Source organism: Azoarcus sp. TTM-91 (genome assembly GCF_012911025.1).
Lineage (GTDB): Bacteria > Pseudomonadota > Gammaproteobacteria > Burkholderiales > Rhodocyclaceae > Azoarcus.
The window spans coordinates 1-57671 of sequence record NZ_WUEI01000014.1; the positions used below are offsets into that span (position 1 = coordinate 1).

Annotated in this window: 49 protein-coding genes, 5 tRNA genes and 1 pseudogene (1 of these 55 running past the window's edge); 13 read left to right on the forward strand and 42 right to left on the reverse strand. The window is 65.0% G+C overall.

Going from position 1 to position 57671, the window contains the following annotated elements; all coding sequences use genetic code 11:
* From dsrO to GRF61_RS06255, 3 genes are all read left to right on the forward strand, one after another.
* A partial coding sequence (gene dsrO / locus GRF61_RS06245; RefSeq protein ID WP_169149827.1) for a sulfate reduction electron transfer complex DsrMKJOP subunit DsrO occupies positions 1-624 on the forward strand: 624 nt, incomplete at its 5' end.
* An 18-nt stretch (positions 625-642) separates the two neighbouring features.
* Positions 643-1746 (forward strand): NrfD/PsrC family molybdoenzyme membrane anchor subunit, encoded by a 1104-nt coding sequence (nrfD, locus tag GRF61_RS06250; RefSeq protein WP_248281138.1) that lies wholly within the window; start codon positions 643-645, stop codon positions 1744-1746.
* 24 nt (positions 1747-1770) lie between these two features.
* Positions 1771-4857 (forward strand): molybdopterin dinucleotide binding domain-containing protein, encoded by a 3087-nt coding sequence (locus GRF61_RS06255; RefSeq protein ID WP_169149828.1) that lies wholly within the window; start codon positions 1771-1773, stop codon positions 4855-4857.
* A 21-nt stretch (positions 4858-4878) separates the two neighbouring features.
* Here GRF61_RS06255 and GRF61_RS06260 read toward each other — a convergent pair whose 3' ends face one another.
* Complete coding sequence (locus GRF61_RS06260) at positions 4879-5535, reverse strand: response regulator (RefSeq protein ID WP_169149829.1); 657 nt, start codon at positions 5533-5535, stop codon at positions 4879-4881.
* Positions 5528-7330 carry a PhnD/SsuA/transferrin family substrate-binding protein gene (locus tag GRF61_RS06265; protein ID WP_169149830.1) on the reverse strand — a complete coding sequence of 601 codons (1803 nt, stop codon included), beginning with the start codon at positions 7328-7330 and terminating at the stop codon, positions 5528-5530. The genes GRF61_RS06260 and GRF61_RS06265 overlap by 8 nt, the downstream gene beginning before the upstream one ends.
* 96 nt (positions 7331-7426) lie before the next feature.
* Between GRF61_RS06265 and GRF61_RS06270 the strand changes: the two genes are divergently transcribed.
* The gene (locus GRF61_RS06270) at positions 7427-7696 is read left to right on the forward strand and encodes a hypothetical protein (RefSeq protein WP_169149831.1); all 270 of its coding nucleotides are present in this window, start codon (positions 7427-7429) and stop codon (positions 7694-7696) included.
* Positions 7697-8003: 307 nt separating this feature from the next.
* Here the strand turns inward: GRF61_RS06270 and GRF61_RS06275 are convergent.
* From GRF61_RS06275 to rpoE, 19 genes are all read right to left on the reverse strand, one after another.
* Positions 8004-8079: transfer RNA gene (locus GRF61_RS06275), tRNA-Gly, on the reverse strand.
* Positions 8080-8089: 10 nt separating this feature from the next.
* Positions 8090-8163, reverse strand: a tRNA-Cys gene (locus tag GRF61_RS06280).
* Positions 8164-8235: 72 nt separating this feature from the next.
* Positions 8236-8311 (reverse strand) — tRNA-Gly (locus GRF61_RS06285).
* A gap of 47 nt (positions 8312-8358) precedes the next feature.
* Entirely contained in the window at positions 8359-8934 is a 576-nt protein-coding gene (gene pgsA, locus GRF61_RS06290) for a CDP-diacylglycerol--glycerol-3-phosphate 3-phosphatidyltransferase (RefSeq protein ID WP_169149832.1), read from the reverse strand.
* Between the two features lie 26 nt (positions 8935-8960).
* The gene (gene uvrC / locus GRF61_RS06295) at positions 8961-10778 is read right to left on the reverse strand and encodes an excinuclease ABC subunit UvrC (RefSeq protein ID WP_169149833.1); all 1818 of its coding nucleotides are present in this window, start codon (positions 10776-10778) and stop codon (positions 8961-8963) included.
* 24 nt (positions 10779-10802) lie between these two features.
* Positions 10803-11915: a beta-N-acetylhexosaminidase gene (gene nagZ / locus GRF61_RS06300; RefSeq protein ID WP_169149834.1), complete on the reverse strand. Its 1113-nt coding sequence runs from the start codon at positions 11913-11915 to the stop codon at positions 10803-10805.
* Complete coding sequence (gene acpS / locus GRF61_RS06305) at positions 11912-12289, reverse strand: holo-ACP synthase (protein ID WP_169149835.1); 378 nt, start codon at positions 12287-12289, stop codon at positions 11912-11914. Before acpS ends, nagZ begins: the two co-directional genes overlap by 4 nt.
* A 3-nt stretch (positions 12290-12292) precedes the next feature.
* Positions 12293-13042, reverse strand: coding sequence for a pyridoxine 5'-phosphate synthase (locus GRF61_RS06310; RefSeq protein WP_169149836.1), 750 nt, complete (start codon positions 13040-13042; stop codon positions 12293-12295).
* Positions 13039-13773, reverse strand: a complete 735-nt coding sequence (recO, locus tag GRF61_RS06315; RefSeq protein ID WP_169149837.1) for a DNA repair protein RecO — start codon at positions 13771-13773, stop codon at positions 13039-13041. The genes GRF61_RS06310 and recO overlap by 4 nt, the downstream gene beginning before the upstream one ends.
* 12 nt (positions 13774-13785) lie before the next feature.
* Positions 13786-14694 (reverse strand): GTPase Era, encoded by a 909-nt coding sequence (era, locus tag GRF61_RS06320; protein WP_169149838.1) that lies wholly within the window; start codon positions 14692-14694, stop codon positions 13786-13788.
* On the reverse strand, positions 14691-15362 hold the full coding sequence (rnc, locus tag GRF61_RS06325) for a ribonuclease III (protein ID WP_169149881.1): 672 nt from the start codon (positions 15360-15362) through the stop codon (positions 14691-14693). The genes era and rnc overlap by 4 nt, the downstream gene beginning before the upstream one ends.
* Positions 15363-15366: 4 nt before the next feature.
* Positions 15367-15729, reverse strand: a complete 363-nt coding sequence (locus tag GRF61_RS06330) for a DUF4845 domain-containing protein (RefSeq protein WP_169149839.1) — start codon at positions 15727-15729, stop codon at positions 15367-15369.
* An 11-nt stretch (positions 15730-15740) separates the two neighbouring features.
* Positions 15741-16529, reverse strand: a complete 789-nt coding sequence (lepB, locus tag GRF61_RS06335) for a signal peptidase I (RefSeq protein WP_169149840.1) — start codon at positions 16527-16529, stop codon at positions 15741-15743.
* 58 nt (positions 16530-16587) lie between these two features.
* Positions 16588-18384 (reverse strand): translation elongation factor 4, encoded by a 1797-nt coding sequence (gene lepA, locus GRF61_RS06340; protein WP_169149841.1) that lies wholly within the window; start codon positions 18382-18384, stop codon positions 16588-16590.
* 52 nt (positions 18385-18436) lie between these two features.
* Entirely contained in the window at positions 18437-18703 is a 267-nt protein-coding gene (locus tag GRF61_RS06345; RefSeq protein ID WP_169149842.1) for a glutaredoxin family protein, read from the reverse strand.
* The gene (locus tag GRF61_RS06350; protein WP_169149882.1) at positions 18700-20106 is read right to left on the reverse strand and encodes a DegQ family serine endoprotease; all 1407 of its coding nucleotides are present in this window, start codon (positions 20104-20106) and stop codon (positions 18700-18702) included. Before GRF61_RS06350 ends, GRF61_RS06345 begins: the two co-directional genes overlap by 4 nt.
* A gap of 459 nt (positions 20107-20565) precedes the next feature.
* A complete protein-coding gene (locus tag GRF61_RS06360) occupies positions 20566-21546 on the reverse strand; it encodes a MucB/RseB C-terminal domain-containing protein (RefSeq protein WP_169149844.1) in 981 nt (326 codons plus the stop codon).
* Positions 21543-22103 carry a sigma-E factor negative regulatory protein gene (locus tag GRF61_RS06365; RefSeq protein WP_169149845.1) on the reverse strand — a complete coding sequence of 187 codons (561 nt, stop codon included), beginning with the start codon at positions 22101-22103 and terminating at the stop codon, positions 21543-21545. The genes GRF61_RS06360 and GRF61_RS06365 overlap by 4 nt, the downstream gene beginning before the upstream one ends.
* A gap of 8 nt (positions 22104-22111) precedes the next feature.
* On the reverse strand, positions 22112-22711 hold the full coding sequence (gene rpoE / locus GRF61_RS06370; RefSeq protein ID WP_169149846.1) for an RNA polymerase sigma factor RpoE: 600 nt from the start codon (positions 22709-22711) through the stop codon (positions 22112-22114).
* Between the two features lie 227 nt (positions 22712-22938).
* Here rpoE and nadB point away from each other — a divergent pair, with 227 nt between their 5' ends.
* Positions 22939-24540, forward strand: a complete 1602-nt coding sequence (gene nadB / locus GRF61_RS06375) for an L-aspartate oxidase (RefSeq protein ID WP_169149847.1) — start codon at positions 22939-22941, stop codon at positions 24538-24540.
* Here the strand turns inward: nadB and GRF61_RS06380 are convergent.
* From GRF61_RS06380 to GRF61_RS06420, 9 genes are all read right to left on the reverse strand, one after another.
* Positions 24515-24916, reverse strand: a complete 402-nt coding sequence (locus tag GRF61_RS06380; protein ID WP_169149848.1) for a hypothetical protein — start codon at positions 24914-24916, stop codon at positions 24515-24517. The genes nadB and GRF61_RS06380 overlap by 26 nt on opposite strands.
* A 66-nt stretch (positions 24917-24982) precedes the next feature.
* On the reverse strand, positions 24983-26218 hold the full coding sequence (gene fabF, locus GRF61_RS06385) for a beta-ketoacyl-ACP synthase II (RefSeq protein ID WP_169149849.1): 1236 nt from the start codon (positions 26216-26218) through the stop codon (positions 24983-24985).
* An 84-nt stretch (positions 26219-26302) separates the two neighbouring features.
* Positions 26303-26542 carry an acyl carrier protein gene (acpP, locus tag GRF61_RS06390; protein ID WP_011765359.1) on the reverse strand — a complete coding sequence of 80 codons (240 nt, stop codon included), beginning with the start codon at positions 26540-26542 and terminating at the stop codon, positions 26303-26305.
* Positions 26543-26635: 93 nt separating this feature from the next.
* Positions 26636-27385: a 3-oxoacyl-ACP reductase FabG gene (gene fabG / locus GRF61_RS06395; protein ID WP_169149850.1), complete on the reverse strand. Its 750-nt coding sequence runs from the start codon at positions 27383-27385 to the stop codon at positions 26636-26638.
* Positions 27386-27387: 2 nt separating this feature from the next.
* Complete coding sequence (fabD, locus tag GRF61_RS06400; RefSeq protein ID WP_169149851.1) at positions 27388-28317, reverse strand: ACP S-malonyltransferase; 930 nt, start codon at positions 28315-28317, stop codon at positions 27388-27390.
* A 29-nt stretch (positions 28318-28346) separates the two neighbouring features.
* Entirely contained in the window at positions 28347-29312 is a 966-nt protein-coding gene (locus GRF61_RS06405) for a beta-ketoacyl-ACP synthase III (protein ID WP_169149852.1), read from the reverse strand.
* Positions 29309-30325, reverse strand: coding sequence for a phosphate acyltransferase PlsX (gene plsX, locus GRF61_RS06410; protein WP_169149853.1), 1017 nt, complete (start codon positions 30323-30325; stop codon positions 29309-29311). Before plsX ends, GRF61_RS06405 begins: the two co-directional genes overlap by 4 nt.
* A 91-nt stretch (positions 30326-30416) precedes the next feature.
* On the reverse strand, positions 30417-30596 hold the full coding sequence (rpmF, locus tag GRF61_RS06415; protein WP_133589008.1) for a 50S ribosomal protein L32: 180 nt from the start codon (positions 30594-30596) through the stop codon (positions 30417-30419).
* Between the two features lie 27 nt (positions 30597-30623).
* On the reverse strand, positions 30624-31139 hold the full coding sequence (locus tag GRF61_RS06420) for a YceD family protein (RefSeq protein ID WP_169149854.1): 516 nt from the start codon (positions 31137-31139) through the stop codon (positions 30624-30626).
* A 76-nt stretch (positions 31140-31215) separates the two neighbouring features.
* Here GRF61_RS06420 and GRF61_RS06425 point away from each other — a divergent pair, with 76 nt between their 5' ends.
* On the forward strand, positions 31216-31791 hold the full coding sequence (locus GRF61_RS06425) for a Maf family nucleotide pyrophosphatase (RefSeq protein ID WP_169149855.1): 576 nt from the start codon (positions 31216-31218) through the stop codon (positions 31789-31791).
* Positions 31792-31810: 19 nt separating this feature from the next.
* Here the strand turns inward: GRF61_RS06425 and GRF61_RS06430 are convergent, their stop codons facing one another.
* Genes GRF61_RS06430 through GRF61_RS06440 form a run of 3 tightly spaced genes read right to left on the reverse strand, consistent with a single transcriptional unit; the run spans position 31811 to position 33739 of the window.
* Positions 31811-32152, reverse strand: a complete 342-nt coding sequence (locus GRF61_RS06430) for a Rieske 2Fe-2S domain-containing protein (RefSeq protein ID WP_169149856.1) — start codon at positions 32150-32152, stop codon at positions 31811-31813.
* Positions 32131-32787 (reverse strand): HAD-IA family hydrolase, encoded by a 657-nt coding sequence (locus GRF61_RS06435; protein ID WP_169149857.1) that lies wholly within the window; start codon positions 32785-32787, stop codon positions 32131-32133. The genes GRF61_RS06430 and GRF61_RS06435 overlap by 22 nt, the downstream gene beginning before the upstream one ends.
* On the reverse strand, positions 32780-33739 hold the full coding sequence (locus GRF61_RS06440) for an RluA family pseudouridine synthase (protein WP_169149858.1): 960 nt from the start codon (positions 33737-33739) through the stop codon (positions 32780-32782). The genes GRF61_RS06435 and GRF61_RS06440 overlap by 8 nt, the downstream gene beginning before the upstream one ends.
* A gap of 414 nt (positions 33740-34153) precedes the next feature.
* Between GRF61_RS06440 and GRF61_RS06445 the strand changes: the two genes are divergently transcribed.
* Together GRF61_RS06445 and GRF61_RS06450 are read left to right on the forward strand one after the other, a co-directional pair.
* Positions 34154-37135: an Rne/Rng family ribonuclease gene (locus tag GRF61_RS06445; protein WP_169149859.1), complete on the forward strand. Its 2982-nt coding sequence runs from the start codon at positions 34154-34156 to the stop codon at positions 37133-37135.
* 100 nt (positions 37136-37235) lie between these two features.
* Positions 37236-37343, forward strand: a pseudogene (locus GRF61_RS06450) (transposase); the annotation flags it as partial.
* Between the two features lie 47 nt (positions 37344-37390).
* Here the strand turns inward: GRF61_RS06450 and GRF61_RS06455 are convergent.
* On the reverse strand, positions 37391-37861 hold the full coding sequence (locus GRF61_RS06455) for a low molecular weight protein-tyrosine-phosphatase (protein ID WP_169149860.1): 471 nt from the start codon (positions 37859-37861) through the stop codon (positions 37391-37393).
* An 11-nt stretch (positions 37862-37872) separates the two neighbouring features.
* Positions 37873-39930, reverse strand: coding sequence for an excinuclease ABC subunit UvrB (gene uvrB / locus GRF61_RS06460; RefSeq protein WP_169149861.1), 2058 nt, complete (start codon positions 39928-39930; stop codon positions 37873-37875).
* Between the two features lie 141 nt (positions 39931-40071).
* Here uvrB and GRF61_RS06465 point away from each other — a divergent pair, with 141 nt between their 5' ends.
* The 3 genes from GRF61_RS06465 (at position 40072) to GRF61_RS06475 (ending at position 41592) form a co-directional block, all read left to right on the forward strand.
* Positions 40072-41280, forward strand: a complete 1209-nt coding sequence (locus GRF61_RS06465) for an amino acid aminotransferase (protein WP_169149862.1) — start codon at positions 40072-40074, stop codon at positions 41278-41280.
* Positions 41281-41358: 78 nt separating this feature from the next.
* Positions 41359-41434 (forward strand) — tRNA-Asn (locus GRF61_RS06470).
* A gap of 82 nt (positions 41435-41516) precedes the next feature.
* Positions 41517-41592 (forward strand) — tRNA-Asn (locus tag GRF61_RS06475).
* Between the two features lie 152 nt (positions 41593-41744).
* Here GRF61_RS06475 and GRF61_RS06480 read toward each other — a convergent pair.
* From GRF61_RS06480 to GRF61_RS06490, 3 genes are all read right to left on the reverse strand, one after another.
* Positions 41745-46352: a PAS domain S-box protein gene (locus GRF61_RS06480; protein ID WP_169149863.1), complete on the reverse strand. Its 4608-nt coding sequence runs from the start codon at positions 46350-46352 to the stop codon at positions 41745-41747.
* 138 nt (positions 46353-46490) lie between these two features.
* Complete coding sequence (locus tag GRF61_RS06485) at positions 46491-48914, reverse strand: AAA family ATPase (RefSeq protein ID WP_169149864.1); 2424 nt, start codon at positions 48912-48914, stop codon at positions 46491-46493.
* Positions 48915-49028: 114 nt separating this feature from the next.
* On the reverse strand, positions 49029-49292 hold the full coding sequence (locus tag GRF61_RS06490; RefSeq protein ID WP_348982355.1) for a hypothetical protein: 264 nt from the start codon (positions 49290-49292) through the stop codon (positions 49029-49031).
* Positions 49293-49528: 236 nt separating this feature from the next.
* Here GRF61_RS06490 and moaA point away from each other — a divergent pair, with 236 nt between their 5' ends.
* Complete coding sequence (gene moaA, locus GRF61_RS06495; RefSeq protein WP_169149866.1) at positions 49529-50602, forward strand: GTP 3',8-cyclase MoaA; 1074 nt, start codon at positions 49529-49531, stop codon at positions 50600-50602.
* Here moaA and GRF61_RS06500 read toward each other — a convergent pair.
* The 4 genes from GRF61_RS06500 to GRF61_RS06515 all read right to left on the reverse strand — a co-directional run bounded on the left by GRF61_RS06500 (position 50587) and on the right by GRF61_RS06515 (position 56786).
* The gene (locus tag GRF61_RS06500) at positions 50587-51975 is read right to left on the reverse strand and encodes a DNA recombination protein RmuC (RefSeq protein ID WP_169149867.1); all 1389 of its coding nucleotides are present in this window, start codon (positions 51973-51975) and stop codon (positions 50587-50589) included. The genes moaA and GRF61_RS06500 overlap by 16 nt on opposite strands.
* A gap of 98 nt (positions 51976-52073) precedes the next feature.
* Entirely contained in the window at positions 52074-54569 is a 2496-nt protein-coding gene (locus GRF61_RS06505; RefSeq protein WP_169149868.1) for an FtsX-like permease family protein, read from the reverse strand.
* Positions 54570-54624: 55 nt separating this feature from the next.
* Positions 54625-55623 (reverse strand): sensor domain-containing diguanylate cyclase, encoded by a 999-nt coding sequence (locus GRF61_RS06510; protein WP_169149869.1) that lies wholly within the window; start codon positions 55621-55623, stop codon positions 54625-54627.
* On the reverse strand, positions 55620-56786 hold the full coding sequence (locus tag GRF61_RS06515) for a M20 aminoacylase family protein (protein WP_169149870.1): 1167 nt from the start codon (positions 56784-56786) through the stop codon (positions 55620-55622). Before GRF61_RS06515 ends, GRF61_RS06510 begins: the two co-directional genes overlap by 4 nt.
* 270 nt (positions 56787-57056) lie before the next feature.
* On the opposite strand from GRF61_RS06515, the gene GRF61_RS06520 reads away from it, so the two are divergent.
* On the forward strand, positions 57057-57671 hold the start of the coding sequence (locus GRF61_RS06520) for a transglutaminase family protein (RefSeq protein WP_169149871.1). The gene runs 2748 nt beyond the window's last position; the window shows 615 of its 3363 coding nt (coding positions 1-615); its start codon is at positions 57057-57059; its stop codon lies off the right edge, out of view.

Sequence of the window (57671 nt, forward strand, 5' to 3'; positions counted from 1 at the left end):
GACCACCAGTGGGCAATGCTGGTGGACGTGCGCAAGTGCATCGGCTGCCAGGCCTGCACCATGTCCTGCATCCAGGAGAACGCGGTACCGGAAGGCAGCTTCCGCACCGTGGTCTCCACCTACAGCGTGCGCCTGAGCGATGGCACCCAGCCGGCCGGCACCTATGTGCTGCCGCGGCTGTGCAACCACTGTGACGAGCCACCCTGCATCCCGGTGTGCCCGGTGGGCGCCACCTTCAAGCGCGCCGACGGGGTGGTACAGGTGGATGGCGAGCGCTGCGTCGGCTGTGCCTACTGCGTGCAGGCTTGCCCGTACGACGCCCGCTTCATCAACCATCACACCAACAAGGCCGACAAGTGCACCTTCTGCGCCCACCGGCTGGATGCCGGCCTGCTGCCGGCCTGCGTGGAAACCTGCGTCGGCGGGGCGCGCATCTTCGGTGACATCAACGACGCCGGCGGCGAACTGAGGCGCCGGCTGGACGCAGCGCAGGCCGAGCTCAAGGTGCTGAAGCCGGAGAACGGCACCCGGCCGCGGGTCTTCTACATCGGCCTGGACGAGCGCTTCCAGGGCAAGGTCAGCGGCGAAGGCACGCTGTGGAAGCCGCGTGCGGCGCACGGCTGAGGCGGCTCAAGGAGAACCATGATGAACGCGGATATCGTCGAGATCGTCAATGTCGCCCGCGAAGTCGCGTGGCTGCCGTGGGCGGTGCAGTACTTCTTCCTCATCGGGCTGTCCTACGGCGCCTTCCTGGTGTCGCTGCCCGGGCTGGTGTGGCGCAGGCCGGGCTGGGAAGCGGCCGGCCGCATGGCCTTGCTGGCGGCCCTGGTGTGCGGACTGTGCGCACCGGTGGCGCTGCTGGCCGACCTGCACCAGCCGGGCCGTTTCTGGCATTTCTACGCCTGGTTCACCCCCAGCTCCTGGATGTCCTGGGGCGCCTTCTTCATCCCGGTGTACCTCGGCGGCCTGCTGCTTTACGCCTGGCTGGCCTTCCGCCCGCTGCTCGCGCGCCATGCCGCTGAAGGCGGGCGGTTCGCGCCCCTGGCCCGCTGGCTGGCCTATGGCGGGCTGGAGTGCCCGCGCGGCTTGGTGGCGGCAGCGTTGCTGGCCTTCACCGGTGCGCTGCTGGTGGCGCTCTACACCGGGGTGGAGGTGATGGTCGTGCGTTCGCGGCCGCTGTGGCATACGCCGCTGCTGCCGCTGCAGTTCTTCATCACCGCGCTGGCCGGCGGGCTCGGCCTCACGCTGCTGTTCAATCGCGCGGCCGGCTCGCGCACGCCGGGCACCACCCTGCGACTGGCCCGCGCGCTGGCCTGGGCCCAGGCGGCGGTGCTGCTGACCGGCCTGCTGTGGCTGCTGCTGGGGTTGAGCGGGATATCGCCCATCCACGCCCAGGCGCTGGCCGAAGTCGCCCCCTCCGCCAACTGGCAGTTCACCGCGCTGTGGGCAATCGCCGCCACGGTGGCCACCGGCGTGCTGGCCTGGAAGCGGCCGGGGAGCGGCGTGCTGACCGGCCTGCTCGCGCTGCATTCTGCCTGGATGATGCGCTGGACCATCTTCATCGGCGGCCAGGAGCTGCCCAAGACCGGCGCCGGTTACTACAGCTACCAGCTGCCCCTGGGCCCCGAAGGCTGGCTGGGCATTCTCGGCACCGCCGGGCTGTGGCTCTTCCTCTACATCGCGCTCACCACCCTGCTCCCGCTGCACCGGCTGGGCGAGCAGGGGCCGCGCCGCGCTGGCGCCTGAACCCGGACGAACAGGAGATACATCATGACCATCAATCGACGCGACATCCTGGCCGCCGGCGGCCTGGCCGCCTTCGCCGCCGGTTTCTCCCAGACGCTGGGCCGCATGGCGGACGGCGTGCTTGGAGAGCCGGACGGCGGCGACCGGCTGCATGGCCACTCGGCCGCTCCCGAATACACGGTCGATCCGGCCAGCGGCGAGCTGCGGCCGAATCCCGACCAGCAGGTGAGCTACACCGCCTGCCTGGGCTGCACCACGCTGTGCGGCGTGCGGGTGCGGGTGGACAAGCGCAGCGGGCGCATCCTGCGCGTCAGCGGCAATCCCTATAGCCCGCTCTCCACCGATCCCCACCTGCCGATGAAGGCGACGGTGAAGGAGAGCTTCGTCGCCCTTTCCCGCTTCCGCGACCAGGGCCTGGCCGGCCGCTCCACCGCCTGCGGCCGTGGCAACGCGGCGATGGATCAGATGGCCTCGCCCTTTCGCGTGTTGACACCGCTGAAGCGGGTCGGGCCGCGCAACGGGGGCCAATGGCAGCCGATCTCCTTCGAGCAGCTGGTGAAGGAAGTGGTGGAGGGCGGCGATCTGTTCGGCGAAGGCCATGTCGAAGGCCTCGCCGCGCTGCGCGACCTGCAGACGCCCATAGACCCGGCCGCGCCCGAGCTGGGGCCGCGGGTCAACCAGGTCGCCCTGCTCTCCAGCGTGAACGACGGCCGCGAGGCCCTCGGCCGGCGCTTCTGGAACCAGGCCTATGGCACCCTCAATTACGTCGGCCACGGTTCCTATTGCGGCGGTGCCTACCGCTCCGGCTCCGGCGCCCTGTTCGGCAACATGAAGCAGATGCCGCATGCCAAGCCGGATCTCGCCAATGCCGAGTTCGTGATCTTCGTCGGCACCGCACCCGGCAATGCCGGCAATCCGTTCAAGATCACCGGCACCAAGCTGGCCAAGGGCCGCAGCGATGGCCGGCTGGAATACGTGGTCGTCGATCCGGTGCTGACCAATGCCGACAACCGCGCGGCGGCGGAGCGCGGCCGCTGGGTGCCGATCCGACCCAGCACCGACGGCGCGCTGGCAATGGGCATGATGCGCTGGATGTTCGACCACGGCCGGGTCAACGAAGCCTGTCTGACCTATCCCAACCTGGCCGCGGCGGAGGCTGCCGGCGAGCCGGCCTTCACCAACGCCACCTGGCTGGTGATCGCCGAACCCGGCCATCCGCGCGAAGGCCTCTTCCTGCGCGGCTCGGATGTCGGCCTGCCGGTGGCGGAGGAGGAACGCCACAAGGACGCCGATCCCTACCTGGTGCTGGACGCCGAGGGCCGCGCCGTGCCGGCGGAAACCTTCGCCGGCGCGGCGCCGCTGCAGGCCGCCGGCATGCGGGTCGAACTGGCCGGCAAGGCGGTGATGCTGAAGACCGCCTTCGAGCTGCTGCGCGAATCGGCGCAGCGCCTGACGGTGGCCGAATGCGCCGCCATCTGCGGTATCCCGGAAGAGACCATCGCCGGTCTCGCCGACGAATTCACCCGTCACGGCCGCAAGGCCAGCGTGGTCGCGCACGGCGGCATGATGGGCGGCAACGGCTTCTACAACTCCTACTCGCTGCTGACCCTCAACGCGCTGATCGGCAACCTCAACTGGAAAGGCGGCTTCGTCGCCAACGGCGGCGGCTTCAAGGATGCCGCCGATGGCCCGCGCTACCGGCTGGCCAGCTTTCCCGGCCAGCTCAAGCCCACCGGCACACCGCTGGGGCGCAACGTGCCCTACGAGAAATCCGCCGAGTTCGCCCGCCGCAAGGCGGAAGGCCAGCCCTATCCCGCACGCGACGCCTGGTTCCCCAACGCGCCGGGCCTGGGTACCGAGTGGTTCCCGGCGATGCTGCGCGGCTATCCCTACGGCCTGAAGGCACTGGTGCTGTGGAGCGCCAACCCGATTTACGGCATCCCCGGCCTGCGCGCGCTGGTGGAGCAGGAACTGGCGGACCCGAAGAAGCTGCCGCTGCTCATCTCGGTCGATCCGCTGATCAACGAGAGCAACGCCTTTGCCGACTACATCGTGCCGGACGCGCTGATGTACGAGAGTTGGGGCTGGGCGGCCCCCTGGAACGGCATTCCGACCAAGGCCACCACCGCGCGCTGGCCGGTGGTCGAACCCCGCGTGGCGAAGACGGCCGATGGCCAGCCTGTGAGCATGGAGAGCTTCTTCATCGCGCTGGCGAAGGCGATGGCGCTGCCCGGCTGCGGCCGGGAGGGCCTGGCCGACATGGCCGGCAATCCCCTGCCGCTGGAGCGGGCCGAGGACTGGTATCTGCGCGGCGGCGCCAACATCGCCTTCGCCGGCAAGGCGCCAGTGGGCGACGCCAGCGACGAAGACCTCGCCCTCTCCGGCGTAGACCGCCTGCGCCCGGTGTTGGAGCAGACTCTGCCGCCGGAGGAATGGCGCAAGGTGGCGCTGCTCTACACCCGCGGCGGCCGCTACCAGGCCGCCGGCGAGGCACAGGATGAAGCCCGGCCGGAGTGGCAGGCCAACCGCTTCAAGACGCCGCTGTGGATCTGGAACGACAAGCTCGCCGGCGCCCGCAACAGCCTGACGGGGCAGCGCTTCGCCGGCTGCGCCCAGTGGCAGGCGCCGGCCTTCCTCGATGGCACGCCGATGCGCCAGCACCACCCCGAAGCGGAGTGGCCGCTGCAGCTCATCAGCTTCAAATCCGCGCTGCAGAACTCCTACAGCATCGCCACCCGCGTCACCGGCCTGCACCCGGACAATCCGGTGATCGTCCATCCCGAGGATGCGGCCGCCGCCGGCCTGGCCAACGGCGATCGCGCCCGCATCCTCACGCCCGGCGGCAGTGCGGCCTGCACCGTCATCGTCCACCACGGCGTGATGCGCGGCGTGCTGGCGGTGGAGCACGGCTACGGCCACCGCGAACTGGGCGCCCGCGCCCATCGCATCGGCGATCGGCAGCAGCCGCAGCGGGCGGACCTGGCCGCCGGCATCAACCTCAATGATCTCGGCCTGCGCGATCCCAGCCGGGGCAACGAGGCGCTGTGGGTGGACACGGTGTCCGGCACCGCGGTGCGGCAGGGCTTGCCGGCGCGGCTGATGCGCGCCTGAGGCTCAGCGGCCCGCCGGCTCTCAGTCCAGCGCCGACGGATCGGCCAGCAGCGTGAGGCGGGCCAGCTCCGCCGCGCTGCTGGTGCCAGTCTTCTCCATCACATGCTGGCGGTGCACATGCACCGTCTTCTCGCTGATCTCCAGCGCCCGCGCGACCAGCTTGTTCGGCAGGCCGCGGGCGACGAGCTGGGCCACCTCCCGCTCGCGCGGCGACAGCCGGGCCAACACCTCGCAGGCGCTGCTGCGCCGGGAAGATTCGGCCCGCTCGGCGGCGCCGCGCCGGATCGCGGCGGTCACCGCGTCGAGCAGGGCCTGGTCCTTGAACGGCTTCTCCATGAAGTCGCAGGCGCCCAGCTTCATCGCCTGCACCGCCAGCTCCACGTCGCCGTGGCCGGTGAGGAAGACGATGGGCAGCCTGCAGCCCCGCGCCCGCAGTGTCCGCTGCAGTTCCAGGCCGCTCATCATCGGCATGCGGATGTCCAGCACCAAGCAGGCGGCCTCCTGCTGCAGCGGATTGCGCACTCCCGGCCCGGCGGCCTCCAGCGCGGCGAGAAAAGCCTCGGCGGAGGCATGCGGGCAGACCGTCCAGCCCACCGATTCGAACAGGAAGACGAGGGAGCGCCGGAACGCGGCGTCATCGTCCACGACGTGGATCAGACAGGATTCGATGTCAGGCATGGGCATCACGGCCGCTGGCGTTCAGCGGCAGGCTGAGGGTGAATTCGGAACCGAAGCCGTCCGCGGCGGGAGCGGCGGTCAGGTGGCCGCCATGGGCTTCGGCGATGGAGCGGCAAATGGCCAGGCCAAGGCCGAGGCCCTCCGGCTTGGTGGTGAAGAAGGGCTCGAAGAGCTGGCGGCGGGTTTCGTCGTCCATGCCGCTGCCGTGGTCGCGCACCGTGATCAGCAAGAGATCGTCCGCCTGCTCCAGGCGTAGTGCCAGCGCCTGCCGTTCCGCCGGCAGACTCCGGCTGGCGTCGTAGCCGTTCTTCAGTAGGTTGAGCAGCACCTGCTGGATCTGCAGCGCATCCATCTCCACCGCCAGCCCCGGCGGCAGCGCGCTCGCGATGTCGATGCGGGGAGCCCCGCCCAGCATGCCGCGGAATAGCGCAACCGCCTCGTCCACCATCTCCCGCGGCGAAACCGCCGCCCGCGGCATGCGGCGCTTGCGGCTGAAGCCGCGGATGCGGGCGAGGATGTCGGCGGCCCGCTCGGCCTGGGTGGCCATTTCGCCTGCAGCCTCACGCACCGCATCGTCGGTCAGGCGGTGACCATCCAGGCGGCGGATGAGGCTGCCCGCGTAGTTGGCGATGGTCGCCAGCGGCTGGTTCAACTCGTGCGCCAGGGTGCCGGAGAGTTCGCCGAGCACCGACAGGCGGGCGAGGTGGTCGGCCCGCTCCTGGCTGGCCCGCATGTCGGCCGCCAGTTGCTGGCGTTCCTCGATGACGGCACGCAGCGCCGCCGTGCGGGTGTCCACCAGGCGTTCCACGTGCACGGTGTACAGCACCCAGGCCACGACCAGCAGGGCGAAACCGGCCACCCAGGGCCAGTAGCGCTCGGCCAGCATCATCACGGTCGGCGGTTGCAGATCCTTGTAGGGCCCGATCTGCAGCTCCCGGAACAAGGCATGCACCGACTGGTAATCCGCCGGTACCGCCCAGGCCAGCCCGTCGCGCTGGCGGTCCATCGCCAGCAGCGCCAGCGCCAGCTCACGGCCGAGCGCGGGCGGTGTGCCGCGCAGGCGGGCAAAAGGCCAGTCGGGATAAAGCCGGGTGGAGGTAACGCAGGGGAAACCAGGCTCGCTGCGGGCGCCGACGACCCGGAAGCGCGTCTGCCAGTCGGGCTGCTGCTCCAGCACGCAGGCGCGCAGGACGCCGGCATCCGCATCGCCGCGCTCGACCGCCGCCAGCACCCGGTCCATCGGCAGCCCGAGAGTTAGCAAGCCAGCGAGGTCCCGCTCCGGCTCCAGCCCGGCCGCCAGCAGTTCCCGCCACACCAGCTGATAACCGCCGAAGCCCTCCTTGCCCACCACCGCCAAGCGTTGGCCGCGCAGGTCAGGCAACTCGCGCAGACTTGCGCGCTGGCGCGGCGCGATCACCACCGAGCCGAGGGCACGTTCTGCGGCGGGTGCATCGCCGCGATCCAGTGTCAGCACCAGGCTGGCGCCATGGCGAGCCTCCAGTTCCACGTAATGGCCCGGGTTGGTGATGACGAACTCCAGTTCGCCGGCAGTCACCGCCCGCTCCAGTCCATCGTGGTTCAGTTGCACCAGGCTGAAGCGGTAGCCCGGCAGCCGGTGCTGGAGATGGTCCAGCAGCGGGAACCAGGCCTGTCCGGAAGCGTCGTCGCCGAGAAAGGCCAGCACGCCGATGCGGACCGCAGGCGGCGATTCATCGGCATGCGTCTGCACCGGCGGCAGGAGCAGCGCGAACAGCAGTATTGCGAGGAGGAAAAGTCGGGACCGCGGCAGGGGCATGACCCAAAGGTCGCCGTTTGGCGCACGGGCGTCAAGCGTGGCGCCGGTCCAGCGAGGGCCGGAGAAACCCTGTCGCCGGCGCAGCGCCGCCTCTTCGTGCATCGATCTCCCGCGGGCCTGGAGCGCAGTGGCGAGACCTGGGTCAGGCGCTGCGATGCGGTGGAGATCCGCGACCACCAGCAGGCCGGCCCGCAGGACTTCGTCACCTGGGACTGCCATTTCCGCTTGAGGGCGCGCGAGCTCCCCATCGACGGCGCCAGCCACTTGCACTTCACCGACGATGGCCGCGTACATGCCCACCGTGACTATTGGGACGCCGCCGAGACCGTTCTCGCACGGCTGCCACTCGCCAGCCCGATGGTGTAAGGGTTGCGGCGGCAGTTCAGGGCCCAGTTGACGCAAGATTGACGCAGCTGCGCTACACCCGCGACCGGGCGAGGAAGACAGCAGGATGTTAGGTCGCAGGGCCGGATGGGTATGGCAGAGTGACTAGTTGGAGGGCCGACGCAAGAACTTGCTGGCCCTTGCCATGGTGAAGAACGCCGTGCCCTTCGAAAGAGGCCGCAGGACGTAACTTGGCGGCCTATGGGATGGCACGCGCAAAATCGAAAAAAGGAGCCGAAGCTCCTTTTTTCGATGACCTGCAAGCTTCGTAAAAGCAGCAGATCCAAATTGGAGCGGGAAACGAGTCTCGAACTCGCGACCTCAACCTTGGCAAGGTTGCGCTCTACCAACTGAGCTATTCCCGCATTTTCTACTTGGAGGCGCGAACCGGAATCGAACCGATGTACACGGCTTTGCAGGCCGCTGCATAACCACTCTGCCATCGCGCCGTACCCGTTTCGGCCGGCTGTCCCCGTGTCCGGGAGCCTCTGGACCAGACCGGGATCTGATCCGCAAATCTTTGGAGCGGGAAACGAGTCTCGAACTCGCGACCTCAACCTTGGCAAGGTTGCGCTCTACCAACTGAGCTATTCCCGCTCGGGAAAGACCGCCATTATAGACAGTCATTTTTACCTGTCAACTTTTTATTTATCGCCGTGGCGCGCCAATCGGGGCATTGCGCGATGCAGGTAGTACCCCATGGACCAGAGGGTCAGGACCGCCGCAACGTAGATCAGCACTCCACCGATAAACCTAAGGTCGATCGACAGAAGGGGCGCATTGTATAGCAGCAGCGGGATTGCTGTCATCTGCGCGGCCGTCTTCAGCTTGCCGACATAGGCCACCGCCACGCTGGACGATTCCCCCATCCGGGCCATCCACTCGCGCAACGCGGAGATGGTGATCTCGCGGCCGATGATGACCACCGCGATGATGGCATCCACCCGCGCCAGCTGGACCAGCAGGATCAGGGCGGCCGCCACCATGAGCTTGTCGGCCACCGGATCGAGGAAGGCGCCGAAGGCGGAGGTCTGGCCCAGCGCCCGGGCCAGGTAGCCGTCGAACCAGTCGGTGATGGCGGCAATGATGAAGATCAGCGTAGCCAGCTGGTTCTGCTGCAGCACCGTCAACCAGCCATCCGGCAGATAGAAGATGCCCACGAACAGGGGGATGAGGGCGATCCTCATCCAGGTGAGAGTATTGGGGATATTGAGTGACATGCGCGGCGCGAAGCGAGTCGCTATCTTCAATGCAGCGCGGAGTATATCTGCTCAGCCATCTTTCGGCTGACGCCCTCCACCCGGCAGAGATCCTCCACCGTCGCCGCTTTCACGCCGTCCAGCCCGCCGAAGGCGGCCAGCAGATTGCGCCGGCGGGTCGGGCCGACACCAGGAATGTCCTCCAGACGGGAGCCGATGCGGGCCTTGCCGCGCTTGGCGCGATGGCCGGTGATGGCGAAGCGGTGAGCCTCGTCGCGGATTTCCTGCACCAGGTGCAAGGCCGCGTGCACTCCGCCGAGTGCCAGCGGTTCGCGCTCATCCGGGAACACCAACGTCTCCAGGCCGGCCTTGCGCCCTTCACCCTTGGCGACGCCAACCATGGCGATCGCCTCCAGACCGACTTCCGCCAGGATCGCTCGCGCGGCGGAGACCTGCCCCCGGCCGCCGTCGATCAGGATGAGATCCGGGCAGATCCCCTCCCCCGCCGCCACCTTGCCATAGCGGCGCTCCAGCACTTGGCGCATGGCGGCGAAATCGTCGCCCGGCGTGATTCCGGTGATGTTGTAGCGGCGGTATTCCGAGCGCTTCATCGCTCCCGCCTCGCACACTACGCAGGAGGCAACGGTGGCTTCACCCATAGTGTGGCTGATGTCGAAACACTCGATGCGCACCGGCGGATCAGCCAGATCCAACGCCTCACGCAGGGCTTCCAGGCGCTGCTCCGCCCTGCCGGTATCGCGGGCCTTGGCCTGTATGGCCAGACGGGCATTCTTCTCCGCCATCTCCATCCAGGCGCGTTCGCTGGCGAAGCGCGGTGCGCTGGCAACCGGCGGGCGTTCCGAGAGCTCGAGCAGAGTTTCCCGCACCGGCTCCAGCCCCAGATTGACGAGGATCTTGCCGGGCATCGGGTGCTCCGCGTAATGCTGCTCGACGAAGGCGAGCAGACCATCCTCCGCACCCGACACCACCGCCCCACTGGGGAATTGCGGCCGGTCACCCAGATGGCGGCCGCCCCGCACCATGGCGATATTGATGCAGACCAGGCCGTCTTCCTCGACCGCAGCCAGCACGTCCACATCTTCATCCTTGCGGCTATCGACGAACTGCCTGTGAAGCACTGCCTGCAGCACGCGGATCTGGTCGCGGCAGGCAGCGGCTTCTTCGAAAGCCAGGTTCTCGGAGGCGCGCTGCATGCGCGTCGTGAGGTCGTCTATCACCTCACCGCCCTGACCATCCAGGAAGCGGCCGGCGAGACGTACATCGGCGAGGTAGGCCTCCTTCTCGATCAGCCCGACACAGGGGCCGGTGCAGCGCTTGATCTGCTGCAGCAGGCAGGGCCGCGAGCGGTTCTGGAACACGGAGTTCTCGCAAGTCCTGAGCTGGAAGGTTTTCTGCAGCAGCTGGATGCTCTCCCGCACCGCCCAGGCGTTCGGGAAGGGGCCAAAGTAGCGGGCTCCGCGGGCGAAGGCACCGCGGTGGTAGGCCAGGCGGGGAAACTCGTCGCCAGACAGCTCGATGTAAGGGTAGGACTTGTCGTCGCGGAACAGGATGTTGTAGCGCGGCGCGAGGCTCTTGATGAGGTTGTTCTCCAGCAGCAGCGCTTCCGCTTCCGAGCGGGTGGCGGTGATGTCCACCCGCTGCACCTGGGCGACCATCATCGCGATGCGGGGGCTGGACAGGGTGCGCTGGAAGTAGCTGGAGACGCGCCGCTTCAGGTTCTTCGCCTTGCCGACGTATAGCACCTTGTCCTCGGCGCCTATCATGCGATAGACGCCCGGCTCCTCCGGAACCGTTTTCAGGAAGCTGCGTGCGTCGAAGGGCGGCGTGCTGTGTTGATCGTTCATCGCGGGTCCGGCGCCGGCGGGTACTCAGCCGACGGCCTTGTCGCCGATGGAGCCCGCGGTCATGCCGGGGCCGGCATCCAGCAGGTCCAGCGTCGCCAGCCGCTGACACGCCTCGCGATAGGTGGCGTCTTCCGCCCGTTGATCGGGCGCAGCAAGGCCGGGACAGGGCAGCGCAGCAATCCGGGCAAGCGCCTCAGGCCGCGGGGCCGGCTGCCAGCGTGCCAGCAGATCGTCCATCACGTCCGGCCGGTTGCACGCCAGCAACATGTCGCAGCCGGCCTGCCAGGCAGCGTTCGCCCGGCCGACGATGTCGCCCGCCCAGGCGGCGCCTTCCATGTTCAGATCATCGCTGAACACCAGTCCCTCGAAGCCCACGCGCTCGCGCAAGACGTCCTGCAGCCAGTAAGGCGAGAAGCCGGCGGGCTCAGGAGCGACCTCGGGATAGATCACATGCGCCGGCATCACTCCGGTGAGCTGCGTCCCCAAGCCGCCCCGATACGGAAGCATGTCCGCGTCCCAGAGCGTCTCGAAGCTGCGGGAGTCGACCGGAATCTCGTGATGGGAGTCCGCTTCGACGAAACCATGACCGGGGAAATGCTTGCCCACCGCACCCATGCCCGCCGCCGCCATGCCTTTGGCCACCGCACTGGCCAGTTCAGTGGTCGCCGCGGGGTCAGGATGGAAGGCGCGGCTGCCGATGGCGCGGCTCATGCCGTAATCCAGGTCCAGGACCGGGGCGAAACTTAGATCGACGCCGTGGGCGAGCAGATCGGTGGCCAGGACGTAACCGGCAGCTTGAGCGCTCGCCAGCGCCGCCTCGCGATCCACGCGCCACAACTCGCCAAGGGAACGCATGGCCGGCAGCTGGGTGAATTCGTCCGTTCTGAAGCGCTGCACCCGGCCGCCTTCGTGATCCACCGCGATGGGCAAGGCCGGCCGGCGCAAGGCATGGATCTCGGCGGTAAGCGCCTTCAGCTGGGCAGAGCCGGAGAAATTGCGGGCGAACAGGATCACGCCGCCGACCAGGGGATGACACAGCCGCAGCCGCTCGGCGCCGGTGAGTGTCAAGCCGGCGACATCCGCCATCAAGGGACCCCGCGGCAGGCGGCGGGTTTTGGAACCGGTGCTGGAGTTCATCTCTGCTCTATCACCGCAAAGGCCACCACATACTCGGCTTCATCACTCAGGCTCAGGTGAGCGCTCAGGCCGTGCTCGTCCATATGGCGTGCAAGCCGTTCGTCATAGCGGAACAGCGGCTTGCCCAACGCATCATGGTCGACCGCCACCGCATGTAGCGTGGCGGGCACCGCGACGCCGGTTCCCAAGGCCTTGCCGAAGGCCTCCTTGGCGGCGAAGCGTTTCGCCAGCAGGCGGGCCTGATCGCTGCTTGCCTGCCAGGCCGCCCGCTCGCTCTCGGCGAGGATGCGCATGGCAAAACGCTCGCCATGCCGCTCCAGGGACTGCCGCACACGCTCCACCTTGACGATATCGGTCCCGATGCCGTGGATCATGACTTACGGCCGGGCCGCCTCCCGCATCAGCGCCTTCATCTCCCGTACTGCTTCGCGCAGGCCAATGAAGACCGCACGGCTGACGATGGCGTGGCCGATGTGCAGTTCGCGCACCCCCGGCAATGCCGCAATCGGCTGCACGTTGTAGTAGTTCAAGGCATGCCCGGCGTTGAAGCGCATGCCCAGGCCACGGATGAGCTCGCCCGCGGCCCGGACCTTCTCCACCTCGGCCAGCACCTGCGGACTCTCCGCGTCCCGCCCGGCGTGGTGAAAGGCATGTGCGTAGGGGCCGGTGTGGATTTCGCACACCCGGGCACCAATACGGGCGGCGGCCTCCACCTGCGCCGGCTCCGCGTCGATGAACACGCTGGTGACGATGCCGGCGTCTGCGAGACGAGCAATCACATCGCGCAGGCGCGCCTCCTGCGCCATCACATCCAGCCCTCCCTCGGTGGTGACCTCATGCCGGCCTTCCGGCACCAGCATCGCCATCTCCGGCTTCAAACCGCAGGCGATACCGACCATCTCGTCGGTGGCCGCCATCTCCAGGTTCAGCTTGACCTGGGTCTGCCCGCGCAGGCGGCGCACGTCCTCATCCTGGATGTGGCGCCTGTCCTCGCGCAGATGTACGGTGATGCCATCCGCTCCGCCCAGGTGGGCCTCGACCGCGGCCCAGGCCGGGTCGGGCTCCCAGGTACGGCGGGCCTGCCGCAGGGTGGCGACGTGGTCGATATTTACGCCGAGTTCGATCACAGTTCCTGAAGCTCCTTGAGTACCCGGCGGGACTGCAGCGGCTGCCCGCCGAGGTAATGATTGATCAGCATCCGTAGCAACTGCTTGGCCTGCGCAAGGGTCTCGGCGCGGGAAAAATCCCGCGCGGCAAGGTCCAGCAGGGTGCGCCCGCTGACGATATCGAGCCCGCCCATGCCTGCCGGATCGATCTCTCCCAGCGGCACCGGACCGCGCTCGATCATGAAGACGTAGTCCGCGCCCTCCTGGACAGGCGCGCCACTGTCCGCCTCGTTGCCGAGGTCCAAGCCATAGCCCAGCTCCTGCAGCAGTACCAACTCGAAACGGCGAAGGACAACCACCAGGGCTTCATTGCGGCCAAGCGCCGCTATCGCTTCGCCATAGGCGCTGAATAGCGCCGGATGGGGATCCTCCCGCGCAGCCAGCCTGACCAGCAGTTCATTCAGATAGTAGCCGCACAGCAAGGCCCGGCCGCCAAGCAAGGGTTGTCCGCCCTGCCATTCCGCGCGCACCAGCGTCTTCACCTCGCCGCCGCCAGACCAGTCCATCAGCAGGGGCTGGAAAGCCATCAGCACGCCGCGCAACGCGGACAAGGGGCGCCTTGCCCCTTTCGCAGCCAGCGCCACCCGTCCATGGTCGCGGGAAAACACCTCGACGATGAGGCTGGTTTCCCGCCACGGCATGGTGTGCAGGACCCATGCCGGCTGCTGCTCGATGCGCTGTCTCTGCCCCACGGCGCTGGCGGGTCAGTCGTAGCCCAGGCTCTTGAGCGCGCGCTCGTCGTCGGCCCAGCCGCTCTTCACCTTGACCCAGACTTCGAGGAAAACCTTGCCGTCGAAGAGCTTCTCCAATTCCACCCGGGCTTCGGAGGAGATCCGCTTCAGCTTCTCGCCGCCCTTGCCGATGACGATGCCCTTGTGGCTGGCCTTGTCCACGATCACCGCGGCGTAGATGCGACGCAGGCGCCCCTCGGTTTCGAACTTCTCGATCTCCACCGCGATGCCGTACGGCAACTCATCGCCCAGCAGGCGGAAGAGCTTCTCGCGCAGGAATTCGGAGGCGAGGAAACGCTCGCTGCGGTCGGTGATCTCGTCTTCCTCGTACATCGGCGCCCCTTCCGGCAGCAGAGGCGTGGCCGCGCCGATCAGCGCCTGCACATTGGCGCCGCGTTCGGCCGACAGCGGCACGATCTCGACGAAATCCCGCTCCTGGCGCAGCTTGTCGATGAAGGGCAGCAGCGTTGCCTTGTCCTTCAGCTGATCCACCTTGTTGATGACGAGGATGACCTTGGCATCCGCCGGCATCACCTCCAGCACCTTGGCGTCGTCCTCACCGAAACGCCCGGCCTCGACGACAAAGAACACCAGGTCCACATCGGACAACACCTGCGACACCGTGCGGTTCATCGAACGGTTGAGCGCGTTGCGGTGCTGGGTCTGGAAACCCGGCGTGTCGACGAAGACGAACTGGGCATTCTCTTCCGTCAGGATGCCGGTGACACGGTGGCGCGTCGTCTGCGCCTTGCTGGAGACGATGCTGATCTTTTGCCCGATCAGGCGGTTGAGCAGCGTGGACTTGCCAACATTCGGTCGCCCGACGATGGCGACGAAGCCGGTGCGGAATGCCGCCTCGGCGGGCTGGGTATCGGTATTCATTTGTTCCTCAACTGGGCAAGGGCGAGCTCTGCCGAACGCTGTTCGGCGGCCCGCCGGCTGGCGCCGCGCGCAGTAGTGCGCACCCCCAGCTTTTCGATCTCGCAGGCAACTTCGAATTCCTGCGCATGCGCCTCGCCGATGACCTGCACCATGGAGTAGACCGGCAGGGCAATCCTCCGCCCTTGCAGCCACTCCTGCAAGGCCGTCTTCGGATCCTTGGACGGCGCCTTGGGATCGACCTCCTTCAGCAGCGGTACGTAGAGGTGGTCGATGACCCGCTTGGCCTGGGCGAAATCCGCATCCAGGAAAACGGCAGCGAACACCGCCTCCAGCGCATCCGCCAGAATGGAAGGCCTGCTGGCACCGCCGGACTTCAACTCGCCTTCACCCAGGCGCAGGCAGCGCCCGAGTTCAAGCTCCTGCGCGATGCGATGCAGGGCCTCCTGTCGGACCAAGGAGGCCCGCAAGCGGGAAAGCTCCCCCTCCTTCAAGGCGGGAAAGCGCTCGTAGAGGGCGATGGAGGTGACGCAGTTGAGGATGCTGTCGCCCAGGAACTCGAGGCGTTCGTTGTTCGGCTGGCCGAAGCTGCGGTGGGTCAGGGCTTGCTGCAGCAGGCCCGCCTGCTTGAACTCATACCCCAGGGACGCCTGCAGACGTGCGAGGGCCAGGCTGCTAGCGGCTGTCACTGGAGACGTTGAAGTCGATCAGCAGGCTGACGTTGGCCACCACGGGCACCTTCCTCGAATAGGCGACCTCGATCAGGGTCTTGCCCGCCGGCTTGGAGATAACAAGGTCCACACCGGTCACCGAGGAAATGTCGTCTATCTGTCCGCGCTTGTCGAAACTGCGCCGCAGTTCTATCGCCGAGGTTCCGCTATCGCCCTCGGCAGCCAGTATCTTGACGATGCGCTGCACCGCCAGATATTCGTTGACCGCCGGCACCGTGCGAAAGGCTATCAGCAGTACGAAGGCGGCGAGCGCGCCGACGATCAGGACGCTGACCAGGCTAAGGCCCCGCTGCGAACTCCGGTTCATGTACGCGTACCTCAATGGAAGCTGCCGATGCGCTTCATGTCGTTGAAGTTGAACCAGATGAAGAAGGCCTTGCCGACGATGTTGGCATCAGGCACGAAACCCCACACCCGGCTGTCGCTGCTGGCGTCGCGGTTGTCGCCCATGACGAAGTAATGACCCTGAGGGACGACGCAGCTTACACCGCCGCTAGTATAGGTACAGTTTTCACGATACGGAAAATTCATCACCTGGCTGACGAAAGCCGGTGCTTCCTTCTCGATCAGGATGGAATGGCTGACCTCGCCCAGCTTCTCGACGTATTGCGGCGAAAAGTAGAGACGGTCCGGATGGAGGTAGTTGTCCGTCTGCTCCATCGCCACCTTCTCGCCGTTGATGCGCAGCTGCTTGTCGATGTACTCCACCTTGTCACCCGGCAGCCCCACCACCCGCTTGATGTAATCCAGCGAGGGATCCACCGGGTAGCGGAACACCATCACATCGCCACGCTGCGGCTGGCCGACTTCGATGATCTTCTTGTTCACCACTGGCAGGCGGATGCCATAGGTCCACTTGCTCACCAGGATGAAGTCGCCAACCAGCAGGGTGGGAATCATCGAGCCGGACGGAATCTTGAAGGGCTCCACGACGAAGGAGCGCAGCCCGAACACGACCAGGATCACCGGGAAGAAACTGGCGCCGTATTCCACCCACCACGGCGCGACATCGCCCGGCCCCCGCCGCTTGCGGGCAAAGAAACGGTCGACGAACCAGAGCAGGCCGGTCAGAACCAGCAGCACAAAAAGGATGAGAGCGAAATTCACAGGAACTCCGGCATCCGGCGCAGGAAGCGCCGACTATTGAACAGGGGCGAAGCGAACGTCACTTGCTGTCGTCCACTCGCAGAACCGCCAGGAAGGCCTCTTGCGGGATCTCGACGTTGCCGACCTGCTTCATCCGCTTCTTGCCTTCCTTCTGCTTCTCCAGCAGCTTCTTCTTGCGGGTGATATCACCGCCGTAGCACTTGGCCAGCACATTCTTGCGCAGGGCCTTGATGGTCTCCCGGGCGACGATGTGCGAGCCGATGGCAGCCTGTACAGCCACGTCGAACATCTGGCGCGGAATGAGTTCGCGCAGCTTGGAGGCCAGCTCGCGGCCGCGGTATTGGGCGCTGGCCCTGTGCACGATCACGGACAGCGCATCCACCTTCTCGCCACCCACCAGCAAGTCCAGCTTGACCAGATCGGCGGTGCGGTATTCCTTGAACTCGTAATCCAGCGACGCATAGCCGCGCGACACCGACTTCAGCTTGTCGAAGAAGTCCATGACCACTTCGTTCATCGGCAGGTCGTAGATCAGCTGCACTTGCCGGCCGTGGTAGCGCATGTCCACCTGCACGCCGCGCTTCAGATTGCACAGGGTGATGACCGGGCCGACATAGTCCTGGGGCAGGAAGATGGTGGCGGTGATGATGGGCTCTCGAATTTCGGCGACCTTGCCGGTATCCGGCAGCTTGGCCGGGTTCTCGATCCGGATGGTCTCGCCGCTGTTGAGCACGACTTCGTAGACCACGGTAGGCGCCGTGGTGATGAGGTCCATGTCGAACTCGCGCTCCAGCCGCTCCTGCACGATGTCCATGTGCAGCAGGCCGAGGAAGCCGCAACGGAAACCGAAACCCAGCGCCTGGGAGACTTCCGGCTCGAACTGCAGGGAGGCATCGTTGAGGCGCAGCTTCTCCAGTGAATCCCGCAGCTGGTCGTACTCGCTGGACTCCACTGGATACAGGCCGGCGAACACCTGCGGCTTGATTTCCTTGAAACCCGGCAGCGGCTCCGCAGCGGGCTTGCCCGCCAGCGTGATGGTGTCGCCCACCTTGGCCGCCTCGAGTTCCTTGATGCCGGCGATGATGAAGCCGACCTCACCCGCCGAGAGCCGCTCGCGACCGACCGACTTCGGCGTGAACACCCCGACCTGTTCGCACAGGTATTGCAGCCCCGAGGACATGAACTGGATCTTGTCCTTGGGACGCAACTCGCCGTCCACCACCCGCACCAGCATCACGACGCCGACGTAGTTGTCGAACCAGGAGTCGATGATCAGCGCCTTCAGCGGTGCTTCTGCGCTTCCCTTCGGCGCGGGTATGCGAGCAACGATGGCTTCCAGCACGTCCTCGATGCCCAGGCCGGTCTTGGCCGAGCAGAGGATGGCCTCAGAGGCGTCGACGCCGATCACATCCTCGATCTCGCCGCGGGCGCTCTCCGGATCGGCGGCCGGCAGGTCGATCTTGTTCAGGACCGGAACGACCTCCACATCCTGCTCCAGCGCGGTGTAGCAATTGGCCACCGTCTGCGCTTCCACGCCCTGGGAGGCATCGACCACCAAAAGCGCGCCCTCGCAGGCGGCCAGCGAGCGGCTGACTTCGTATGAGAAGTCCACATGCCCCGGAGTGTCGATCAGGTTCAGGTTGTAGACCTGCCCGTCGCGGGCTCGGTAGTGCAAGGCGGCCGTCTGTGCCTTGATGGTGATGCCGCGCTCGCGCTCGAGGTCCATGGAGTCCAGCACCTGCGACTCCATCTCCCGCTCGGAGAGACCGCCGCAATGCTGGATGAGCCGGTCGGCCAAGGTGGATTTACCGTGGTCGATATGGGCGATGATGGAGAAGTTTCGGATGTGGTGCATACGACAACAAAAAGGGTGCCTCACGGCACCCGGATCGAATTGGTTTAGCTGCTCAGGGCGCAGATTCTAGCGGAAAAGCCCGGCAATAGGCACGAACGGCCTCTGCGTCCAGCCGATAACGGCAAAGCTCGCTCTCGCCGTGAAGGAGCACCGGCACGGCTTCATCCCATTTCGCCTCAAGCTCGGGATCGGCGTCCACGTCCAGAACCGCAACGGTCCAGCCGAATTCATGGGCGATGGGCGCCAGTTCATCGACGAGTTCATGGCATAGGTGACACCACTCGCGGCTCAGCACGGTAAAAGTGGCGACCGCGTTCACTTGTCCGCCCTCAGGCCGACATAGGATGCTGCTTCTCCGCGCCTGACCAGCAGCGTGACCTGCTGTCCTTCCTTGAGGGAGCTGACGAGACGATTGAACTCGTCCACCGATTTCAGCCGGGATTGCTTGCCTGCCGTCACGATCGCCATTACCACGTCGCCCTGCTGGAGCTCCGCTCTCGCCGCCGGGCCCTGGACACGCTCGACCACCACCCCTTCCTGCTCACCCATCTCCTTCCGTTGGGCTGGCGTGGGCGGCAGCACGACCAAGCCTAGCCGGTTCGGAGCTGCCTGGCCCTTGGTCGGCGTCTTGCGCGCGGCGGCCGGGTCCTGCCACTCGCCCACACTCACCATCAAATCCCGTTGCGTGCCGCTGCGCACCACCTGCATCGGCACCTTGGCGCCAGGCCGGCTGGAGGCAACGATGCGCGGCAGATCGCTGGAATTGTCCACCGGCTTGCCATCGAAGCGGACGATGACGTCGCCCTGCTCCACGCCCGCTTTTGCCGCAGGCCCACTTGGCTCCACCGCGCTCACCAACGCCCCTGCTGCGCGCTTCAAGCCAAAACTGTCGGCAAGATCGCGGGAAACCTCCTGGATGGCGACACCGATACGCCCCCGCTGCACCCTGCCCGCATTGCGCAGTTGCTGCTGCACATCCATCGCCACATCAATCGGGATCGCGAAGGAAAGCCCCATGAACCCGCCAGTACGACTGTATATCTGCGAATTGATGCCAACCACCTCGCCTTGGAGATTGAACAAGGGGCCACCGGAATTGCCTGGATTGATCGCAACATCAGTCTGGATGAAGGGGACGAAGTTTTCGTCGGGCAGGCTGCGCCCCTTGGCGCTGACAATTCCCGCCGTCACCGTCTGGTCGAAACCGAAAGGCGAGCCGATCGCGACCACCCACTCACCGACCTTGAGGCGCGCCGGGTCGCCCAACACCACCCGCGGTAAGGCCGCTGCCTCGATCTTGATCAGCGCGATATCGCTGCGCAGGTCAGCCCCCACCACCGTGGCGCGAAACTCCCGTTTATCCGCCAGGCGGACAAGAATCTCTTCCGCCTCGTCAACTACGTGGGCATTGGTCAGGATGTAGCCATCCGCGCTGATGATGAAGCCGGAACCCAGGGAGCGGTTGTCCGGATCCAGGCGGGGCCCATCCTGGTGCCTCGGAATGAAGCGCCGGAAGAAATCGAACATGGGGTCGTTCTCATCCAGCCCTGGCACGCCGGCCTGCGACGGCGCCCGTGTCTGCATCGTGCTGATATTGACCACCGCCCTCCCCTGCCGCTCCACCAACTGGGTGAAGTCCGGCAGGGTCACGCCCGCCGCCAACGCGAGCAAAGGAAGAGCCATCGCGAAGCCCACCGCCACTATCCGTGAGACAAAGCCCATCATTTGTCCTGCACCCCTCCCTGCGGGCATCTCATACCACGGGCAAGAACCTGCACGCCTAGCCCCGAAGCCCAGCGCAAACGCCTGGCCAGAAAACGATTCATTCCCAATGCCAAAGCCAGCCCGCTCGCCCCACCCAATGCAACCCCAAGATCCCCAGGGTAAACTAGGCCGGCCAAAGCGCCTCCGGACAAAAGCAGAAAAATACTCAAGCCATAGGACAAAAAGGCTGCCTTCAATGGCGCCCCTTCCTGCACCTGAAGGCTCACTTCGTCTCCCACCCCCGCACCGATCCGGTTCTCCAAAACAAAAACCGAGCTCTTCTTGCCGAAGACCTCGGTAATCCTTGCCGCTCCGCATCCCCCAGGCTCGGCACAACGACCACAGCCGTGGCTCGTTGCCGCTCTCACCCAGACCAGACCGTCAGCTACCCGCTCGACCCGCCCAGCAACTTCCATATCAACTAGAGGGCTCGACTCCGTCTGCGAGCTGCCGCAAGGCCTTCAGCGGAACCTCGCCCAGAGCGGTAATCCGGTGCCCCCCCGCCATCCGGCGGTAGATATTGATCGCCCCACTTGCACTGATCTCATTCCCCTGGGCTTCTTCGCCAGCCCCGGCTGGCTCGATGAAAAGCGAAATCGAAGCCATGCCATCCCCATAAACCATATGCACCGTCTTGTCGTGTTCATTGCCCAAGGGGCGCATGACCACCGAGATCAGAGCAAACCCTGGCAAAGCTGCACGAACGGCCCAGCCACTCTCGCTCTTGGCCACCTCGCTGCCACGGGCATTGACCACCTTCCAGCCTTCCGCTTTCGGGTAGCTGCTCTTAAGCAGCCGACGTTCGATTTCGCCGCCTATCTTCACTTCGCTGAACGAGATTTGCTCTACCACCTCGCCCTTCTCATCGAGCATCTTCGACTTCAGCAAGAGGCCGGACTGAGCCTCTGCCCATAAGACATAGCCATACCGGAGGTCGTCTTTCGGTTCAAGAACGATGGCCTGGGCCTCAAGGCCAGCCACACGTCCCATTTCGCCTGTTCGGATGCGATACCTGTCCGCCAGCCCGGCAAAAGACGGTGAGGCGCCAGGAATCCTGGCAGGGAAGGCTCTACGCCCCACTGGTTGGTCGATGATGATGATCTTCTGTTCCGGCAGCACGCACCGCACTTCCCCGCCACTGCGGACTACTTCCCGAGGGCTCCCGTCCAGAACCTCCAGCCGCTCATATTCGCCACTAGCATCCACCTTATGTGCAATGCGCGACGTTTCCATCTGCTGCCCGGACTGATAGGTGAAGGTGCCAACGTAGTTCAAACGCTGGCTCGCCACCGCAATTCGCGACAGCCAGGAAAGAGGATCTCCCTCAGGAGCTTGTGCTAACGCCGGCGTACCGAGCAGAGCCGTGCAGATTCCGAGCACGGCCGTGAAACACCTCATCGCTCGATGTCCTGCCGTGGCTCCGACACCGCCCTGACATACTGAACCGCACCCGACATCGGCCCTGCGCCGACACCCTGATGGGCAAAGAGATACTCCCTGTGCAGATCATTCGCATTGGCGGGACGACTGATGCGCGGAACCGCGGTCAGAGACACCGGGGCAATGCCGGCAGGCGCGGTCGCGACACGCTGTGCCACGTTCATCTGCTGAGCAGGCGCCTGCGGATCGGAGTAAAGAGTGCTTGCCACCCAGCCGACTGCTGCAACGCCCATCACCGATGCGGCGATAGGCATCAGCGACTGCCACGCGCTGCGGCCCGCGCTGGGTGCCGACGAAGGCGCGAGCACGGTCGGGGCTGCATCGATTTCAGTCATGACCCTAGAAAGAAACTGCGGGCCACTCACATCTCCATCGCCTCGCAGTGCGTCGCCGATCAAGCAATAGGAGGCCCATGCCCTTCTCAGCTCCCGGTCATTCTTCAGCCCTTGAAATACAGGGCGTGCTGAATGCTCATCCAAGTCACCATCCAGCAGTGCAGACAGCTTGTCCTTCATACGAACACCTACCAACGTTTGTCTGGAGCCGTATCTAGCAACGGCCTCAGTCGTTCCGCTATCGCCTCGCGGGCGCGAAAAATCCGCGACCGCACCGTCCCGATCGGGCACTCCATAATGTTGGCAATCTCTTCGTAGCTGAGCCCTTCCAGCTCGCGCAGCATGATTGCCGTCCTCAGCTCCTCGGGCAGTTCGGCCATGGCCGCATCCACCGTCTCGCCGATCTGCCTCGTCATCAACAGCCGCTCTGGCGTGTTGATGTCGCGCAACTGGTCGCCATCCTCGAAAGTCTCCGCCTCTTCTGAGTCGAAGCCCGTCGATGTCGGCGCCCGTCTACCCTGTGAAACCAGGTAGTTCTTCGCCGTATTGATCCCGATCCGGTAAAGCCAGGTATAGAACGCGCTGTCGCCCCGGAAGGAACCAAGCGCCCGGTAGGCCTTGATGAAGGTCTCCTGCGCCACGTCCTCGACTTCCGCCGGATCGCGAATCAACCTGGAAAGCAGCCTGTGCAGCTTCCGCTGGTACTTGGATACCAACAAGCCGTAGGCCTGCTTGTCACCGCGCTGGACGCGCTCGACAAGCTGCTGATCGATCTCGCGATCACTCATGGGGGCGTTTTCTTCTTCGCGTTTGAGATGACAAAACCGCGCAAGTATAAGCGACCGCCCACTTTCTCGCCAAAAGCCGGAAACAGAGAGACAGACACAGGGTGAAAAAATTAGTTCAGACGCCAGCAGGGGAATAGTGCACAGCACGGGCAAGAATCACGCTTCCTCCGTTAGCACTACCTCTTGCGTGATATATTTCAAAGCTTCGCTCCTGCCCGACCGACATCTTGTTAAAACAATACGATGTTCTAATCCTCGGCAGCGGCACGGCGGGACAATCGCTCGCCCTGCGCCTTGCCGACCGACTCAATGTCGCCCTGGTCACAAAACGCGAACTCACCGACAGCGCCAGTTCCTGGGCACAAGGTGGCATCGCAGCCGTTCTCGATACTACCGATAGCGTTGAAGACCACATACAGGACACCTTCACGGCGGGCGCAGGGCTCTGCGACCCAGCGTCGACACGCTTCGTGGTCGAACACAGCCGGGAAGCAATCGAATGGTTGATACACCGCGGCGTACCCTTCACCCGTGAGGACCACTCCAATCTCGGCTACCACCTGACCCGTGAGGGTGGCCACTCCCATCGGCGCATCATTCATGCCGCAGATGCCACCGGCGCGGCAGTCCAGGCCACCCTGGGCGAAGAAGTGCGTGCGCACCCGAACATTCATATCTACGAACACCACATTGCCGTCGATCTCATCATCGGCGACAAGGTAGGCCATCCCGGCGCCGGGTGCATGGGCGCCTATGTGCTGGATATCGGCTCCGACAAGGTTCTGACATTCAGCGCCAGAAACACCGTCCTTGCCACCGGCGGGGCCGGCAAGGCCTATCTCTACACGACCAACCCGGATGTCGCGACTGGGGACGGCATCGCAATGGCATGGCGGGCTGGATGCCGGGTGGCGAACATGGAATTCATCCAGTTCCACCCCACTTGTCTCTACCACCCCAGCGCGAAGTCCTTCCTGATTTCAGAAGCCGTTCGCGGAGAAGGTGGCTTACTCAAGCTGCCCGACGGCACCCGGTTCATGCCGGAGCATGATCCGAGAGCAGAGCTCGCCCCACGCGATATCGTCGCCCGTGCGATCGACTTCGAGATGAAGAAGCGCGGCCTGGATTGCGTACTCCTGGACATCAGCCACAAGCCGGCCGCATGGCTGCGGGACCATTTCCCCAACATCCACGCACGCTGCCTCGAACTTGGCATAGACATCACCCGGGAGCCCATCCCGGTTGTGCCCGCAGCGCACTACACATGCGGCGGTATCCTTACCGACATGAGTGCCCGCACCGACGTGCTGAATCTCTACGCTGTCGGTGAATCCGCATGCACCGGGCTTCACGGCGCCAACCGCCTGGCCAGCAATTCTCTGCTGGAGTGCCTGGTATTTGGCGCCGCCGCAGCCGAGGACATTCTCGCCAAACCGGAAGCTGTCCCGAAGCCGCTTCCGGAGTGGGACGAAAGCCGCGTCACCGATGCCGATGAAGAGGTCGTGATCACCCACAACTGGGCCGAATTGCGCCGGGCTATGTGGGATTACGTCGGTATCGTACGGACGACGAAGCGGTTGCAGCGCGCCCAGCACAGGATTCGCCTCCTCGCACGGGAAATCGAGGAGTTCTATTCGAACTTCCGGGTATCCAACAACCTGATCGAACTGCGCAACTTGGTAGTCACCGCCGACTTGATAGTCCGCTGCGCGCTTCAACGCAAAGAGAGCCGTGGGCTGCACCATTCCCGTGACTACCCAGGCCTCCTCCCCAAAGCACGCAATACCATACTGCGCCCAAGCATCAGGCGGAGTCGGCGCTCTGTTTGAAGGCCAACAACCGCAACCATATCCGAAGCGCGCGCCATTCCTCTCTCTTCATGTTTCGCGAAACGACCCCTAGGTGCAACGGCCATGGGGTCGTACGTGCCTCATCGTCGACCAGGCTCAACCAAAGAATAAAACCGAAATCGACAGCACCGGCCTGAACCCGCAGCATTCTGATTTCGCCGCCACGCGCTGTTTTCAGGGAGCCATCCGGCTGCAGGACAAGATTGATTCCGGCCTTCGCCATCTCAGCCCTCACCGCCGCGCAAGCTGAGAGCGCAATAAGGCCCATCGAAAACAAATCCTGGATCGAAAAAGAGGAGGCATAAGCAAAAAGCGTCAGTCCTGCCGCAATGTGCAACAGCAGAACTGACGCCATGAACTCCCTGGAGGGAGTGAGCTGAATTACGCGTGGAAACGATACTCCCGCCTCCACGCTGATCGCCTATGCTTTACGGAAAACTAGGGAACCGTTGGTCCCGCCAAAACCGAAATTATTCTTCAGCGCAAAATCAATCTTCATCGGACGAGCAACATTCGCACAGTAATCGAGATCGCATTCAGGATCCTGCTCGAAGATATTGATCGTCGGAGGCGAAACTTGGTGATGCAGTGCCAGTACGGTAAACACCGACTCAACACCACCAGCCCCGCCCAACAAATGGCCCGTCATCGACTTGGTGGAATTAACCACCAAGCCTTTTGCGGCATCCAGGCCAAAAGCGAGTTTGATCGCATCAGTCTCGTTCTTGTCGCCCAGCGGCGTTGAGGTGCCATGAGCATTCAGATACTGAATCTGATCCGGATTGACGCCGGCATTCTTCATGGCATTCAGCATGCTGCGGCGCGGCCCGTCGGTGTCGGGCGCCGTCATGTGATACGCATCACCGCTCATGCCAAAACCGGCGAGCTCGGCATAGATCTTCGCTCCGCGGCGACGTGCGTGTTCGTACTCTTCAAGCACAAGCACGCCTGCTCCCTCGCCAAGCACAAAGCCGTCCCTATCCTTGTCCCACGGCCGACTGGCGGTAGCGGGATCGTCATTCCGGGTAGACAAGGCTTTCGCTGAGGAGAAACCGCCGATCGCGAGCGAGGTCACGGTGGATTCGGCGCCACCGCAGACCATTACGTCCGCATCGCCGTACTCGATCGTCCGCGCGCCACTGCCGATCGCGTGCAGGCCAGTGGTGCAGGCAGTCACCACGGCAAGGTTCGGCCCCTTCATACCAAACATGATCGAAAGATTTCCGGAGATCATGTTGATGATCGTACCCGGGATAAAGAAGGGAGAAATCTTGCGAGGGCCACCACCGAGATAATCATCGTGGGTTTCCTCGATCATCGGCAGGCCGCCGATGCCGGAACCTATATTGATGCCGATACGGTCTGCATTGGCATCCGTTACTTCAATTCCGGAATCGCGAATGGCCTGAATGCCGGCAGCCATCCCGTAATGAATGAACACGTCCATCCGCCGTGCCTCCTTGGGAGACAAATAGGCGGAGACATCAAAATCCTTCACTTCACCAGCGATTCTCGCGGCGAAATTGCTCGCATCGAAACGCGTGATCGGGCCAATGCCGCTTTTTCCGGCAAGCACATTTTCCCAGGCTTCGGAAACGCTATTGCCGACCGGTGAGATAATTCCCAGTCCGGTGACGACGACTCTACGACGCGACACAGGCTAACTCCGTATGAAAATCAGGGCGGAGAGAAAAAGACCGATCCGGATCTCGCTCATCGCGAGACCCGGAAGGAAAACGGATTACTTCTTCAGGTGAGCGTTGACGTAGTCAATCGCCTGCTGGACGGTCGTGATCTTCTCTGCTTCCTCGTCCGGGATTTCGCACTCGAATTCTTCTTCCAGCGCCATAACCAGTTCCACGGTGTCCAGCGAATCCGCGCCCAGATCGTCCACGAACGAAGACTCGTTCTTGATCTCCGATTCGTTTACGCCAAGTTGCTCAGCGACGATCTTCTTGACGCGCTGTTCGATGTTCTCCATGAACAAACTCCTTCCCTGAAAGATGCAGGTATGTAAGAAAAAAAGCCGGCGTATTCTACCAAAAAGGACCGCATCCGCTATCGCGGCCTGCGGTCAGGACATGTACATGCCGCCGTTGACATGCAGCGTCGTTCCTGTGACGTAGGCCGCCGCCGGCGAGGCCAGGAAAGCGACCGCAGCAGCGATCTCCTCCGGCCGCCCCAGGCGCCCTAGCGCAATCTGCCCCAGCAACGCGTCGCGCGAGGCGTCCGGCAGTGCCTTGGTCATGTCAGTGTCGATGAAGCCCGGCGCCACGCAGTTGACCGTGATGTTGCGGCTGCCGAGTTCACGCGCCAGCGCCCGGCTCATGCCGGCGACGCCAGCCTTTGCCGCAGCATAGTTGGCTTGTCCGGGATTGCCAGCGCTGCCGACTACCGACGTAATGTTGATGATGCGGCCTTGTCTGGCCTTCATCATGCCGCGCATCACCAGACGGGAGAACCGGAAGACAGCCTTCAGATTGGTGTCGATAACCGAATCCCATTCCTCATCCTTCATCCGCATCGCGAGGTTGTCGCGGGTGATACCGGCATTGTTCACGAGGATGGTAACGGCACCATGGAGCTTTTCGATCTCGCCGATCAGCGCTTCGCTGGCGGCGGCATCGGTCACATCTACCGCAAGACCGCTTCCTTTGATGCCTGCATCCGCCAGCGCCTTGGCGATGTCCGCGGCGCCGGCAGCAGTGGTAGCTGTACCGACCACGGTCGCCCCGAGGCGCCCCAGTTCCATTGCCACCGCCCGGCCGATACCACGGGAGGCGCCCGTAACCAGCGCAACCTGTCCTTCAAGGGAGAAACTCATCCTTACCTCACCACCGAAATCGATTGCTCAAGGCTGGCCGCATCATGCGCCGAACCACCTTCGACTTCCTTCGCGATCCGCTTGGTCATGCCGGCGAGCACTTTGCCCGGGCCGCACTCAATGACATGCCCCATGCCGCGACGGCCCATTTCCTGGATAGTCTCGATCCAACGAACCGGCGAAAAAGCCTGCCGGATCAGGGCATCACGGATACGCTCGGAATCTTCATAGACCGTGACGTCGACATTGTTCAGCACGTCGATCTGCGGCTTCCCGATGGAAACGCTGGCCAGACGCTCTGCCAGACGCTCTGCCGCCGGCTTCATCAGGGCGCAGTGGAAAGGCGCACTCACCGGCAACAGCACCGCGCGCTTGGCGCCCTTTGCCTTTGCGGTTTCGATAGCACGCTCGACCGCAGCCTTTGCGCCAGCGATCACGATCTGTCCCGGCGCATTCAGGTTGGCCGCCTCGACGACCTCGCCTTGCGCCGCCTCGGCGCAAGCCTCTTTGACAGCATCGGCCTCCAGGCCGAGCAGCGCGGCCATTGCCCCCTCTCCGGCGGGCACTGCTTCTTGCATCGCCTGGGCGCGGAAACGCACCAGGGGTACCGCGTCAGCGAAGGCCAGAGCCCCAGCCGCGACCAGCGCGGAATACTCACCCAGACTGTGACCGGCCACCAGCGATGGACGGGGACCGCCAGCAGCCAGCCACGCCCGGTAAACAGCAACCCCGGCGGTTAACATCAAGGGCTGGGTATTGACGGTAAGCGCGAGCCGCTCTGCCGGACCTTGGGCAACCATCTCCCACAGATCTTCACCCAGCGCCGCAGACGCCTCGGCGAAAGTCTCCCGAATGATAGAGGACTCGCCATAGGCCGCCATCATGCCGACCGACTGCGAGCCCTGGCCGGGGAATACCAGCGCAAAAGCCATCTTCTCTCCGTGTCTCAGGGAAATGAGGATTAGAAATCGAGCAGGGCTGCGCCCCAGGTGAAACCGCCGCCCACGCCTTCCAGCACCAGGCGGTGCCCGCGTTTCACCCTGCCGTCGCGTACAGCGGCGTCCAGTGCGAGCGGAATGGAGGCGGCCGAGGTGTTCCCATGCTGATCGACGGTTGCCACCACCTTGTCCATCGGCAGACCCAAGCGTTTGGCCGTTGCCTGGATGATGCGGATATTCGCCTGATGCGGGATTAGCCAGTCGATACTGTCGGCACCGACGCCGGCCTCTTCGATAACGCGATGAGCCACATCGCCCAGGACACGCACCGCGAACTTGAACACCGCTTGTCCGTCCATGCGCAGGAAGGGGTCGCCAGTCACCTGTCCGCCAGCGACATTGCCGGGAACACAAAGAATCGGGCTATGGCTGCCATCCGCGTGCAGCGACGATGCGCGAATCCCGGGTTGTTCTGCAGCCTCCAGCACAATGGCTCCAGCACCGTCACCGAACAGCACGCAGGTGCCGCGGTCGGACCAGTCCAGGATTCGAGAAAAAACCTCAGCTCCCACCACCAGGGCACACCTGTGGCTTCCGCTACGAATGAACTTGTCCGCAATGCTCAGCGCGTAAATGAAGCCGCTGCACACAGCCTGTACATCGAACGCCGGGCAGCCATTGACTATACCGAGCTTCGCCTGCAGCAAAGTGGCAGCGCTGGGGAAGATGAAGTCCGGCGTGGATGTAGCGACGACGATCAGATCCACCTCGTCCGCGCGCCTTCCAGCGGCTTCGAGTGCGCGCTCTGCCGCGATTTTCGCCAGATCGCTCGACGTTACGCCGGCCTCAGCAAGGTACCGCGTGCGGATTCCGGTTCGAGCAGCAATCCACTCATCCGAAGTATCAATGCCCCGCGCAACCAGATCATCGTTGCTGACGGGCGAGCCGGGCAGATAACTGCCGGTACCGGCAATCCGCGCGTAGATCATGCAGCTACCTCGTTCATTACGGACATCCGCTCAGTAATGCGCTCGATCAACCGATTGCCTGCCGCCTCAGCCGCACGCGCAATCGCCTGTTCGAATGCGTAAGCGTCCGCCGAACCATGACTTTTGACGACCACGCCGCGGAGGCCAAGCAGCGAAGCGCCGTTATAACGACGGTGGTCGACCCGGAATTTGAATCCCTTGAGCGCAGGCATGGCGACGATTGCCATCAACTTGGTCAGCCAGTTCCGGCTGAACTCCTGCCGCAAAAAGGTGGAGAGCATTTGGGCCAGCCCCTCGGACGTCTTCAGCGCCACATTGCCGACGAAGCCGTCGCAGACGACGACGTCCGTTGTCCCCTTGTAGATGTCGTCGCCCTCCACGTTACCGTAGAAATTCAGGCCGCTGGTCCGCAGCAACTCGCCGGCCTGCTTGACGACTTCGTTGCCCTTGATCTCCTCCTCTCCGATATTCAGCAGCCCTACCGAAGGGCGATCTAAGTGCTCCACCGCAGCGACCAACATCGCGCCCATCACGCCGAACTGCAGAAGATGTTCGGCAGAACAATCAACGTTGGCACCAAGATCCAGAACGTATGTACGTCCCTTCAAGGTGGGCAGGATGGTAGCGATGGCAGGCCGGTCGATACCGGGCAGCATCTTCAGGACGAATCGAGAGATAGCCATCAACGCGCCGGTATTGCCGGCAGAGACAGCGGCAGAAGCCTCGCCTGCCTTTACCAGATCGATAGCAACGCGCATGGAGGAGTCTTTCTTGTTCCGCATGGCATTGGCCGGAGGCTCGTCCATTTCGACGATCTCGGTTGCAGCGCGAATACGAAGCCTGTCGCCAAACTCGGAGGCAACCTGGCTTACCAAGGGCGCAAGCGCTTCTTCGCGACCAACCAGAACTGCATGCGCGTCGGGATGACTGCGCAGAAAAGCCAAGGCAGCGGGCACGGTCACGACAGGGCCGTGATCGCCACCCATGCAGTCGATTGCAACGGTGACACCCATCGGCAACTCGCGTGATTCAGTGGATATTGGGATAAAAAAGGCGGCGCAGGCGCTACGCGCACTGCGCCGCCTCCTGTGTCAGGAAGCGGGCTTATTCACCCTTGGTCTTGACGACCTTCTTGCCGCGGTAGTAGCCGTTCGGGCTGATATGGTGGCGCAGGTGCACTTCACCAGTGGTCGCCTCGACAGCCAGGGACGGCGCGGTCAGGAAATCGTGGGCGCGGTGCATGCCGCGCTTGGACGGGGACTTCTTGTTCTGTTGGACAGCCATGTATTGCTCCTAAAACAAATATTGCGCCTAGGTCTTGCTGCCGCTGCTACGCAGCGTCGCCAGCACGGCAAAAGGCGATTTCTCATCCACCACACTTTCAGGACGTGGCGGCTCGCAACTGTCGTGTCGCGGCGCGATCGGCATGGCAAGCAGGATTTCTTCCTCGATGAGGGAGATCACATCAAGATCTTCATCGACCTCGAATGCATCAACCTCGTCGTTTTCCAGCTCGTCATCGGGAATGGCCTGCCCTGAACGGACAGGCTGCAACTGCGCATCCACCGCAAGATCCCAAGCAAAACCACCCAGGCACCGCTGACAGCGCAGGGACAACCGCCCTCGCAACACCAGCGCAAGCCTTGGCCTGCGATTCGCATCCAGCGATCCGTCAAGCCGGTAGGCAACTTCACCCGCCTCGTCGTACAACAAATCAGCCAGGCGCCCCAGTCCGCCAACCGCAACCGTCCCGACCATGCTGCGGCCTTCAGCAGCAAACCGGAATGGATCTTGGATCAGCCTCGAGGGCGCGCCTTGGTTCGACATAAGGGCAGCATGATATTATTTTTCAATTCGCTGTGTCAAAGACCTCAAGCAATTCCACCTTTCGCCTAACCTGCCAATGAAGCTAGTTCTTGCCTCCACCTCGACTTACCGAAAAATGCTGCTCGAACGCCTGCAGCTCAGCTTCGAGACGGACAAGCCGGAAACGGATGAAGCCGCCCTTCCGAACGAGGCGCCGGCGTCCACGGCTGAACGTCTTTCCGTGGAGAAGGCGCGGGCCGTCGCCCTCCGCCATCCAGGCGCGCTCATCATTGGCAGCGATCAGGTCGCCTACCTCGGAACCGAAGTCTTCGGCAAACCCAGCACAGCCGAGAATGCCATGCGCCAGCTCCAGCGGATGCGGGGCGAAACCGTTGTTTTTCATACAGCCCTGACGCTGCTCAATACCCGCAGCGGCGCCACCCAAACCATCGGAGTTCCGACGCACGCCCGCTTTCGCCTACTGTCCGATGAGGAGATCCAGCGTTACGTCGAGAAGGAGAGGCCCCTCGACTGCGCGGGCAGCGCAAAATCGGAAGGGCTAGGCATTTCACTGCTGGAAGCCATGTCGGGCGATGACCCCACCGCCTTGATAGGCCTCCCGCTCATCGCGCTGTGCCGCATGCTGCGCAACGAAGGTATCGCCATTCCCTGAAGCGAAGCCGAGCCCACCGCTAAGCAAACTCTTCGACCACGAAGACTTCGCCACCCCGCTCCCTCATGGTCAGCCGAGGAAGGCGCCCACCCTTGCACGGCCCCATCACGCAAAAGCCTGTGCGCGGCTCGTAATGCGCGCCATGGACTGCGCACAGCAGGTAGTGCCCCGTCAGATCGAAGAATTTCCCCTCCAGCCAGTCCAGTTCAACCGGGACATGCGCACACCGATTCAGGTAGCCATACACAACGCCTGAGTAACGCACCGCAAATGCGGCCTCCTGGCCCACCAGAAAGCGCACACCATCCCCACCCTCAAGCAACTGGCTGGAAAGGCAGATCAGACGTTCTCTCTCAGCCATCGATCCAGCGCCACGGAAGAATCCAGACAAGCCAGCGGCTGCTCCGCCATCAGCAACTCCACAGGATGAGCCCCGAAACTGACCGCAAGCCCTGCGGTCCCGGCGTTTTTCGCCATCTGCAGATCGTGTGTGGTGTCACCTATCATCAGTGTGCGGTCGGGCGAAACGCCGAACTCATCCATCAGCTCATGCAGCATTGCCGGATGCGGTTTGGAAAAACACTCGTCCGCACAACGAGTGGCGTGGAAATGAGCCCCAAGACCCGAATGGGTCAGCGCCCGCTGCAGCCCCGCCCTGCTCTTGCCGGTAGCCACCGCCAGCATCCGGCCGCTGGCGCCGAGCCAGGCCAGCATCTCATCAACGCCAGGAAACAGGGTGAGCTCGGTATCGCCAGACAGATAGTGATGGCGATAACGCTCCACCATGCGCGGATAGTCCTCGATCTTGAGCTCCGGCACCGCATGACTCAACGCGTCACTCAAGCCCAGGCCGATGACGTAGCGGGCGCGCTCTTCGGGCGGCTGAGGCAGCCCAAGATCCTGCGCCGCCGCAAGAATGGAACGGACAATGGCGGCAGCCGAGTCCATCAACGTGCCATCCCAGTCGAACACAACCAAGTCGAAACGACTAGCCATTTCCTTCTGCCTCAGTCCTGTCCAACCTGTCGATAAATCCCTGCAATTCTTCTGGCAACTGCGCCATCAATTCCACCCGTGCGCCAGAAAGCGGATGACTGAAGCTCAACTGCGCCGCATGCAGGAACATTCGCCGCAGCCCCTCGCCCTCCAACACCTTGTTCAAGGCGAAATCACCATACTTGTCGTCGCCACACAAGGGGAACCCGAGGCTGGCGAGATGAACGCGGATCTGATGGGTCCTGCCTGTCTTGAGTTCAACTTCGACAAGACTGAAACGGCGCCACCGCCGAACCAGGCGAACGATGCTGTGTGCGGGCTTGCCCTCCGGCGAGACCCGCACCCTACGCTCCCCATCAGGCGTCAAATACTTGAACAGAGGGGACCGGACATGTTGCATCGGGTTCATCCACCGCCCCGCCACCAGCGCAAAGTAGCGCTTCTCCATGCGCCCTTCGCGCATCATGTCGTGCAGGGCAGTCAGCGAAGAGCGCTTCTTTGCCACTATCAACAGACCGGAAGTCTCCCGATCCAGGCGATGAGCCAGTTCCAGCATGCGCAACTCTGGTCTCTGCACTCGCAGCTGTTCGATCACACCATGGCTCACGCCGCTTCCGCCGTGCACCGCCTTGCCGGAGGGCTTGTCGATAACCAGCAGGGCATCGTCCTCATACACGACAGGCAGTGGCTTTCCTGCCGGCGGCGGTGCCTTGCTTGCCCCATCGGAAATCCGCATCGGCGGAATACGAAGCTCGTCTCCCTCCTCCAAGCGGTAGGTCGGCTGCACCCGGCGGCCATTGACCCGTACCTCACCCCCACGAAGGATGCGATAGACGTGGCTCTTCGGAACACCCTTTGCCAAACGCAGCAGGAAGTTGTCGATGCGCTGACCGGCGGCGCTTTCATCGATGCGTTCGTGCCTCACAGCAATCGCTTTGCCTTGTATCGTCATCCTGAAATATACTTCGCAGCGGTTGATTCCGGTCGCGGTCGACTTTCCCCTCGTGCCATAAGGCGGTGGAGGAATGGCGACAATGAGCCCTCTGGAGTGCTCCCGATCAACCGAAAGCGTGCCGTCAAAAGCCCAAAAAGGCGTCGATGGTAACGCAACCAATAAACTTCGACATACACCCATCCATCTATCCAGGTGGATTTAGTCGCGTAGCACACGCAGGATCAAATGTTCCGGCTCGCGGGTCCACGGAAACCCGGGCGGGAACAAGAGAATATCGACCAGCCGACCCATCTTCGCCTATTCATAACAACCGGATGAAAGCAGCCCTAACCAACCGCTCCTGAACCCGGAAAGCACGATGGTGCGCGCCGTTCGTCCTGCCCGTGTGTCTTACGCGGGAGAACGATCCAAATGAAGCGCATGCTTTTCAATGCGACGCAGGCCGAGGAACTCCGCGTCGCAATCGTGGATGGTCAGAAACTGATCGACCTCGATATCGAATCGGCCGCCAAGGAACAACGCAAGAGCAACATCTACAAGGCGGTCATCACACGCATCGAGCCCAGCCTCGAAGCCGCTTTCGTCGATTACGGCGCAGAACGCCACGGTTTCCTGCCGTTCAAGGAAATCGCGCGCAGCTATTTCCAGCCCGGGGTTGAAGCCAGCAAGGCCAGCATTCGCGAAGCCTTAAAGGAAGGCCAGGAACTCATCGTCCAAGTCGAAAAGGATGAGCGCGGCAACAAGGGCGCCGCGCTGACCACCTACATTTCCCTGGCCGGGCGTTATCTCGTCCTGATGCCCAACAATCCACGTGGGGGCGGCGTTTCCCGCCGTGTGGAGGGCGACGAACGCGCGGAGTTGCGTGATGTCATGGACCAGCTGCAGGTTCCGCAGGGCATGAGCCTGATCGCCCGCACCGCCGCCATCGGCCGCAGCGCCGAGGAGCTGCAATGGGACCTCAACTACCTGCTCCAGCTATGGACCGCAATTGAAGGGGCGGCCCAGAACCAGACCGGCGCCTTCCTCATCTACCAGGAGGGCAGCCTTGTCATCCGCGCGATCCGCGATTACTTCCAGCCGGATATCGGCGAGATCCTGATCGACACTGACGACATCTTCGAGCAAGCCCAGCAGTTCATGGCCCACGTGATGCCGGGCAATGTGAACCGGGTCAAGCGCTACCACGATGATGTTCCACTCTTCTCGCGCTTCCAGATCGAGCATCAGATCGAGTCCGCCTACTCCCGTCAGGTGAACCTGCCTTCCGGCGGTGCAGTGGTGATCGACCACACCGAGGCACTGGTCTCGGTGGACGTGAACTCCGGCCGCGCGACCAAGGGTGCGGACATCGAGGAAACCGCCTTCCGCACCAACCTGGAAGCAGCCGACGAGATCGCCCGCCAGCTGCGCCTGCGCGACCTCGGCGGCCTCATCGTCATCGACTTCATCGACATGGAGTCGCAGAAGAACCAGCGCGAGGTGGAAAACCGTCTGCGCGACGCCCTGCGTCATGACCGTGCCCGCGTGCAGACCGGCAAGATCAGCCGCTTCGGCCTGCTGGAGCTTTCCCGCCAACGCCTGCGGCCTGCCCTGGCGGAAACCAGCTACATCCCCTGCCCGCGCTGCAATGGTACCGGCCACATCCGCAGTACCGAATCTTCCGCACTGCACATCGTCCGCATCCTTGAAGAGGAAGCGATGAAGGAAAACACCGGCGCGGTGCATCTGCAGGTACCGGTCGACGTTGCCACCTTTCTGCTCAACGAGAAGCGGGTGGACATTGCCCACATTGAGATGCGCCACCGTGTGCAACTCATCATCGTGCCGAACCGCCACCTGGAAACGCCGCAGCACGAAATCATCCGCCTGCGCCACGACCAGCTGAACCAGGAAGAGATCGCCCTCGCCAGCTACCAGATGGTGCAGAAGCCGGCGGAAAAGGAGCTCGGAGTTCAGAGCAAGAATGGCGACAAGCCTGTGCGGCAAGAGGCCGCCGTCAAGGGTATTTCGCCAGAGCAACCCGCGCCCGTCAGCGAGCCTCGTCCGGCGGCCGAGGCTCCGGCTGCTGCGCCCGCCCCGACAGGCGGCATCATTTCCCGCCTGCTGGGCTGGCTGATGGGTGGCCCCAAGGCGGCCCCGGTACCGCCTGTCGTAGAGACTCCGCCCAAGCGCGAGGGGCGTGGCCGCAGCGAACGCAATGGGGACGGCCGTCGCAATGGCGGCAACCGCAACCGCCGCGAAGGTCAAGCCCGCGGCGAGCGCGACGGCGAGGAACGCAGTGCTCGCGGCGGCCGCAGTGATCGCGGCGAGGGTGCCGAGCGCGCAGCAAAACAGCAGACCGCAGTTCCTCAGGACCGGCCTGAACGCAGCGAGCGCACCGAACGCAGTGAGCGTCCAGAACGGGGCGAAGGCGGTCGTAATCGCGGCCGGGGCCAACGTGGCAGCGCCCGCGGCGAGGAAAACCTGCTGGCCGAGAAGGCGGCGGAGAAAGCCGTTGAGGCTCTGGCCACCGAGAGCGCGATGGCTGCTGCGAGCGCAATGGCCGAGTCGCAGCCTGACTCCCTGCCGAGCACCGACGAAGCCGATGCGGCGCCGGAAAAGCGCCGCCGCCGCAGCCGCGGCCGGCGGGACCGGCGCAGCGCGGAAGGTGTGGCTGGAGTGATCGGCGAAGAGAATTCTTCGGCGGTGGAGAGCCATGACAGCGCGGACGCACCGGCCGTGATGACGGAGGCAACCGCGCCCGTCGAGGCACTAGTGGCAAGCGCCCCGGAAAGCACCAGTATCGAAGTGGAGGCCCCCAGCTACGCAGCGCTCGAGTCCGCGCCTGTAGCGGAGGAAACCCAGGTCCCCCAAGAAGCCGCCCTGTCAGAGGCCGTGGCAGCAGAAACGGTGACCATCGAGCCCCAAGTTGCAGCAGTGGTCGCGGAAAGCCAGGAGATTCAGCCCGCTCCGGAGCCCGAGGCACCCGCTGTCGCGTTGGAGCAAGCCCCAGCTCCCCAGGCAGAGTTGCCGGTGGCTGTCGCCCCGGCTCAGGCAGAGGCCCAGGCGGCGGCTGAGCTTGTTCCACCGGCCGAGGCGGCCCTGCCTCCTGTTACGGTTGAACCGGCGGCTGAGGCACCGGCAATAGTTGCCGAACCGGTGATCACCGAGGAGGCGCAACAAGCTGAAGTCGCGCCGGTCGAGCAAGCGGCACCAACAGCCGAAACCGGCCGCGAGCCCTCGGCTCCCATCGACCTGGGTAGCAGCGGCCTTGTAATGATCGAGACGGACCGGAGCAAGGCGGTGTTTACCAACGGCGAGCCTGAAGCGCCCGCTCAACTGGGCCGCAAGCCCCGCCGCTCCAGCGCCGCACTGAGTGGCGAGCCGCTGCAGCAAGTCGAAACCCGCAAGTAAAAAGCCGGCCGGCGCCAGAGACAAGAAAGCCATCCCCAGGGATGGCTTTCTTTTTTGGTTCTTCGCGCGATCAGAGGGAAGTAGAGGTTGACGGTTCGGAGGCATCAATAACCGCATCAAGGTCATCAAGCGCATGGCCTACGGATTCCGCGACTCAGCCTATTTCTTCCTGAAGATCAAGGCCGCCTTCCCCGGAAAGGCGCGATAAACCTCTTTTTTTGGCCGCTTACCTATGCTGCCAGCCGACGCACTCCCTCAGGCACTCTCACGCAAACGGTCGAACAAGCCCTGCACTGCGTTCTCGCACATGTTCAGCACCAGGTCGAAACCGGTCGGCCCCCCGTAATAAGGGTCCGGCACTTCATCGAACTCCGAGTTGCGTGCGAAGGACATGAAAAGGGCCAGCTTGGGGCGATACACAGCGGGAGCGACCCGCTCCATGGACTGCAGATGGCTGCGGTCCATGGCCAGCAGCAGATCGAAGCGCTGGAAATCGGCGGGATCCAGCTTGCGTGCGCGCAGACCGGAGAGATCGTAGCCACGCGCCGCCGCAACCTTCTGCGAGCGCGGGTCCGGCGCCTCGCCGGCGTGGTAGCCGTGGGTACCCGCAGAGTCGACTTCGACCAGACCGCTCAGGCCCGTCGTTTCGATGAAATGCCTCGCCACGCCCTCCGCGGTGGGGGACCGACAGATGTTCCCCGTGCAGACGAACAAAATCCGCTTCAAGCTCTTCCTCCTCAATTGGTTCCATGCTGGTCGGCGCCGAAGGCCCGGCTGCGCAGGCGGAACAATTCGTCGCGCGCTGCTGCAGCCTTCTCGAACTCGAGATTGCGCGCATGCTCCTGCATTTCCTTTTCCAGCTTCTTGATGGCCTTCGCCAGCGCCTTCTCGTCCATTGCCGCGTAGTCGGCCCGCGCCTCCTCCGCGACCAGCGCCTGCTTCTCGTCATTCGCTGCGTATACGCCGTCGATGATGTCCTTGATGCGCTTGCTTACCGTCTTGGGCACGATACCGTGCGCTTCGTTGAACTCGATCTGCTTGCTCCGCCGGCGTTCGGTTTCCTGCATGGCCGCGCGCATGGAGTCGGTTATACGGTCTGCATAGAGTATCGCGGTCCCGTTGATGTGCCGGGCAGCACGCCCTATGGTCTGGATGAGCGAGCGCACCGAACGCAGGAAGCCTTCCTTGTCCGCATCCAGGATCGCGACCAGCGACACCTCCGGGATGTCCAGCCCTTCACGCAGCAGGTTGATGCCCACCAGTACGTCGAACTGGCCAAGGCGCAGATCGCGGATGATCTCCACCCGCTCCACCGTATCAATGTCCGAGTGCAGGTAGCGCACCCGGATCCCGTTCTCCGCCAGATAGTCGGTCAGATCCTCGGCCATGCGCTTGGTCAGCACCGTGACCAGCACCCGCTCGTTCACCGCTATACGCCGGCGCACCTGAGACAACAGGTCATCCACCTGGGTGGTCGCGGGCCGCAGCTCGACAATGGGATCGATCAAACCCGTCGGCCGTACCACCTGCTCCACCACCTGCCCCTGGTTGGCTTCCTCGTAGGCGGCGGGGGTGGCGGAGACGAACACCGTCTGCGGCATCAGGCGCTCGAACTCCTCGAAGCGCAGCGGGCGGTTGTCCAGCGCGGACGGCAGCCGGAAGCCGTACTCGACCAGGTTCTCCTTGCGCGAACGGTCGCCCTTGTACATGCCGCCCACCTGGGGAATGGTAACGTGCGACTCATCCACGAACAGCAGTGCGTCCCGCGGCAGATAATCGATCAGGGTGGGCGGCGCTTCGCCGGGCCCGCGGCCTGAAAGATGCCGCGAGTAGTTCTCGATTCCCTTGCAAAAACCCATCTCGTTGAGCATTTCCAGGTCGAAGCGGGTGCGCTGCTCGATGCGCTGGGCCTCGACCAGCTTGCCCTCCCGCTGGAAACGCCCTACTCGCTCGGTCAGCTCCTCCTTGATTGCCTCTATCGCCTTCAGCACGGTGGTGCGCGGCGTCACGTAGTGGCTGGAGGGATAGACGGTGAAACGGGCCAGCTTCTGCCGCAGATGGCCGGTCAGCGGATCGAACAGCGTAAGGTGCTCGATCTCGTCGTCGAACATGTCTATGCGCACCGCCAGCTCGGCGTTTTCCGCCGGAAAGACGTCGATCACATCGCCGCGGACGCGGAAGGTGCCGCGACGGAAGTCGATGTCTGCCCGGGTGTATTGCATGGCCACCAGCCTGGCGATCAGGTCGCGGTGGGCGATACGCTCGCCTTCGCGCAGGTGCAGCACCATCGAGTGGTAGTCCACCGGGTCACCGATGCCGTAAATGCAGGACACAGTGGCTACGATGACTACGTCCCGCCGCTCCATCAGGCTCTTGGTGGCCGACAGGCGCATCTGCTCGATGTGCTCGTTGATCGACGAATCCTTCTCGATGAAGAGATCCCTCGACGGCACATAGGCTTCCGGCTGGTAATAGTCGTAGTAGCTGACGAAGTACTCGACCGCGTTCTCCGGCAGGAATTCGCGGAACTCCGCATACAGCTGCGCGGCGAGCGTCTTGTTCGGCGCCAGCACCAGCGCCGGGCGGCCCATGCGCGCGATCACGTTGGCCATGGTGTAAGTCTTTCCCGAGCCCGTCACGCCAAGCAGGGTCTGGAACATCAGCCCGTCGGCCACGCCCTCGGTCAGCAGGCGGATGGCTTCGGGCTGATCGCCCGCGGGCGGAAAGGGTTCGTGCAAACGGAAGGGGCTGCCCTCGAAGGTCACCACGCGGGCACTGCCTGCTGGGGTCGTCATGCTAGAATTCCCGTTTCCTTCGGCCTGATTTTCCAACTCGGAAAGGCGGCCAAAACATTGATTATTTCCCAAATCGCGGCACAAGGCACGACCGTGGTCGTCCCAGCCCCGCGACGAACCGCAAGAGCAACTGGAGTCGACATGTCCGCATCGATCTTCGCCGCCGTCGAAATGGCGCCCCGTGACCCGATTCTTGGCCTCAACGAGGCCTTCGCCGCCGACACCCGCGCGGAGAAGGTGAACCTCGGGGTCGGCGTCTATTACGACGACAACGGCAAGATCCCGCTGCTGGCAGCCGTGCGTGCTGCCGAGAAGGCGCGCCTGGAAGCCATGCCCGCCCGCGGCTACCAGCCCATCGAGGGCGCCGTCGCTTACAACACCGGCGTGCAGAACCTGCTGTTCGGCAAGGATTCCGCACTGCTGGCCAACGGCCAGGTCGTCACCATCGAAGCGCTGGGCGGCACCGGCGCACTGAAGGTCGGCGCGGACTATCTGAAGCGCCTGCTGCCGGGCTCTACCGTCTACATCTCCGATCCGAGCTGGGAAAACCACCGCGCCCTGTTCGAATCCGCCGGTTTCCCGGTCGAAACCTACCCGTACTACGAGGCCTCCACCCGTGGCGTGGATTTCGCCGCGATGAAGGCCAAGCTGGAGAGCCTGCCCGCCGGCGCCATCGTCGTCCTGCACGCCTGCTGCCACAACCCCACCGGCGCTGACCTCAGCGACGCGCAGTGGGATGACGTGGTTGCTGCCTGCCGCAGCCGTGGCCTGATCCCCTTCCTGGACATGGCTTACCAGGGTTTCGCCGATGGCATCGAGGCAGATGCGGTTGCCGTGCGCGCTTTCTCCGCTAGCGGCCTGCAGTTCTTCATCTCCTCCTCCTTCTCCAAGAGCTTCTCCCTGTACGGCGAGCGCGTGGGTGCGCTGTCAGTCGTCACCTCCAGCAAGGAAGAGAGCGGCCGCGTGCTGTCGCAGATCAAGCGGGTGATCCGCACCAACTACTCCAACCCGCCGACCCACGGCGGCGCGGTGGTTGCCGCGGTGTTGAATTCCCCCGAACTGCGTCAACAATGGGAAGACGAACTGGCCGGCATGCGCGATCGCATCCGCGCCATGCGTACCGGCTTGGTTGAGGCGCTGAAGGCCGAAGGTGTGGCGCAGGATTTTTCCTTCGTGATCAAGCAGCGTGGCATGTTCTCCTACACCGGGCTGTCCGCTGCGCAAGTGGAGCGGCTGAAGAACGAGTTCGGCATCTATGCGGTCTCTACCGGCCGCATCTGCCTGGCCGCGCTGAACAACAAGAACCTGGGCTACGTGGCCAAGGCCATCGCTACCGTCGTGAAGCCCTGAAACAGAGGTTCTCCTGCAGAAAAATCGCACGGAGAACTTGACGGGAGGCCGCGTCATGCCTAGAATGCGCGGCTCTGTTCCTCGATAGCTCAGTCGGTAGAGCGCCGGACTGTTAATCCGTAGGTCCCTGGTTCGAGCCCAGGTCGAGGAGCCAAAAATTGCGTTTCAGCGAGTGATCAGGCTGGGACAAAGAAGTGAAGCTGCGGGCATCTGCCTTGCAGGAGAGTTTGAGTAGTTCCTCGATAGCTCAGTCGGTAGAGCGCCGGACTGTTAATCCGTAGGTCCCTGGTTCGAGCCCAGGTCGAGGAGCCAAGCATTAAAGCGGCTGTGTCATATAGCTGCTGCCGGGCCGGGATCTTCGCGCATTGCCGCGAGATGCCGGCCTTTTTCATTCTGGCCGGCGTTCAACGGTTCCCGCCCGCGCCCTGCCTGACCAGCGCTTCAGGAGGGCCGCCCGACGGCTCCTACTCTCGCCCTTTGGGCGCGCCTGCGATCAGCAGCTTCAGTTCTTCAATATCCAGCGGCTTCACGAGGTGGGCATCGAAGCCCGCCTCCTGCACCTTCTTCCGGTCTTTCTCCCGGCCCCAGCCGGTGGAGGCCACCAGCAGCGCCTGCCGTCCCCATTTTTCCGCACGGATCGCGCGCGCGACCTCCAGGCCGCTCAGATCCGGCAACCCCAGATCCAGCACGATCACCTCAGGCTGCAACTCGCTGGCCATGCGCAGCGCCTCCCTGCCGCTGGAGGCCGTGGCCACCTCGTGCCTGTCGAGCAGGCGGGCGACAGCCCAGATCGCATCAGCATTGTCGTCCACCAGCAGCACGCGGCGCTTGCCGCCGACGGCGATGTGCTGGTCCGCCGCGCTTTCTTCCTCGGCGCTCCTCACGGTGAGGGGAAACTCGACGATGAAGCGGCTGCCCAGCCCTTTGCCCGCACTCTCCCCCCGCACGCTGCCGCCGTGCAATTGCACGATGCTGCGCACCAGAGCCAGCCCGATACCCAGGCCATGGGGGCTGCGGCTGCCGGCATCCGGACTCTGGGAGAACATTTCGAACATCTGCTCCACCGCATCCGGCTCCATGCCGATTCCGTTATCTTCCACGGCGATAACCAGGCGGTCGCCAGCCCGCTCCGCCGAGAGCTTGATGCAACCGCACTCGGGCGTGTACTTCGCGGCGTTGGTGAGCAGGTTTGCGAGAACCTGGCTGAGGCGGACAGGGTCCGCGTACAAGGTGATGGCTTCTCCGGGCAGCCTGACCTCCAACTCGTGCCCGGCTGCGTCGATGACGTGCCTTGCCGTCTCCAGCGCCGACTCGACGACATGCGCAAAACGCACCCAGCGCTTTTGCAGCGCCAAGCGCCCCAGCCGCAGGCGGGAGACATCCAGCAGATCGTCCAGCAGCACCTTCATCGCCTGGGTCTGGCGGCGGACGATGAGGACGGCGTTATCCCGCTTTTCGGCATCCACGCCATTGCGGCTGAGCACCTCCGAGGCGCTGCTGATGGAGGCCAGCGGGTTGCGCAGCTCGTGCGAAAGCACCGCCAGGAAGCGGTCCTTCGCTTCGTCGGCGGCCTGCAGGGCGGCGGTGGCGTTTTCGTTCTCCTTCAGCGCCGCCAGCAGTTCCGCACGGCTCTCCTCCAGCGCCTGCTGGGCCGCGCGCTGCTCGCTCTGATCGCGCAGGATCTTGACGAAGCCAACCGCCTGGCCGGAGTTGTCGTGCATCGGCATCAGTGCGCCGCTGGCCCAGAAACGCCGGCCGTCCTTGCATTCGTGCAAGCGGTCATCGGACACGCCGTCGCAGTGCAGCGCCTGCTCCGCTTCCGCTGCCGGTGCGCCGGCAGCACGGTCTTCCTCGGTGAAGATCATGTCCACCAGCTGGCCGACCGCATCCGCCTCGCTGTAACCCAGCAATCGCTCGGCGCCGGTGCTCCAGGTGGTGATGCGGCGTTCGAGGTCGGTGGAGAAGATGGCGTATTCGACCGCGTTCTCCACGATCAGGCGCAGCTTCTCGGTGCTGTCCCGCAAGGCGTCCTCCGCATGCTTGCGCTCGCTGACATCGCTGCAGACGGCGAGGTAGGACATCGGCCGGCCATCGGCGTCGGCAAGGGAGTTCATGCTGTTGTGCAGCCAGATGATGCTGCCGTCCTTGCGCAGGCAACGTGTCTCCACCTGAAAGGATTCACCGTTGCTCGCCAGCTTCTCCATCAGCCCGGCACTCCGCTCCCTGTCCTGCGGATGCACAAGGTCCAGCAGCGGCACCCCCACCAGCTCGTCCTGCGTGTAGCCGAGCAGATCGCTGTAGCAGCGATTGGAGAAGGTGATCCGCCTTTGCAGATCCACCTGCACCACGCCCACCGTTGCCTGATTGACGATGGCGCTGAAACGCTCTTCCGAGCGCCGCAATGCTTCCCTCCCCTGCTTGCGGTCCGAGATGTCCACGAAGGTGAGCACCACGCCGGCGATCCGGTCGTCCAGCGTGCGATAGGGCAGCACCCGCACCAGATACCAGTTCCCGCCCGCTTCATCGACCTCACGCTCTATCGGCGTGAGGCGCTCCAGCACCTTGCGGGCGTCTTCGGCCAGTTCCGGGTAATGCAGCTGGGTGCGCAGGTGGCCGAGCGGGCGGCCGACGTCGGTCGCGATGAGATTGAACAGACCGACCGCTGACGGCGTGTAGCGGGTGATGCGCAGTTCGCGGTCCAGGAATACGGTGGCGATCGCGGTGGCATCCATCAGGTTCTGGATATCGCTGTTCGCATTGCCGAGCTCCTCCACCTTGCTCTTCAGCTCATGATTGACGGTGGTGAGTTCCTCGTTGATCGACTGCAATTCCTCGCGGTTGGTCTCCAACTCCTCGGTGGCGGAGCGCAGTTCCTCGTTCATCGCCTGCAGCTCTTCGTTGCTGGCCTTCAGTTCCTCGGTGGACGCCTCGTACTGTTCCACGGTGTCGCGCAGATGGGTCTTCAGCCGCTCCACTTCCCTATCCAGCTGATCCGCGACCGTGTCCGTCTCCGGCCGGGAGCGCTGCGGGGTCGCCGGCGATAACTCAACCAGTTCCGCAACATTCGGCAGGGCGTGCATCACCACCACCAGGAAACCGGGTGCCACATCTGTCATCGGCCGGACTTCGATGGCCAGATGCACGGTGTCGCCGTCGAACTCCAGGGTTGCCGGTCGGACGCGCGCCGGCAAGCCGGTGTTGGAAGCCTGATAGAGCGCGCCCCTCAGCTCGATCCGCAACGCCGGATGGATGAGACGCAGCAGGTTGCGGGTGAGCTCGCCGCCGCTGAACTTCAGGTAGCGCCCGGCGGTAGCCGACATATGGACGATCTCGTGCTCCGCATCCACTAGCAGCGAGGGCGGCGAAATGTGCTCCAGCAGCTTGAGGTGGACCTCCGCCCAGGACAGGGTGCGGCCCTCCACCTGGAAGGCGGTGCGGGTGCGCTCCACGCCGCTGCGGATGGCGGCCGCGTAGGGAATCACCGGCCCGGAGCGGGCGGCGGTCTGCGCCTCCATGGCGAGCGTCAGGGTGTTGGAGCCGGTGGGAATCTGCAGGCCGCCATGAGGCACCTGGCGCTGGGCGTAGAGGCGGAACTTCTTGTCGATCACGGCAAAGTGGACGTTGCCGTCCTCCACCGATTCGGAGGAGCCGAGGAACAGCGTGCCACCGGGCAGGAGCGCGAAATTGAAGGTATCCAGCACCCGCGCCTGTGCCTCGCGGTTCAGGTAAATGAGCAGGTTGCGGCAGGACACCAGGTCCAGCCGCGAGAAAGGCGAATCCCGCAGCACGTCGTGTACCGCGAACAGCACCGTCTCCCGCAGTTCCCTGCGTACCCGGTAGCCCCGGTGTTCCTTGACGAAGTAACGCCGCAGCCGCTCGTCCGAGACGTCCGCCTCTATGGTCGTGGGATAGATCCCTTCCCGCGCCACCCGGATGGCGTCGTCATCGAGATCGGTGCCGAAGACCTGGATCACCGGCGGCGCCTCCAGCGTGCGGGCGAACTCAGCCAGCAGGATGGCCAGCGAATAGGCTTCCTCACCGGTGGCGCAGCCGGCCACCCAGACGCGCACCGTGTCCGACGCCGTCTTGCCGAAGAACAGCCGCGGCAGGTGGGCTTCCAGCGTTTCGAAACACTCGCCGTCACGGAAGAAATTGGTGACGCTGATCAACAGATCCTGCAGCAGCGCGCCGGACTCGCCGGGGCGGGTACGCAAGCAGTCGAGATAACCGGGCAGGCTCTCGATGTTGTTCACCTGCATGCGCCGGCCGATGCGGCGCACGATGGTGGCGCGCTTGTAATCGGAAAAATCCCGGCCAGTGCGGCTGCGCAGGAAGGTGAGGACGTCGCGCAGCGCGGCCTCATCCACCGTCTCCGGCACCCGCAGTTCGCGCGGCACGGCCGGGTTCTCAGGCGGCAGGCGGAGATCCTGCTCCAGCCGCAGGTACTGCAGCACCCGGGACGGCATCTGCGCCACCGGCAGCACCCAGTCCACCATGCCGGTGCTGATGGCGGTGCGCGGCATGCTCGCAACCTGCGCCTCCTCCGGATCCTGGGCGATGGTCAGTCCGCCACGCTCCTTGACTCGCTTGAGACCGATGGCTCCGTCGCCATCCGCACCGGAAAGCACGATGGCGGTGGCGTGGGGGCCGTGGGAATCCGCCAGCGTGCGGAAGAAAAGATCCACCGCCACATGCTTGTGCCGCTCCTGCGGCAGTTCGGTGAGCTGCAGCATGCCGTCCATGGAGCGCAAGGCCTTGCCCGGCGGGATCACATAAACCATGTTGGCGCGGATCTTCATCGCCTCCCGCACCTGCACCACCGGCATGGAGGTATCCCGCTGCAACAGTTCGGCGAGGCGGCTTTCGTGGTCGGGCGACAAATGCAGCACGACCACGAAAGCCGGCCCCGGCGCATCCGGCATGGCTTTGAAGAAGGCCCGCAGCGCCTCGATGCCGCCCGCCGAGCCACCCAGGCCCACCACCGGCAGAAGGCGATATCCGCGCGCCGGCACGCCGTCGCCCAGTTCCTCGCCTTGATCCTGCTCCACCTGGTCCGGCGTCATTTCATCCATGGACTTCCCTGTACCGTGTTTTTTCACGCATCGTGCGGACAAGCGGGAATGCTATGGGGACAAGTCCACCCTATGCAACTCGCAGGTCCCCCGTTCCGGCGGCCACCTGCTGCAGGCCCGCCGCCGGAGCCAGTGGCTTCAATGCATGCCGCGCCGGCGCGGGCGGTTACCGTCGCCATCGTCGTAGGCGTGGCGCGCGGCGGACATCTCCGCCAGCACGCTGGCAACCTTGTGGTTGAGGCTGCCCTTGGGCATCACGCCCTTGGCATCCGGCTCGCCAGCCGGTACGCCGGTCAGCACCGCCATCGCCTCATCCACCGAATTCACCGCGTAGACGTGGAACAAGCCGCGGCGGGCCGCCTCCACCACGTCTTCGCGCAGCATCAGATGACGCACGCTGGCGGCGGGGATCACCACACCGTGGCCGCCATCCAGGCCGCGCTCGCGGCAGAGATCGAAGAAGCCTTCGATCTTCTCATTCACGCCGCCTATCACCTGCACTTCGCCGAACTGGTTCACCGAGCCGGTGACGGCATAGCGCTGCTCGATCGGGATCTGCGTCAGCGCCGACAGCAGCGCACACAGCTCGCCCAGCGAGGCGGAGTCGCCTTCCACCTGACCGTAGGACTGCTCGAAGGCAAGGCTGGCGGTGAGCGACAGCGGCTGGTGGCGCGCATAGCGGGAAGCCAGGAAGGCGGACAGGATGAGCACGCCCTTGGAGTGGATGGCGCCCCCCAGCTCGGTTTCGCGCTCGATGTCGACCACGTCGCCGTCGCCCATGCGCACGGTTGCGGTGATGCGCGCCGGGTGGCCGTGGGCGGCACCGGCGAGATCCACCACCACCAGGCCGTTCACCTGGCCGGCGCGGGCACCGCTGGTGGAAATCAGCGTGGTGCCATCCAGCATGGAGGCGCGGACGACGCGCGGGTAGCGGTCCGCGCGGCGGGCACGGGCGGCCAGCGCGGCGTCGATCTGCTCCCGGCCGACACGGGCGACGCCGGCGATGCCGGCCTGGTAATCCGCCTCGCGCATCAGGTCGACCAACTTGCGCGTCTGCAGGCTGAGCTTGCGGGCATCCTCGGCGAAGCGGGCGCCCTCCTCCATCAGCCGCGCCAGGGCGTGGCGGTCGAAAGCACGCAAGTCGTTGCGGCGAGCCAGCGCCGCCAGCAGTTGGGCGTAGCGGCGCTCGTTCTCCGGCGTGCGCGGCAGGTCGTCGTCGAAGTCGGCAGCCACCTTGAACAGCTCGGCGAAGTCCGGCTCCTCCTCCATAAGCAGGTAGAAGAGTTCCCGATCGCCGACCAGGATCACCTTCAGTTCACACGGCACTGGCTCCGGGGCCAGCGTCACCGCCCCACTCCACCCCTGGGCCTCGGCCGGCGGCTCGATGCGGATTTCGCCGGAGCGCAGCGCGCGCTTCAAGGCTTCCCAGGCGTAGGGCTGGCCCAGCAGGCGGCCGACGTCCAGGACCAGGTAGCCGCCGCAGGCCCGGTGCAGCGCGCCTGCCCGCAGGTGGTTGAAGGTGCTGACCTGGGCGCCGTTGCGCACCAGGTGCTCCAGCCGGCCGACGAGGTTGCCGTAGCCGGGGTTGTCCTCGTACACCACCGGCGCGCCGGTGCAGCCGGAGTGATCCACCAGCACCTTCACCTGGTACTTGTGGAAGCGCCAGGCCAGGCTGCTGCTCTCGTTGCTGTCCTCGCTGCCGTCCTCGTCATCCTCCGCGTATTCGTCGCCGCCATCGAGCAGGTCCGCCGCCACGCCGTCGAGGAAGCCCAGCACCTGCGGCAAGTCGGCGAAGGTGGCGCGGATGTCCTTCATCAGATGGGTGACCGCCGGGCGCAAAGCATCGCGCACCGCGCGGGTGAGCGCATCGCGCAGTTCGCGGCGCCAGTCGGGAAATTCGTCCAGCAGATCGGCGAGGCGCTCGGTCCACACCTCCACCTTGGCCTCGATGGCGGTGCGCTCGGCTTCGGGCAGCGCTTCGTAAGCTTCGTTCTCCAGGATGTCGCCATTCACCGTGGGAGCGAAGACGAAACCCTCCGGCGTGCGCAGCAGGGACAGCCCCTCCTCGAGACTGCCGGCGCCCACGGCGCGCAGGGCTTCCTCTTCGCGCTCCTTGTGCGCCTGCTGCAGTGCCTCGACCCGCTCGGTATGGGTTTCGCTGCCCAGAGCGGAGTCGATGGCCGGTTCCAGCTCGCGTATCAGGTCTTGCATCGCGCTGCGCAGCTGGGCGCCCCGCCCGGCGGGCAGGCTGAGCAAGCGCGGGTGCAGCGGATCGGCGAAGTTGTGGATGTAGCAGAGGTCGGGCGGCGTGGGGCGGGTCGCGGCCAGGCGGTGCAGCAGGCGGAAGGTTTCCGCATGGCGGCCGCTGCCGGACTCGCCGAGGACGTAGACGTTGTAACCGGGTTGCTGCATCGCCAACCCGAAACGCAGCGCTTCTTCGGCGCGCTCCTGGGTCAGACCCTCGTGCAGGAGGGGAAAGTCATCGGTGCTGTCAAAAGGGAAGACATCCGGATCGCTGTAGCTCCGCAGTTGCTGCGGTGCCAGCGGCATGGGCTCGGCCATGTTGTTGTTCTCCTGTGCCGAAAGAAAAATCGGGGAGGCACGCCCCGCGTGCCTCCCCGACATCTTCGCCTTTGCTGCGCGCGCGCTGCAAGCGCGCCGCTCGGTGCGGCGCCTTCAGCGCCGTTGGTATTGGTCGCCCCAGCGATTGTCTTCGCCGTCGTTCTCGAACTGGGGGAAATTGCGGTCATGCTCCAGCAGCAGCGTCATGATGGTGCGCGCATGCTCGGGCGGGAAACCCTGGCGGGAGCCGCCGCGGGTGTCGGTCATCAAGCGGAAAATGTAGCGGCGACACTCGCGGCTGCCCCACATCAGGTCGATCACGCCCAGATGGGGAAAGCGCTGGAACAGCGATGCCGTGTCCGTACGCTTGGGCTTCACGGGCTGAGGTGCGTTCATGTCTGCCAGGATTACAACTTTGGTTAGATGACGCCCCTTTTATACCGGCCGCCAGAAGCCGCCGCCATGCGGTTTTTCACACCCTGCACCAAGATGGGAGCCAGCCCGGCTTGCCACCATCTGCCGGCCTGCCGATAATCCCGGCTCCGGCCCGGCGTCCGCCATGGAACGCCATTCGCAGGCCGGACTCGAAGAGCAAAACCCAGAAGCGTCCGCCCATGAAGGTCATTCCCATCCGCTCCGCCCTGGCCGCCGCGCCGGTCGATCCCGCGGCGCTGCCGCCGCCCGGTTCGCCGCTGGCGGACCGCCGCGGGCGCGAGGTGCACGACCTGCGCATCTCGGTGACCGACCGCTGCAACTTCCGCTGCGTGTATTGCATGCCGCGGGAGGTGTTCGACAAGGACTATCCCTTCCTGCCGCGGATGGACTTGCTGAGCTTCGAGGAGATCCTGCGCGTCGCCCGCCTGTTCGTTGCCCGCGGCGTGCGCAAGATCCGCATCACCGGCGGCGAGCCGCTGCTGCGCAAAAACATAGAGCGGCTGATCGAGATGCTGGCGCCGCTGGGCGCGGAGCTGACGCTGACCACCAACGGCGTGCTGCTGCCGCGGCTGGCGCAGAAGCTGAAGGACGCCGGCCTCAATCGCGTCACCGTGAGCCTGGACGCGCTGGACGACGCCCTGTTCCGCCGCATGAACGATGCCGACTACCCGGTTTCGCAAGTGCTGGAAGGCATCGCCGCCGCCGCCGAGGCCGGCCTCGGGCCGATCAAGGTGAACATGGTGGTGAAGCGCGGCACCAACGATGTGGATATCGAGGCCATGGCGCGCCGCTTCCGCGGCAGCGGCCACATCCTGCGCTTCATCGAATTCATGGACGTGGGCTCGTCCAACGGCTGGAAGATGGACGAGGTGCTGCCCTCCAGCGAGGTCGTCGCCCGCATCCATCGCCACTTCCCGCTGGAACCGGTGGATCCCAACTACAGCGGCGAGGTGGCGGAGCGCTGGCGCTATGTGGATGGCGGCGGCGAGATCGGCGTGATCTCCTCGGTCACCCAGGCTTTCTGTTCCACCTGTACGCGGATACGCCTGTCCACCGAGGGCAAGCTCTACACCTGTCTGTTCGCCCAGGCTGGCCACGACCTGCGCAGCCTGCTGCGGGCGGAGGCCGACGACATCCGCCTGGATGCGGCCATCGCCAGCGTGTGGCAGGGCCGCGAGGACCGCTACTCCGAGATCCGCACCGCCCACACCGCGGCGGCGCGCAAGATCGAGATGTCCTACATCGGCGGCTGAAGGCCCGGCCCGCCTGCCGGCAGCGCCGGAGCGGGTTCGTCGTCCGCCGCGTCCTCCTCCAGCCGCGCCGCTTCGATACGGCGGAAATGGGCGCTGATCTTGCGGCTGGAGGTCTGCACCTCCTGCACGTCGCGGCCGGCCTGTTCAATGTGCCGCGCCAGCGCCGTCATGCGGTCGTCGAAGCGGCTGAAATCCTTCGCCAGCTTGCCGAGCGCGTCCTTGATCACATGGACCTGCTTGCGAGTTTCCACGTCCTTCAGCACTGCGCGGGCGGTGTTCAGCACCGCCATCAGCGTGGTCGGCGACACGATCCACACTCGCCGCAACTGGGCGTACTCCACCACCTCCGGGTGATAGGCGTGGATCTCGGCGAATACCGCCTCCGCCGGCACGAACATCACCGCGCCGTCCGAGGTCACGCCGGGCAGGATGTACTTCGTGGCGATGGCGTCCACATGGCGGCGGATGTCGGCGCGGAAGGCAGCCTGCGCGGCGCGGCGGTCGGCCTCCGCCAGCGCGCCGTCGAACATGCGGTGGTAGTTCTCCAGCGGGAACTTGGAATCCACCGCCACCTGCCCGGTGGGCTCCGGCAGCTTGAGCAGGCAATCCACCCGGGCGTTGTTCGGCAGCGTCGCCTGGAAGGCCCAGGCATCCGGCGGCAGCGCGTTCTTCACCAGCGCCTCCAGCTGCACCTCGCCGAAGGCGCCGCGCGCCTTCTTGTCGCCCAGCAACTCCTGCAGGCCAACGACGTTGGTGGTGAGGCCGTCTATCTTCTTCTGCGCCTCGTCTATGGTCGCCAGCCGCGCCATCACGCTGGCGAAGGTCTCGTTGGTCTTGCGGAAGCCTTCGTCCAGGCGCTGGTTCACATGGCCGCTGATGCCTTCCAGGCGTTCGTTGATCGTGCGGGTGAGCGCCTCGATGGAGGACGACAGCTGCACCGAGGCGGTATTGAGCCCCGTCTGCAGCAACTCGCGGTCGGCGCGGGCATGTTCGGACAGCGTCTTCAGCGTCTGCTCCAGCATCTCGCCGCGCAGGCGTTCATGCGATGCGGTGACCGAGCTGGACAGTTCCGAGAAGCGCAGCGCCACGTCCTCCCGATGCCGCCCCAGCTGCCCCTGCAGCGCCAGATGCAGGGCCTGCATGGACTCCCTCAGGCGCTCGCTGCCCTGCTCCGCCTGCGCGCCTAGACGGTCGCTCTGCCGGCCCAAGCCGAGATGCAGGTCGGCCAGCAGCAAGCGCTGCTGTTCCGCCAGTTGCTCCCGCAGTCCGGCTTCCACCGCCGCCGGCAGGCTGCGTTCCAGCCGCGCCAGCCTGAAGGCCAGCCAAATGGCGGCGGCCCCGGCGATGAGCGCCAGGGCCGCGATTGCGAACATCAGGTTTTGCTGCACGGGGGCTCCGCTTGCCGCTGGGGCGAATGTGGGAAGGCGCTGGGATGGGGCGGGATTATAGCCGCCGCCGCAGCGCCCTCCCCTCAGGCCAGCGCCCTCAGGCTGGCCAGCGGCGGCCGCGACAGCAAGCCACGCGTGCCCAGCCAGCCGCCGGCCATCACGCCCAGCGCACCAACCACCACCGCCACCAGCACCGGCAGCAGGCCGGGCACGTACTGCATCTTGAAGGCGTAGTGGGCCAGCGCCCAGCCGAGCGCGCTGGCGCCGGCACCGGCGAGCACACCGGCGATGCCGCCCAGCACCGCGAACTCGGCCAGCAACGCCTGCTTCACCTGGCGGTGGCGGGCGCCCAGGGTGCGCAGCATGGCCAGCTCGTATTCGCGCTCGTCATGGGTCGCTTGCAGCGCGGCATAGAGCACGATGAGGCCGGCGAGCAGCGCGAAGCCGAACACGAACTGGACGATGAGGATGAGCTTGTCCGTCATCGACTGCACCTGTTCCAGCAACGTCGCGGTGTCGATGATGGACAGGTTGGGGAACTGCGCCACCAGCCGGGTGGTGAATTCATGATGGCCCGGCGGCAGGTTGAAGCTGGTGATCAGCGAGGCGGGGTAATCCTCCAGCAGGCCCTCGTTCGAGATGAAGAAGAAGTTCACCCGCATCGAATCCCAATCCAGCTCGCGCACGCTGGTGACCGGCGCTTGAACCCGCTCGCCGGCGATCTCGAAGGCCACCACGTCGCCCACCTTGATGCCGAAATCCTGCGCCAGCCCCTTCTCCACCGAGAACTGCGGCGTGTGCGAATCGGCGTGCCACTTGCCGTCGATAACGGTGTTGCCGGTCTGCAGGTGATCGGAGTGGGACAGGTTGAACTCCCGCTCCGCCAGCCGGCGCAGGCGCTCGTCCTCGTAGTCCTCGCTGTTCACCGGCTTGCCGTTGATCTCCACCATGCGGCCACGGATCATCGGCAGGATGGCCGGCTCCGGCAGGCCTTCGGCGACGAAGGCGGCAGCCAGGGCGTCGCGCTGGTCCGGCTGGATGTTGATGATGAAGCGGTTGGGCGCGTCCGGCGGCGTCATCCGCCGCCAGCTGTCGAGCAGGTCGGCGCGGATCAGCGTCAGCAGCAGCAAAGCGGTGATGCCCAGGCCCAGCGCCGCCGCCTGGATCACGCTGCCGCCCATGCGCCGCCCCAGCGCCGCCACGCCGTAGCGCCAGCCGCCGCCGCGCAGGCTGCCGGTGCCCTTGAGCCGGCCGGCCAGGCGCAGCACCCACCAGGCGGCCAGGGCGAACAAGCCAAGCGCAGCGCTGAAACCCAGCGTCACCAGCAGGCCCAGCCGCAAGTCGGCTGCAATCCAGAACACCAGCGCCATCAGCGCGACGAAGCCCGCCACCCAGGCGCTGCCGCTCAGCGGCTCAGCGGCGGCGAATTCCCGCCGCAGCACCCGCAGCGTGGGCACCGCGCCCAGGCGCAGCAGCTGCGGCAGCACGAAGCCGGCCAGCAGCACCATGCCGACGATCAGGCCGTGGGCCAGCGGCAGCAGCGAGGGCACCGGCAGCTCGGTGGCGAGTATCTCGCGCAGGCCGCCGGCCAGCGCCCACTGCACGAACCAGCCCAGCGCGGTACCGGCCAGCGCCGCCAGCAGGCCGAACAGCAGGAACTCGCCGACGACGATGCCCATGAGCTGGCGCTGGCGCGCGCCCAGGCAGCGCATCACCGCGCAGCCGTCGAGATGGCGGCGCATGAAGCGGCGCGCCGACAGGCCGACCGCCACCGCCGCCAGGATCACCGCCAGCAGCGCGGCGAGGCGCAGGAAGCGCTGCGCCTGATCCAGCGCATTGCGCACCTCCGGCCGCGCGTTGGCGACGGTTTCCACCGCCTGGCCACGCTGCAGGCCGGTGCGGGCCCAGCGTTCGAAATCCTCCACTTCGGCCATGCCGCCGGCCACGTGCAGACGGTAGGTGGCACGGCTGCCGACGGTGATGAGGCCGGTGGCCGGCAGATCGGCCACGTTGAAGATGGCGCGCGGCAGCAGGCTGAAGAAGTTGGCGCCGCGGTCGGACTCGAAGGTCACCATGCCGCCGACACGGAATTCCTTGGTACCCAGGCCGACGAGCTCGCCCTGTTTCACCCCCAGCTCGGCGAACAGGCGCTCGTCCAGCCAAACTTCGCCGCTGGCCGGCACCCGGTCGGCGACCGCGTCCGGCTGGTTGGGGCCGGCGGCGATGCGCACCGTGCCGCGCAGCGGGTAGCCCTGCTCCACCGCTTTCACGCCGGCCAGTGTGGCTTGCTCGGCGGTGCTGGCCATGCTGGTGAACAGCACGGTGGTGGCGGTGCGCAGGCCGCGCTTGTGGGCCTCGGCCACCACCTCGTCCGACCAGGGTTTGTCGGCGCGCAGCAGCAGGTCGCCGCCCAGCAACTGGTTGGCCTCACGGTCCAGCGCGCGGCCGACGCGGTCGGCCAGGAAGCCGACGCTGGTGAGCGCGCCGACGGCAACGATGATGGCGAGGCCGAGCAGGTGCAGCTCACCGGCGCGGAAGTCGCGGAACATCATCCGGAGGGCGAGGCGGAAGGTATTCATCTGGAAGGAACGCAAAAGGGGGAACGGCGGATGGACGGCCGGCGGGCCGTTCGGTTCAATCGACGATCAGATCGATGTCAGGTTCTTCGCCGCCGGCCCACACGCAGGTCTGGTTGCGACCGCGCCGTTTCGCCAGGTAGAGCGCCTGGTCGGCGCGATGCAGCGACGCATCCACATCCTTGTCGTCCGGGCCGAGCTGGGTCACGCCTAGGCTGACGGTGACGTGCAGCTTACCCGTCGGCGTCTGGAATACCAGGCTCCCGACCGCGGAGCGCAGGCGCTCGGCCAGAATCTCCGCCTCCTGCGCATCGGTGGCCGGACAGCCGATGGCGAACTCCTCGCCGCCGGTGCGGCCGAAGACGTCGTCCGCCCGCAGCCCGGCCGCAACGACCTCGCCCAGCCGCTTCAACACCCGGTCGCCCTGGGCATGGCCGTGGATGTCGTTGATGGACTTGAAGTGGTCCACGTCGAACACGATCACCGCCAGGCCCCGGCTGCGCCGGTAGTGGGCGCCGAACAAGGCTTCCAGCCGCTCCAGGAAACAGCGGCGGTTGAGTGCGCCGGTGAGGTCATCCACCTCCGAGAGGTGCTTCAGGCGCTCCTCCAGCGCTTTCTGCGCGGAGATGTTCACCACCAGCCACACCACCGCATCCCGGCCAGTGATGGGGTAGACACGGCCCTGGAACCACTGCGCACCGCTGGGGCCATCGTTATCGGTCGGCTCGACCTCGTCGGCGGAGAGGCGGTACTCGACTGTCTGCAGGCATCCCTTGTCGATGGCACGGTGGACCACGTCGAGGAAGAAGCGCCACTTCTCCTCCGGCAGCACGTCCTGCATGCGCAAGCCGACCAGCGGCGCGGCAGCGTCGTAATTGCCCCGGTCGGCACCGCCGAGCACGTCCAGGTAACGGCCGTCGCGGCCGATGACCATGATGGGATCGGGCAGCGAGCCGAGGATGGCGCGGAGATAGTCGAGCTGGGCGGCAGCGTCCGCCTCCTCCAGCCTGCTGGCCGGCAAGGCGGAGGGCGCGGGAGGGACAGACGGGGTGCTCACCGCGAGGCCGGCAGCAGGCGGCGGGCCAGGCCCGCCCAGTAGGCGACTCCGGCGGGAATGATCTCGTCGTTGAAGTCGTAGTGGGGATTGTGCAGGGTACAGCCGCCCTCTCCCGGGCCATTGCCTATCCAGATGTAGGCGCCCGGCTTGCGTTCGAGGAAGTAGGCGAAGTCTTCGGCACCCATGCTGGGGCGCGCGTCGGTAATCACGCGGGTACCCACGCTGGCCGCCACCTCCGCCGCCAGCGCGGCTTCGGCGCTGGAGTTGATGGTGGGCGGATAGCCGCGGCGGTAGGCGTAATCCGCCCCTACGCCGAACAGCGCGGCGATGCCTTCGCACTGGCGCTTCAGCGCCACCTCGATGTGCTCGCGTACCGCCGCGGAGAAAGCGCGCACGGTGCCGTAGATTTCCGCCCGGTCGGGGATGACGTTGTAGGCCTCGCCCGCGTGGAAGCCGGTCACCGACACCACGCCGGCATCCAGCGGGTCCAGGTTGCGCGCCACTACGGACTGTATGGCCTGCACCAGCGCGGCACCGGCGACCACCGGGTCATTGCCCAGGTGGGGCATGGCGGCGTGGGCGCCGCGGCCGAGGATGCGGATGTCGAAGCGGTCGGCGCTGGCCATCACCGGGCCGTCGTGCACCGCGAAATGGCCGGCCGCCATGCCTGGCCAGTTGTGCATGCCGAACACCGACTCCATCGGGAAGCGGTCGAACAGGCCGTCCTCTATCATCGCCAGCGCCCCGCCCTCGCCTTCCTCCGCCGGCTGGAAGAGGAAGTAGACGATGCCGTCGAAGCCCGGCCTGGCCGCCAGTTCGGCGGCGGCGCCCAGCAGCATGGTGGTGTGGCCGTCGTGGCCGCAGGCATGCATGCAGCCCTGGTGGGTGGAACGGTGCGCGAAGGTGTTGCGTTCGGTGATCGGCAGCGCGTCCATGTCGGCACGCAGGCCGATGGCGCGCAGGCCGCGGCCGGCGCGCAGCACGCCGACCACGCCGGTGCCGCCGATGCCGCGGTGCACTTCCAGGCCAAGGCGGCTGAGACGATCGGCGACGAGTTCGGCAGTGCGGTGCTCGGCAAAAGCCAGTTCCGGATGAGCGTGAATGTCTCTCCGGATTGCAATCAAATCGGCATGACTGGGGCTGGAAATGTCGGTTACGCTCATGGCTACACCCGATCGTGGCATCTGGACCAAGGACCTGCAGCACAGCCGGTCCGGCCCGGGCAAACGACGAGTGTATTACAGGAATCCGACCGCGTCCGCCTCCTGCCGCAGGCAGGTTTCGAAACGGTGCGCCGGCCACCGGCGCCGCCCATGAACGGTGCATTTTCGGTGGCATACCGGCGTCTTTGAATCCCCTCCCGCATGGCGCGGGAATTGCTGGTCCGCAACGCTCGCTTTTTTGCCCAGTCCGCCTGCACGAGGAACAAGTTCATGTCGATCCATGTGGCGCTGTCCCACATCACCCGCTACGACTACGACCGCCCGATCAACCTCGGCCCGCAGATCATCCGCCTGCGACCGGCGCCCCACAGCCGCTCGCGCATCCTCAGCTACTCGCTGAAGATCCTGCCGGAGCAGCACTTCATCAACTGGCAGCAGGATCCGCAGGCCAACTACCTGGCCCGCATCGTCTTCCCGGAGAAAACGCGCCAGTTCCACATCGAGGTAGAGCTGGTGGCCGAGATGGCGGTCATCAACCCCTTCGACTTCTTCCTCGAACCCTACGCCGAGCACTACCCCTTCGAATACGAGTCCTGGCAGCGGGACGAACTGGCGCCCTATTTCAAGAAGCTGCCGCTGACGCCGGAATTCGCCGCCTACCTGGACAGCGTCGAGCGCGAGAAAAAGCAGAGCGTGGATTTCCTCGTCGAGCTCAACAGCAATCTCTACAAGCACATCGACTACACCATCCGGCTGGAGCCCGGCGTGCAGGCGCCGGAGGAAACCCTGGAGCGCCGCTCCGGCTCCTGCCGCGACTCTGCCTGGCTGCTGGTGCAACTGGCGCGCCACCTGGGTCTGGCCGCGCGCTTCGTCTCCGGCTACCTG

Coding starts and splice junctions, on each gene's coding strand:
- nrfD (WP_248281138.1), top strand. CDS start 643: ATGATGAACGCGGATATCGTCGAGATCGTCAATGTCGCCCGCGAAGTC.
- GRF61_RS06255 (WP_169149828.1), top strand. CDS start 1,771: ATGACCATCAATCGACGCGACATCCTGGCCGCCGGCGGCCTGGCCGCC.
- GRF61_RS06260 (WP_169149829.1), bottom strand. CDS start 5,535: ATGCCTGACATCGAATCCTGTCTGATCCACGTCGTGGACGATGACGCC.
- GRF61_RS06265 (WP_169149830.1), bottom strand. CDS start 7,330: ATGCCCCTGCCGCGGTCCCGACTTTTCCTCCTCGCAATACTGCTGTTC.
- pgsA (WP_169149832.1), bottom strand. CDS start 8,934: ATGTCACTCAATATCCCCAATACTCTCACCTGGATGAGGATCGCCCTC.
- uvrC (WP_169149833.1), bottom strand. CDS start 10,778: ATGAACGATCAACACAGCACGCCGCCCTTCGACGCACGCAGCTTCCTG.
- nagZ (WP_169149834.1), bottom strand. CDS start 11,915: ATGAACTCCAGCACCGGTTCCAAAACCCGCCGCCTGCCGCGGGGTCCC.
- acpS (WP_169149835.1), bottom strand. CDS start 12,289: ATGATCCACGGCATCGGGACCGATATCGTCAAGGTGGAGCGTGTGCGG.
- era (WP_169149838.1), bottom strand. CDS start 14,694: ATGAATACCGATACCCAGCCCGCCGAGGCGGCATTCCGCACCGGCTTC.
- GRF61_RS06330 (WP_169149839.1), bottom strand. CDS start 15,729: ATGAACCGGAGTTCGCAGCGGGGCCTTAGCCTGGTCAGCGTCCTGATC.
- lepA (WP_169149841.1), bottom strand. CDS start 18,384: ATGCACCACATCCGAAACTTCTCCATCATCGCCCATATCGACCACGGT.
- GRF61_RS06350 (WP_169149882.1), bottom strand. CDS start 20,106: ATGGGCTTTGTCTCACGGATAGTGGCGGTGGGCTTCGCGATGGCTCTT.
- GRF61_RS06360 (WP_169149844.1), bottom strand. CDS start 21,546: ATGAGGTGTTTCACGGCCGTGCTCGGAATCTGCACGGCTCTGCTCGGT.
- GRF61_RS06365 (WP_169149845.1), bottom strand. CDS start 22,103: ATGAAGGACAAGCTGTCTGCACTGCTGGATGGTGACTTGGATGAGCAT.
- rpoE (WP_169149846.1), bottom strand. CDS start 22,711: ATGAGTGATCGCGAGATCGATCAGCAGCTTGTCGAGCGCGTCCAGCGC.
- GRF61_RS06380 (WP_169149848.1), bottom strand. CDS start 24,916: ATGGCGTCAGTTCTGCTGTTGCACATTGCGGCAGGACTGACGCTTTTT.
- acpP (WP_011765359.1), bottom strand. CDS start 26,542: ATGGAGAACATCGAACAGCGCGTCAAGAAGATCGTCGCTGAGCAACTT.
- fabG (WP_169149850.1), bottom strand. CDS start 27,385: ATGAGTTTCTCCCTTGAAGGACAGGTTGCGCTGGTTACGGGCGCCTCC.
- fabD (WP_169149851.1), bottom strand. CDS start 28,317: ATGGCTTTTGCGCTGGTATTCCCCGGCCAGGGCTCGCAGTCGGTCGGC.
- GRF61_RS06405 (WP_169149852.1), bottom strand. CDS start 29,312: ATGATCTACGCGCGGATTGCCGGTACCGGCAGTTATCTGCCCGGCTCG.
- plsX (WP_169149853.1), bottom strand. CDS start 30,325: ATGGGTGTCACCGTTGCAATCGACTGCATGGGTGGCGATCACGGCCCT.
- rpmF (WP_133589008.1), bottom strand. CDS start 30,596: ATGGCTGTCCAACAGAACAAGAAGTCCCCGTCCAAGCGCGGCATGCAC.
- GRF61_RS06420 (WP_169149854.1), bottom strand. CDS start 31,139: ATGTCGAACCAAGGCGCGCCCTCGAGGCTGATCCAAGATCCATTCCGG.
- GRF61_RS06425 (WP_169149855.1), top strand. CDS start 31,216: ATGAAGCTAGTTCTTGCCTCCACCTCGACTTACCGAAAAATGCTGCTC.
- GRF61_RS06430 (WP_169149856.1), bottom strand. CDS start 32,152: ATGGCTGAGAGAGAACGTCTGATCTGCCTTTCCAGCCAGTTGCTTGAG.
- GRF61_RS06435 (WP_169149857.1), bottom strand. CDS start 32,787: ATGGCTAGTCGTTTCGACTTGGTTGTGTTCGACTGGGATGGCACGTTG.
- GRF61_RS06440 (WP_169149858.1), bottom strand. CDS start 33,739: ATGACGATACAAGGCAAAGCGATTGCTGTGAGGCACGAACGCATCGAT.
- GRF61_RS06445 (WP_169149859.1), top strand. CDS start 34,154: ATGAAGCGCATGCTTTTCAATGCGACGCAGGCCGAGGAACTCCGCGTC.
- uvrB (WP_169149861.1), bottom strand. CDS start 39,930: ATGACGACCCCAGCAGGCAGTGCCCGCGTGGTGACCTTCGAGGGCAGC.
- GRF61_RS06465 (WP_169149862.1), top strand. CDS start 40,072: ATGTCCGCATCGATCTTCGCCGCCGTCGAAATGGCGCCCCGTGACCCG.
- GRF61_RS06480 (WP_169149863.1), bottom strand. CDS start 46,352: ATGGATGAAATGACGCCGGACCAGGTGGAGCAGGATCAAGGCGAGGAA.
- GRF61_RS06485 (WP_169149864.1), bottom strand. CDS start 48,914: ATGGCCGAGCCCATGCCGCTGGCACCGCAGCAACTGCGGAGCTACAGC.
- moaA (WP_169149866.1), top strand. CDS start 49,529: ATGAAGGTCATTCCCATCCGCTCCGCCCTGGCCGCCGCGCCGGTCGAT.
- GRF61_RS06500 (WP_169149867.1), bottom strand. CDS start 51,975: ATGTTCGCAATCGCGGCCCTGGCGCTCATCGCCGGGGCCGCCGCCATT.
- GRF61_RS06505 (WP_169149868.1), bottom strand. CDS start 54,569: ATGAATACCTTCCGCCTCGCCCTCCGGATGATGTTCCGCGACTTCCGC.
- GRF61_RS06515 (WP_169149870.1), bottom strand. CDS start 56,786: ATGAGCGTAACCGACATTTCCAGCCCCAGTCATGCCGATTTGATTGCA.